Source organism: Streptococcus sp. 1559 (genome assembly GCF_013276735.1).
GTDB classification, from domain to species: domain Bacteria; phylum Bacillota; class Bacilli; order Lactobacillales; family Streptococcaceae; genus Streptococcus; species Streptococcus pseudopneumoniae.
Map to the genome: position 1 here is coordinate 1 of NZ_VMLO01000045.1, position 57,671 is coordinate 57,671.

The window sequence follows — 57,671 nt, forward strand, 5'->3', positions numbered from 1 at the left end:
AAACTTCCCATAATGTTTCCCATCATCACCACGAAATATCTCAGTTTCCTTTTTATCTCGTTTGATTTTTCCTTCACTGATAAGTTTTTCTTTTTCAGCTTTAATTCTCTTTAATAATTCACTTGCAGGTTCGTCATTGGGATTTTGCGGCACTAATTTCCCTTCCATCGCTCTTTGGAGAATACTTGCTTTAAGTTGTTCTGGTGTCATTATTTGTCCTCCAACAACTGCAAAATATCAGCTAATACATTATCAATCTTATGATTTAAAGTTGCTCTTTCCGCTTGATAATTCTGAATCAACTCAAAGGGATTTAAGATTTCCTCTTCCTCTTTTGGAAAGCCACACTGGTCTAAATTATAATTCAACTCAGCCAATTCACTAGGTGTAAATGATTTAGATTTGTAGAACTTACCTTCCAAAATCTCTTCACGATTTTCCCACCAGTCACGAACAGGATTGAAGTGTTCTGACTTCATCGGCTTAGTTTTCGAGAAATTTTTATAACCATCTGGCATATCTAAACGATAAAACCAAGTTTCTTCTGTTTTCTTTGTTTTATCAAAGAAAAGAATGTTCGTATGGATTCCTGTATACGGTGCAAAGACACTATGAGGCAACCTAATAATCGTATGTAAGTTGAACTCATCTACCAGTTTTTGTTTCAAGCGAGTTTTTACACCTTCACCAAATAGAAAACCATCAGGTAAAATAACTCCAACACGACCATTTTCTTTCAAACGATACATAATGACAGCCATAAATAAATCAGCTGTTTCAGAACTCCGTAATTCTGCTGGAAAGTTATTTTTTATTGTTTCTAATTCTGACCCTCCAAAAGGTGGATTCATCATAATAATGTCAAATTTTTCATCATCCGTATATTCACGAACATTTTTCTCCAAAGTATTTCCATGAACAATTTTAGGGTCATCAATTTCGTGAAGAAACAGATTTGTAACTGCTAAAAGATGAGGAAATGCTTTCTTTTCAATACCAAAAACAGCTGTATTATATTTTTTGGTATCTTCACTAGTTTTACGTTGACTACTTAAACGGTTCAGAGTCGAAGTCAAGAAGCCTCCTGTTCCGCAAGCAAGGTCTGCCATTGATTCTCCAAGTTTTGGGTCAAGAACTTCGGCAATAAAATCAGTCGCTGCACGTGGCGTATAAAATTCTCCTGAGTTCCCAGCATTTTGAATATCTTTAAGAATTTTTTCGTAAATATCATTAAACGAATGACGATCTTCAGGGCTCTTGAAATCAACTTCATCAATAACATTGATGACTTGGCGTAACAAGACGCCATTTTTCATATAGTTGTTCGCATCTTCAAAAGCTGATTTAACAATCGTTTTTCGAATAGGCATATTTGAAGTTATTTCAAGCTCTTTCAACTCTTTGAATAACTTGTTATTGACAAAATCAAGTAATTCATCGCCTGTCAATACCCGTTCCCCATTTTGAGCATGAGCCCAATTTCGCCATTTTAATTCCTCTGGGATAATTGACTCATACTCGTCTTCTTCTAATTCCCAAACCATTTCACGGCTATCATAAATTTTTAAGAATAATAACCAAGACATTTGCTCAATACGTTGAGCATCACCATTAACACCAGCATCGTTTCGAGTGATATCTTGAATTCTTTTTACAAATGATGTAATTGACATACTTTCCTTTCATTAAGCTACTGTAAATAGCTCTTGCTCCAATTCTTTAATTGCTTGTAAATATCGTTTTTTATCTCCAAAATAAGTATTGATGATTTTGAAGGTTCCACCATATATCTGAAATTCTGGAAGTTTTAATGTTTCAATGCTTTCGAGTTCTCCAATACCTTTATCCATGTATTTGTTCAGTAAAATTTCCAAAACAGCACGCGCTTCCTCACTATATTTATATAAATATCCGCTTTGTTTGAGCTTATTGATACGTTCCGTTTTGGTTAATTCTTTTTGACCATAGGCAAGTTTTAGGAGTAAATCAAAATCATCGATTTCTTGTTCTGATATTCCCTCCGACTCTCGAATAGCATCTAGATAAACTCCTTTTTTATAAAGTTCGTCTAAGATAAGCTTCTTTTTATCCGCCGTATGCCAAACTGTGATAAAATCGTTCAAAGTGGCGTAGCTACCTAAGATATTCTTCCGAGTGTAGTCGGTCAGGCTTTCGGTAATCAGTTTCCCGTTTTCATCCAATACTTGAACAGTAGAATTAAGAATGGTAACCTGCTTGTCTGTAACGATATATTTTTCTACTGGGTCACCACCTTCGTTTACAAAACCAGGTGTAGTACCATTGTTTGTTTTTGCGCCCGTTTCCAGAACCTTCACTGGTTCACCATCAAAATCAGGGTCAGCAAACAAATTGGTAACATTTCGAAAATCAATAATCGTAAAAAATTCTTTCCCCTTTTGAGGATAAAGACGTGTGCCACGACCAATAATTTGTTTAAATTCAGTCATGGATTGGATATTAGAGTCTAAAACAATCAAACGACATGTTTTAGCATTAACTCCTGTCGTTAATAATTTAGACGTTGTTACAATAGCGGGAAAATTAGAATTGACATCCATAAAGTTATCCAGTTGAGCTTTTCCTTCAGCGTTGTCACCAGTTACTTGCATGACATAACGATAGTCTTCTTGGACTAAGTCTAGATTCTCTTTTACAAGTGCAGCACGCATTCGCTCGGCATGGTCAATATCAACACAAAAAACAATTGTTTTATCAAATCGTGCATTGCTTTGCTTCATATAATCAGAAACAAACTTGGCAACTCTTTGCGTTCTATCATCAATGACAATGGTTTTATCAAAATCTTTCCTGCTGTAGTACCTATCTTCTATTAATTGTTCGTTAGCATCAACTTTTCCAGTTTCTGGACGATAACCATCCACATCCACATCTAAATTAACCCTCATAACACGATATGGAGCCAAAAAACCATCCTCTATTCCCTGTTTTAAACTATAAGTATAGATTGGCTCACCAAAGTATTCCGTATTGGAAGCATTCTTGGTTTCTTTAGGAGTAGCGGTCATCCCAATCTGTGTCGCAGAACTGAAATAATCAATCACCTTACGCCAGTTACTGTCTTCCTTAGCTGAACCACGGTGCGCTTCATCAATTACGATTAAATCAAAGAAGTCTTTGTCAAATTTTTGATAATGTGTCTCAGTTCCATCTTCACCAGTTAGTTGCTGATAAAGCCCTAGATAAATTTCAAAAGAATTTAATTTTTCAGGAGCAGTCAAAAGTTTTGGTGTAATTTTCGTCATTACCTTTTCGAATGGTCTAAAGTCTTCAGCCATCGTTTGGTCTACTAAGATGTTTCTATCTGCTAAGAATAAAACTCGTTTAGCCAAACCAGCTTTTCGAAGGCGATGAATAATTTGAAAAGCCATGAACGTTTTCCCCGTTCCTGTTGCCATCACAAACATTACTCGTTTTTGTCCTCTGGCAACTGTTTCAATAGTACGGTTGATAGCTATTTGCTGATAATAGCGTGGCGTTTTCATTGAGAAGGCGTCTGTATAGTATGGAGTTGAGATAGCTTCTGTAATTTCGTACGTCAATCCTTTTTCCTTCGTCATACGAGAAAATAATTCTTCACGAGTAGGGAATTCGTCTAACTCCAGCTCACGTTCTTCTCTCGTGATACGGTCGTGTTCAATAAAGCCATCACCATTCGAAGAATAAACAAATGGAACATCTAAAATCTCTCCGTATTCAATAGCTTGTTGTAATCCTGCTCGAACGCTGTGTTTATTATCCTTTGCCTCAACAATTGCAATTCGAGTTCCAAATTGGTAATACAGTGAATAGTCTGATTTTTTTCCTTCTTTACGACGAGCCTTATCTCCTCTAACCTCAATTCGACCATCAGTGAAGTATTCTTCGTAAGCGATATGCTCACCATTTTTCCATCCTTTGGATACAATAGCAGGAGTGATGAAATTTGCTTTAATATCCTCCTCACTCATTTCTTTCTTAGACTTTATAAACTCAACCATATTGAACCCTCCGCATTCTAAAAATCTACTTCTCCATAAAATAAACTATCAGAACAAATTATACTTCTATTATATCACACTTATAAAAATACTCTGCTAAATTGTTGAAAATAAGTATGCAATATACTTTCGCATCGCGTCAGATTATCTCCGCATAACACCGCTATTTTCCGCTGTTTTCGGCAGGCGACTTATTATCATTCTATAAGCACTTTCAGTCGGGCTGGTGAGATATTTTTCAAAAATAAATAATCACATTTAAACATTTTGAAAGTATAAAATATCTACATCAGCCGTTCAAAAACTGGCGTAAATTTTGCTATAATATTTTCGTTTAAATAAAGATTTTTTTATGCCAAAAGGATTTTAACAATGCGGATGCTTCCTATTTTGCTTCTCTTTTTAGCTCTACTACCGTTTTTCTCAAAGTTTGTCACTGGAGGTAGTTCTTTCAGTTGGGAAGTGTTTTTGATTTTCATAATAGATTGGGTTTTATTGATAGTTTTTGCGATTCAGATTTCTTATATTTTTTGGAGATTGAGTCAAAAGTGGAAAGAATTATCTAATAAATAACGCTAGGCATGTTGTCTAATTTTGGGGTAAGACAATGAATAGCAGAGTAGAATTTCGGATTTTCACCATTGTTGATTTGGACAAGAAAGAAGAATATTTACATGAGATGCATTTGAAAGGTTGGAGGTATAGAACTAGTCGTTTTGGTTTGTTCTATCTTGACCAATGTCAACCAGACGATGTCATCTACCGTATCTATGATTCTAGATTTCTTAAAAAATATAAGCATGAACTGCAAGATTTTAGAAATAGAGGTTGGGAATTGATAGGAGCAGGTTTTTGTTCGATTCTTCGTAAATCGGCTTCTGATATACTTTCAGAGGATCAAGTCTATATGAGTAATAATCTCAGGTGGGAAGTTATGCGATATAGACTTCGTTCATGTGCAGCTACTTTCTTAGGAGGTTTTGTTGTTTGTATGAGTTTGTTTCGAGAAGAACTGTCGCAATCTTTCTTTGTTATTTTTGCTCTATATGCCTTTATGATTTCTTATCTAATCTATGGTTATTTCAGACTAAAAAGTAAATACCGAGTAGATGGAAGGCAGGGTTCTAGGTCTTCAGACTGATTTTTAGCACTCTTGATAAAAGAGTGCTAATTTTTTGAATTTTTATCTTGACATTCTCTTCTAAGGGTGTATAATAGAATCATAAGTTAGCACTTGAATGTATCGAGTGCTAATTTATCAGACAGAGAGGAGTGATGAGATGGTTACAGAGCGTCAGCAGGATATTTTAAATCTGATTATTGACATCTTTACCAAAACGCACGAACCTGTCGGATCCAAAGCCTTGCAAGAGTCTATTAACTCTAGCAGTGCAACCATTCGTAATGACATGGCGGCTCTAGAAAAGCAAGGTTTGCTTGAAAAGGCTCATACTTCAAGCGGTCGGATGCCAAGTATTGCTGGTTTTCAGTACTATGTAAAACACTCACTGGATTTTGATCAACTGGCTGAAAATGAGGTATATGAGATTGTCAAAGCCTTTGATCAGGAATTCTTCAAACTGGAGGATATTCTGCAAGAAGCTGCTAATCTACTGACAGACCTGAGTGGCTGTACGGTAGTGGCACTGGATGTTGAGCCGAGCAGGCAACGTTTGACAGCCTTTGATATCGTTGTTTTGGGGCAACATACAGCCTTGGCAGTATTCACCCTAGACGAGTCGCGAACGGTTACCAGTCAGTTTCTGATTCCAAGGAACTTCTTGCAGGAAGATTTGCTGAAACTGAAGAGCATCATTCAGGAACGTTTCCTCGGTCACACCGTTTTAGATATTCACTACAAGATTCGGACGGAGATTCCGCAGATTATCCAGCGTTACTTTACAACAACGGACAATGTGATCGATCTCTTTGAACATATCTTTAAGGAAATGTTCAACGAAAACATTGTGGTGGCGGGCAAGGTTAATCTCTTGAATTTTGCCAATCTAGCAGTCTATCAGTTCTTTGATCAACCGCAAAAGGTGGCTCTGGAGATTCGTGAGGGGTTGCGTGAAGATCAGATGCAAAACGTCCGTGTTGCAGACAGTCAGGAGTCCTGTCTAGCTGACCTAGCTGTGATTAGTAGCAAGTTCCTCATTCCTTATCGGGGAGTTGGAATTCTAGCCATTATCGGTCCAGTCAATCTGGATTACCAACAGCTAATCAACCAAGTCAATGTGGTCAACCGTGTTTTGACCATGAAGTTGACAGATTTTTACCGCTACCTCAGCAGTAATCATTACGAAGTACATTAAGATTGAAATCATTAAAGGAGGCGAAAATGGCCCAAGATATAAAAAATGAAGAAGTAGAAGAAGTTCAAGAAGAGGAAGTTGTGGAAACAGCTGAAGAAACAACTCCTGAGAAGTCTGAGTTGGACTTGGCGAATGAACGTGCAGATGAGTTCGAAAACAAATACCTTCGCGCTCATGCGGAAATGCAAAATATCCAACGCCGTGCTAATGAAGAGCGTCAAAACATGCAACGTTATCGTAGCCAGGACTTAGCAAAAGCGATTCTCCCTTCTTTGGATAACCTTGAGCGTGCACTCGCGGTTGAAGGATTGACAGACGATGTCAAAAAAGGATTGGAGATGGTGCAAGAAAGCTTGATTCACGCTTTGAAAGAAGAAGGAATCAAAGAAATCGCAGCTGACGGTAAATTTGACCATAACTACCATATGGCCATCCAAACTCTCCCAGCAGACGATGAACACCCGGCAGATACCATCGCCCAAGTTTTCCAAAAAGGCTACAAACTCTATGATCGCATCCTACGCCCAGCCATGGTAGTTGTTTACAACTAGGCAATTCTGACGGTAGCTAAAGCAACTCGTCAGAAAACGGCAATCGCTATGGCGTTTGCCTAGCCTCCTTATTAACTCGTCGTCGAAATAAAATCGATTTCGACTTCTCGTGTCGCAATTTACATAATAGAAAACTTGTCCGAAACGACAATAAACTATGAAGAAAGATAAGAGGCAAGCCGGAGGCTTGCAAGGAAGATATTTCCCGCCGTGGTAAAAGTTTCAGTAGCTTTTGCTACTGAAACAGGGGATTTTTGAGACAATAGGCTCAAAAATAAGTGATGAAATCCCGAAGGGAGTTGCTCACGTCCCCACCACTTAAGGGAAATATAAAAAAAGAAAATTAACTAACAAGGAGAAAAACACATGTCTAAAATTATCGGTATTGACTTAGGTACAACAAACTCAGCAGTAGCAGTTCTTGAAGGAACTGAAAGTAAAATCATCGCAAACCCAGAAGGAAACCGCACAACTCCATCTGTAGTCTCATTCAAAAACGGAGAAATCATTGTTGGTGACGCTGCGAAACGTCAAGCAGTTACAAACCCAGATACAGTTATCTCTATCAAATCTAAAATGGGAACTTCTGAAAAAGTTTCTGCTAATGGAAAAGAATACACTCCACAAGAAATCTCAGCTATGATTCTTCAATACTTGAAAGGATACGCTGAAGACTATCTTGGTGAAAAAGTAACCAAAGCAGTTATCACAGTTCCTGCTTACTTCAACGACGCTCAACGTCAAGCAACAAAAGACGCTGGTAAAATTGCTGGTCTTGAAGTAGAACGTATTGTCAACGAACCAACTGCAGCAGCCCTTGCTTACGGTTTGGACAAGACTGATAAAGAAGAAAAAATCTTGGTATTTGACCTTGGTGGTGGTACATTCGACGTTTCTATCCTTGAATTGGGTGACGGTGTCTTCGACGTATTGTCAACTGCAGGGGACAACAAACTTGGTGGTGATGACTTTGACCAAAAAATCATCGACCACTTGGTAGCAGAATTCAAAAAAGAAAACGGTATTGACTTGTCTACTGACAAGATGGCAATGCAACGTTTGAAAGATGCAGCTGAAAAAGCGAAGAAAGACCTTTCTGGTGTAACTTCAACTCAAATCAGCTTACCATTCATCACTGCAGGCGAGGCTGGACCTCTTCACTTGGAAATGACTTTGACTCGTGCGAAATTTGACGATTTGACTCGTGACCTTGTAGAACGCACAAAGGTTCCAGTTCGTCAAGCCCTTTCAGATGCAGGTTTGAGCTTGTCAGAAATCGACGAAGTTATCCTTGTTGGTGGTTCAACTCGTATCCCAGCCGTTGTTGAAGCTGTTAAGGCTGAAACTGGTAAAGAACCAAACAAATCAGTAAACCCTGATGAAGTTGTGGCTATGGGTGCTGCTATCCAAGGTGGTGTCATCACTGGTGACGTTAAAGACGTTGTCCTTCTTGACGTAACACCATTGTCACTTGGTATTGAAACAATGGGTGGAGTCTTCACAAAACTCATTGACCGCAACACAACAATTCCAACATCTAAATCACAAGTCTTCTCAACTGCAGCAGACAACCAACCAGCCGTTGATATCCACGTTCTTCAAGGTGAACGCCCAATGGCAGCAGATAACAAGACTCTTGGACGTTTCCAATTGACCGATATCCCAGCTGCACCTCGTGGAATTCCTCAAATCGAAGTAACATTTGACATCGACAAGAACGGTATCGTGTCTGTTAAAGCTAAAGACCTTGGAACTCAAAAAGAACAAACTATTGTGATCCAATCTAACTCAGGTTTGACTGACGAAGAAATTGACCGCATGATGAAAGATGCAGAAGCTAACGCTGAAGCAGATAAGAAACGTAAAGAAGAAGTTGACCTTCGTAACGAAGTAGACCAAGCGATCTTTGCGACTGAAAAGACAATCAAGGAAACTGAAGGCAAAGGATTCGACGCAGAACGTGACGCTGCCCAATCTGCCCTTGATGACCTTAAAAAAGCTCAAGAAGACAACAACTTGGACGATATGAAAGCAAAACTTGAAGCATTGAACGAAAAAGCTCAAGGACTTGCTGTTAAACTCTACGAACAAGCAGCAGCAGCGCAACAAGCTCAAGCAGGAGCAGAAGGCACACAAGCAACAGGAAACGCAGGCGATGACGTCGTAGACGGAGAGTTTACTGAAAAGTAAGATGAGTGTATTGGCTGAAGAATATCTAAAAAATACACGAAAAGTTTATAATGATTTCTGTAATAAAGCTGATAGTTATGAGTCTGCAAAAGATTTTATAGATAATATTCCAGCAGTATATTTGGCTAGGTATAAAGCAATTATTTTAGCTGAGCATGAAAGTTGTGTTAAAAATGATGAGGCGGTAAGGAATTTTGTTACTTCAGTATTGTTGTCAGCGCTAGTATCAGCACTAGTATCAGCAACCATACAAAAACCAGAATTTATAATATCGTTTATAATGGGCATGATTTGGGTTGTCGGTGTATTCCTTCTAATCTATTGGAATTTTATAGCAAATACTAAGAAGAGACAAAAATATATAAATATTTCTGTACTTATAGGATATTTAAAATCAAAATAAAGTTAATTTACTTATTTGCAGAGGTTGCAACCCAGCCTCTGTTTTTCGATAAAAAGGGACGGAATATCATTTGTTTGGGTTTTGTCTCATCAATATGAAAGAAAGGAACAAATGTGTTCAGGGAATTGAACACGGGTTCCCAAATTTCTTACTTAATATAACAGAAAGGAATTGAACCCGACCTAAATTCTCGGAAAAAAGATAAATCTGTCTAGGAGCATCGCTCCAGCGTCAGATTTCCTATTTTTCAGTCGAATTTTACGGTCTTGGTATCTTGTATGAACAATACTGAATTTTATGATCGTCTGGGGGTGTCAAAAAACGCTTCGGCAGACGAGATCAAAAAGGCTTATCGTAAGCTTTCGAAAAAATATCACCCAGATATCAATAAGGAGCCTGGTGCTGAGGAAAAGTACAAGGAAGTTCAAGAAGCCTATGAGACTTTGAGTGACGACCAAAAACGGGCTGCCTATGACCAATATGGTGCTGCAGGCGCCAATGGTGGATTTGGAGGCTTCGGTGGTGGAGCTGGCGGTTTCAATGGGGCAGGTGGCTTCGGTGGTTTTGAGGACATTTTCTCAAGTTTCTTCGGCGGAGGCGGTGCTTCACGCAATCCAAATGCTCCTCGCCAAGGGGATGACCTCCAGTATCGTGTGAACTTGACCTTTGAAGAAGCTATTTTTGGAGCTGAAAAAGAAGTTAAATACAACCGTGAAGCAAGCTGTCGTACATGTAATGGCTCAGGTGCTAAGCCAGGAACCAGTCCAGTCACTTGTGGACGCTGTCATGGTGCTGGTGTCATTAACGTCGATACGCAGACTCCGCTTGGTATGATGCGTCGTCAAGTAACCTGTGATGTCTGTCATGGTCGCGGAAAAGAAATCAAAGATCCATGTACAACATGTCACGGAACAGGGCATGAAAAACAAGATCATAGCGTACATGTCAAAATTCCTGCTGGTGTGGAAACTGGTCAACAAATTCGCCTAGCTGGTCAAGGTGAAGCTGGATTTAACGGTGGACCTTATGGTGACTTGTACGTGGTTGTTTCTGTGGAAGCCAGCGATAAGTTTGAACGTGAAGGAACTACTATCTTCTACAATCTCAACCTCAACTTTGTCCAAGCAGCTCTTGGTGACACAGTAGATATTCCAACTGTTCACGGTGATGTTGAATTGGTTGTCCCAGAGGGAACTCAGACTGGTAAGAAATTCCGCCTACGTGGCAAAGGAGCTCCGAGTCTTCGTGGTGGTGCAGTTGGTGACCAATATGTTACCGTTAATGTCGTAACACCAACAGGCTTGAACGATCGTCAAAAAGCAGCCTTGAAAGAATTTGCAGCTGCTGGTGATTTAAAAGTCAATCCAAAGAAAAAGGGCTTCTTTGACCATATTAAAGATGCCTTTGAAGGAGAATAATACTCTTCGAAAATCAAATTCAAACCACGTCAGCGTTGCCTTGCCGTACTCAAGTANNTTTCATTGAGTATAAACAAAAAGAGCCGAGTGGCTCTTTTTGTTTATAGATTTTTTAAGACTTTCCTTAAGTAATGACGGACGGTAGCGATCTTCTTCGAAGTTTCATACCTAAACTTTGAGCCTAGGTCTCAAAGTTTCCGGACGAGTCTGAGACAAAAAGATTTTGATTTCAGGAATTCTTTATTATAAATTTTAAAAATCGATAGATTAGATAAAAAAGCGAACAAGACAGAATTCTGAGTGTCAGATAACTCGTTTTGTTCGCTTTTTATATTGAAGATTAGACTTTTATCCCAGACTCGTTTTCAGTACGGCGGAAAATCTTCGATTTAGTTGTGAAATGGTGAATGATACTCTTTAAAAATCTCCTCAAACCACGTCAGCGTCGGCTTGTCTACAACCTCAAAACTGTGTTTTGAGCTGACTTTGTCAGTTCTATTCACAACCTCAAAACGGTGTTTTGAGCAGCCTGCGCCTAGCTTTCTAGTTTGCTCTTTGATTTTTATTGAGTATGAGTTGCCTAAATTATGATGTATAGTTGATGGGATATAACTTGTTTACGTTTTAAAAAAGAGCCGACTGGCTCTTTTTACTTATCTTCGATTTCCTGTGTTTCTTTAATCACAGCTAGTCTAGTCTGGATATCCTTTTCCAAGACCTTAAACTTGTAAGTCAGGTCTTCTTGATATTCCTTGATGAGTTCTTTTTGCTGGTCAATGATTTGTAGGCTGTTTTGGATAATATCCACATCGTCCTTGATAGCTTGAACGCGGTCAGTGGTATTCAAGACTTCATCTGTGATGGTTTGGCGATTTTTTGTGAGCAGATAACTTCCAGCTGCAGCTCCTGCAAATAGCAATAGATTGGATAATTTCATGGCAACTCCTTAGGCATTTTTGATGGTTTCAGCGACTTGAGCGAGTTTGTCAAAGTCTGGTTCGTGGGCGATAAAATCAATCTTAAGGTCATCGTCCGCACTGTAGCGAGGTACGAGGTGAACATGGGTATGAAAGACGGTTTGACCTGCGACTTCTTCACAGTTAGCAATGATATTCATACCAGTAGCCTTGGTAGCTTTCATGACTTTTTGAGCTACTTTTGGTACTTGGGCAAAGAGTTGGCTGGCGCTAGTAGCATCCATTTCTAAAAGATTACGATAGTGTTCTTTTGGCACGACCAAGGTGTGTCCTGGTGTCACTTGAGAGATATCAAGAAAGGCAAGAACCTGCTCATCTTCATATACTTTTGAAGCAGGAATTTCCCCTGCGATGATTTTACAAAAAATGCAATCTGACATAAAATCTACCTCTACTGTACTGAATTTTGATATAATATAGCTACATTATACCAGATTTGGAGAAAATATGTTAGAAATTAAAAACCTGACAGGTGGCTATGTTCATGTCCCTGTTTTGAAAGATGTGTCTTTTACTGTTGAAAGTGGGCAGTTGGTCGGTTTGATTGGTCTCAATGGTGCTGGAAAATCGACGACCATCAATGAAATTATCGGTCTGTTGACACCTTATAGTGGCTCCATCAATATCAATGGCCTGACCCTGCAAGAAGATGCGACAAGTTACCGCAAGCAAATTGGCTACATTCCTGAGACACCTAGCTTGTATGAGGAATTGACCCTCAGAGAGCATATCGAAACGGTTGCCATGGCTTATGGTATTGAGCAAGATCTTGCTTTTGATCGAGTAGAACCTTTGTTAAAAATGTTCCGTCTGGACCAGAAATTAGACTGGTTCCCTGTTCATTTTTCAAAAGGGATGAAGCAGAAGGTCATGATTATCTGTGCTTTTGTGGTGGATCCAAGTCTTTTCATCGTGGATGAGCCTTTCCTTGGTCTTGACCCGTTGGCTATTGCGGACTTGATTCAGCTTTTGGAAGTGGAAAAGCAAAAAGGCAAGTCTATTCTCATGAGTACCCACGTGCTGGATTCAGCGGAAAAGATGTGTGATGCTTTTGTCATTCTTCACAAAGGGGAAGTGCGTGCTAAGGGAAATCTCCTGCAACTGCGCGAAGCCTTTAACATGCCTGAGGCTAGTTTGAATGATATTTACTTGGCTCTGACCAAAGAGGAGGACCTATGAAAGACTTGTTTTTAAAGAGAAAGCAGGCTTTTCGTAAGGAGTGTCTTGGTTATCTACGTTATGTTCTCAATGACCACTTTGTCTTGTTCCTGCTTGTCCTGCTGGGCTTTCTAGCCTACCAGTACAGTCAACTCTTGCAAGATTTTCCTGAAAATCATTGGCCCATCCTTTTGTTTGTAGGAATTACCTCTGTTTTACTGTTGCTTTGGGGTGGAATTGCCACCTATATGGAGGCTCCAGACAAGCTCTTTCTCTTAGTTGGAGAAGAGGAAATCAAGCTCCATCTCAAGCGTCAAACTGGCATTTCCCTAGTCTTTTGGCTCTTTGTACAGACCCTTTTCTTGCTTTTATTTGCGCCCTTATTTTTAGCCATGGGTTATGGCTTGCCTGTCTTCCTAATCTATGTGCTTTTGTTTGGGTTAGGTAAATATTTCCTCTTTCGTCAAAAGGCCAGCAAATTTTTCACTGAAACTGGACTGAACTGGCACTATGTCATTTCCCAAGAAAGCAAGCGCAAACAAGTCTTGCTTCGTTTCTTTGCCCTCTTTACGCAGGTAAAGGGAATTTCAAACAGCGTCAAGCGTCGTGCCTATCTGGACTTTATCCTAAAGGTTGTTCAGAAGGTGCCTGGGAAGATTTGGCAAAATCTCTATCTTCGTTCTTATTTGCGAAATGGAGATCTCTTTGCGCTCAGTCTCCGTCTGCTCCTACTTTCCTTGCTGGCGCAGGTCTTTATCGAGCAAGCTTGGATTGCGACAGCAGTGGTAGTTCTCTTTAACTACCTCTTGCTCTTCCAGTTGCTGGCCCTCTATCATGCCTTTGACTACCAGTATTTGACTCAACTCTTTCCACTGGACAAGGGGCAAAAGGAAAAAGGCTTGCAGGCGGTAGTCCGAGGATTGACCAGTTTTGTTTTACTTGTGGAATTAGTTGTCGGGTTGATTACCTTCCAAGAAAAACTAGCCCTTCTAGCCTTGCTGGGTGCAGGTTTGGTTTTACAAGTCTTGTATTTGCCTTATCAGGTAAAACGTCAGATGCAGGACTAACATTGCCTATATGACACTAAAAAAGAAGTTGAGTTCAGTTTGCCTCAACTTCTTTTATTTTCTACAAGATAATGGTTGGCCCGTAGAGGCTCAACTTGGTCTTGACTTGGTCAAAGTGGAAGCGGTCATAGGCCCGCCAAGCGGCACGAGTAGGAGCATCTGGATCGAGAGCGCTGAGTCCCATGAGAAGACTGGAAGTCTGGTAAAATTTTTCCAGTTCAATCAAGACTCGATTATCCACTGTCTCAGCCTTTGCTAGAAAGCCAAGAATAGAGTTTAATTGCTCCTGAAAGCGGACGTCGTCAGCGGTTGCCTGTCTGCATGCTTGGTAGGCTTTGTTTAAGTCAGTTATCAGTGCCTGAGCAGTTTTAATTGGGTCTGTCATTTACGTGACCTCCTATATAATTTATGTTTTAAGGTAAGGGATTGTGTAAATCTCCTAGTGAGGCACCTATATTATTAGCAACATTGCCAACTATGTTGCCCCAATCAATGATACATTTACCATTATCAAGATTAGCTTTATTATATGAATATCCATTTCTACATAGTACATTATCGCTAATCATATGAAACGGAGAATACCATCCATATGGAATACTACCGCCATTTATATGAGAAAGTTCGATTGATGTTAATTGTTTTGTTTTATTTGACTTGGCCATAATTTTCTCCTTGTTATATTTACGTCAATTGCAATAGAGTATATTTATAGGGTGTTAATCATGGTGGATGTGAATAAATCATATGCACCCCTCCTTTTTTGATGATTTTTAAAGTTGTTGCAAACATAGTCTTTCTATAATCATAGTCTATCACTTTTATCTCCTTTTTCACCATCAAATCTTTAATTGTCCTTGAAATTTCCTGAATGGTACTGTTAAGATTTTATGATAAAATAGTTGTAAGCTCATCATGATGTTGTAGAAAAATAGTCCTTTTAGGAGTTTTCAAAGACTGTTTAGGATTGGGTGCGCTTGTGTGAGAACTTTTCTGTTATTCTTTTCTTAGGAGGAGAATCCAATGAAACATATGATTATTCAGACACAGAAAACAGTTTATAAAGTAAACATCGACGATGTCTACTATATCCAAACACATCCAACTAAAGCCCATACTGTACAGATTGTTACAGAAGAAGCTAGTTTTAATATGGTTCAAAATTTAAGTGATCTTGAGAACCAATATGGGAAAACCTTGATGAGATGTCATCGAAATTGTTTGGTCAATCTTGATAAAGTGAAATCGATTGATTTTCAAGAAAGAATCCTTTTTCTCGGAGAAGAAGGTCAATACGCTGTCAAGTATGCCAGACGTCGCTATAGAGAAATTCGTCAAAAATGGTTGAAAGAAGGAGAGTAGGAAGATGAGAATATTTGTTTTGGAAGATGATTTTTCCCAACAGACTAGGATTGAAACGACGATTGAGAAACTTTTGAAAGAACATCATATCATTCCCAGCTCTTTTGAGGTCTTTGGTAAGCCAGACCAGCTACTGGCAGAGGTGCATGAGAAGGGCGCACATCAGCTATTCTTTTTGGATATTGAGATTCGAAACGAGGAGATGAAGGGGCTAGAAGTGGCTAGAAAGATTCGAGATCGGGATCCATATGCCCTGATCGTCTTTGTGACGACTCACTCGGAGTTTATGCCCCTGTCCTTTCGCTACCAAGTGTCTGCTTTGGACTATATTGATAAGGCCCTTTCGGCAGAGAAGTTTGAATCTCGTATCGAGACAGCCCTCCTCTATGCCAATGGTCAAGACAGTAAAAGTCTGGCGGAAGATTGCTTTTATTTTAAATCAAAATTTGCTCAATTCCAGTATCCTTTTAAAGAGGTTTACTATCTCGAAACGTCCCCAAAATCTCATCATGTTATTCTCTATACCGAGACGGACAGACTGGAATTTACAGCGAGTTTAGAGGAGATTCTCAAGCAGGAGCCTCGTCTCCTGCAGTGCCATCGCTCTTTTCTTATCAATCCAGCAAATGTGGTGCATTTAGATAAGAAAGAAAAACTGCTTTTCTTTCCCAATGGTGGAAGCTGTCTAATCGCGCGTTATAAGGTCAGGAAAGTGTCTGAAGCTATCAATAACTTACACTGATTAAGGAGAAATTATGGCTGTTGCTTGGATATTGTTGTATGCGCTTGTTATTAATGGACTAGAAATTGTCATTTTCTTTAAGGTAGATGGAATTGGTCTCACTTTTGAGAGGATTTTCAAAGCTTTTCTTCTGAAATTTCTTCTAGGAGCCATTTTTGCGACTTTTCAATTTTTGGATGTAAGTGAATATTTGTCCTATTTTATAGAACCTTTGTTCGGTATAGGTCTATCTTTCTTATTGTTAAGAGGGCTTCCTAAAAAAATCCTTATTTTTTATGGTCTCTTCCCAATGATATTAGTAGAGCTCTTTTACAGAGGTGTTTCCTATTTTGTGCTTCCATTTTTGGGGCAAGGAATTGTAGATGGGGATGGCAATCCTATCTTTGTATTGATTATGATATTCGTTTGCTTCATAGTTTTAGTCTTTTTGAAATGGTTAGACTATGATTTCACTAGATTGAGAAGGGAGTTTCTAGATACAGGTTTTCAAAAGTCTCTTACTAAGATTAACTGGGCAATGGGGGCTTATTATCTAGTGATGCAAAGTCTATCTTACCTTGAATATGAACAAGGTATTCAATCAACGACTGTTCGCCATCTCATCCTAGTGTTTTACCTCCTCTTTTTTATGGGAATTGTCAAGAAGCTAGATACATATTTGAAGGAAAAACTTCAGGAAAAACTGAACCAAGAGCAGGCCTTGCGCTACAGAGATATGGAACGCTATAGTCGGCATATAGAGGAACTTTACAAGGAAGTACGGAGTTTTCGTCATGACTACACCAACCTCTTGACCAGTTTACGTCTGGGTATTGAAGAGGAGGATATGGAGCAGATAAAAGAGGTCTACGACTCGGTCTTAAAGGATTCTAGTCAGAAATTGCAGGACAATAAATATGATCTGGGCCGATTGGTGAATATTCGTGATAAAGGCCTCAAAAGTCTTCTAGCAGGAAAATTTATAAAAGCTAGAGAAAAGGATATTGTCTTTAATGTCGAAGTTCCTGAGGAGATTCAGGTCGAGGGGATGAGACTACTTGATTTTCTAACCATTGTGTCTATCCTTTGTGACAATGCTATTGAAGCCAGTGTAGAGGTTGGTCAACCTCACGTTTCAATCGCCTTTTTAAAAAATGGAGCACAGGAGACCTTCATCATCGAAAATTCCATCAAAGAAGAGAGAATAGATATTTCTGAAATCTTCTCCTTTGGAGCAAGCTCTAAAGGAGAGGAGAGAGGAGTTGGTCTCTATACCGTTATGAAGCTTGTGGAAACTTATCCTAATACTAGTTTAAATACCACCTGTCAAAATCAAGTCTTTCGTCAGGTTTTAACGATTCACTCGATGTCGGTTGATGATTAGAAGATTTGTGGAAAGAAGTACTGTCTGCAGTCATCGATTAAAATACTATAGTTTATGAGGTATCCTATATGAATAAGAAATCCTTTTTTATCATCTGTTCTACGTTGATCATAGCATCGAATCTTCTCATGATTTCCGTGGTGAACAAGGGAGAAGAAACAGGGAGCAATCTGTTTGTGATTGCTATAGCCTGTATTTTGCTACCAGCCTTTTTATATGCAGTTGAAAACCAACTGACTTCATTGATAAGAGTAGAGTCAATACTTCTGATTCAGTTGACAGTTATATCTCTACTCCGCCTTATCAACAGAATAGGGAGTACGCCTGAAATTCTCAACATTATCATTACCCTCCTATTTTTGGCAAGTGGGACAGCTGCTATCCTTGTTGCGATTATGAGAATATATGAGAACATACGGAAGTGAGGGTAAGTAGTTTTCTATTTTGTATTTTCACATTGTCAAGTTTCCCCAGGGCAAGTATGTTTTCCATGCTTGCTTTTTAAATTTTTTAACAATTCAAGATGTTTTGATGACCATTTATGATTTGGATGGAAAATTTTAAAAAATAGTAGTATACTAACCTTATTAAGGTTGTAATAGGACGAAAGTAAAAAGAGGTATTCCTCGTGAATGCAAAAACAATGTTACAATTGGTTATTATGGTTGCTTAAAGACTTGAGCTTGTGTACTTGGAGGTAATTATGGATTTCAAAAGTTTTCTTATTGCTTTTGTTGTTGGTATGTTTGTTTCTTTTATTACTTATTTAATTAGGGAAAAATTTTTAAAATCTCCAAAGAAGGATACAGATAGTACCCCCTAAAAAATAAATTTTTCCCCTGTATTTGCTAGCTTAATTTACAGGGGAGTTTCTTTAATTTTGTTTCGCCTGTCAAAATGATATGTGATAGCAGGATGAAAAGTCTACAAATTAAGTTGGTATCAATATGGTGTAAAGGGCAAGTATGTTTTTCATGCTTGCTTTTTAAATTTTTTACAATTCAAGATGTTTTGATGACCATTCGTGATTTGAGTGATCCAAGGTCAAAATAAGTGCTATACTAATAGTGTAAAGGTTCTAGCTCAACAAACATTTAGGAGGAAATCTTATGAAGAAAAAAATACTTGTCATTTTCATCTTGTATCTAATCATGTCCATCTTTCTATATCCGCTTAGGGAGAGTGCTTGGTATCAGCTATTTTATACCATAGCCTATATGATTGCGGTTATGATTTATCTTGCTTTAACTAAAAAGAAAGGAGCAAAGAAATGAAAACTTTTCTTGCTAAAAAACGGAACATCTTCCTTGCGAGATTGTTCTTAGGTCAGTTGCCCTTGCTTGTCTCTACTTATCTATTTCTATCTCGTCAGTTTTTAAATTTTTCCTTGGTTTTCCAATTTCTTTTAGTGGTTATTAACTTGGCTTCTATTTTGGTCACTGTTTACCTCACTAGGGAAATGAGGATAAGAGAGTTTGAAGATGATGATTTGGTTAGTCCTAGAACCAATCAACTTATGTTCATTGGTTTGACAGGTTTTATGTCTATTATTTGTTTGTATAGAGGTATCACAGCAGGAGAATCCTACCAACAAATAATCGCTTATATTGGCGCTATTCTCTGCTTGCTTATCATGCTTCTACTCATTTGGGGTTTGAAGTATTATAAAAAGTAGGGGCTAATGAAGTTTTTACAATTCAAGATGTCTCGATGACAATTCAAGATTTGGATGAAAAACTTTAACAAATAGTGCTATACTGAAATTGTCAAAGTTGCAAAGGGTGCTGCTACATTCTGTTAAAAATCGCTCTTGATTGATAAGTTGGATTTGTTAGGAAAGGAGTAAATAATTATGGATAAGAAAAAGATAGTTTCGACTATAATATGTATAGTATTTCTTGTAGAGTCAGTGGATAATTTTTTTAGAGACTTAACCCCGTTATTGTTCATTTTAAATATTATTGGCCTAACTTGTTTTTTAGTGTTAATATACACTAACATAAAAGAGATGCTCTTAAATATACGTAAATGATGATTTGGTTAGTCCTAGAACCAATCAACTCATGTTCATCGGCTTGACAGGTTTTATGTCTATTATTTGTTTGTATAGAGGTATTTCAGAAACAGAATTCTATCAACAACTAATCGCTTATATAGGTGTATTCTCTACTTGTTTATCACGCTTCTGCTCATTTGGGGCTTGAAGTATTAAAAGTAGCTTTCTATTCTTTTCTGACAGGATATTTGAGTAGAAGGCTCTATTAAATTGTTAGTGAAATAAATGAATGGAGGTATTTAATATGAAATACAGATTATTTCTTGTTATTTTCTTGAGTAGTATGTTGGATATTCTTTTAGGGACATTTTTACAAATCTCTAATGTATCGATAGGTTGGATTGTTCTCTACAGTGGATTATTTGAAGCAGGAATTTTCCTTCTTGCCAATAAAGGGTTGGCGGTAAAGATTAAGGAAGCAGACATTCAAAACCGCTTTAAATTTATTTTTGGAAAAACGCTATGGTTTCAAATTCTTTGGCTCATCTTTTTGATGGTCAAACTGTATCTTGGTTTGGATGCGAGATTGATTTTATTCTATGGACATATTTTCATTGTCTTTAATGCCTTAATGTATCTATTATCTAGTAGTCAGGTTAGCCTTAAAAAGAACAAGCTGTCTTCTTAATCTTACAGCAGTAGAGCCTGACAAGGGGAGGTCATAGTGGGGAGGATTTCTATGAAAAAGTATCAACTTCTATTCAAAATAAGTGTAGTCTTGTCTTACCTATTTTTCGTATTTGGTCTTTCTCGGCTGACGCTTATTGTTCAAAATTATTGGCAATTTTCTTCCCAGATTGGCAATTTCGTCTGGATTCAAAATTTCTTGAGTTTGCTATTTAGTGGAGTCATGATTTGGATTCTGTTTAAGACAGGGCACGGCTATCTTTTTCGCATTCCGAGAAAAAAATGGCTTTGGTATTCGATTTTGACAGTATTAGTGCTAGTGCTCCAGATCTCTTTTAACGTTCAGACAGCTAAACATGTTCAGTCAACTGCTGAAGGTTGGGCTGTATTGATCGGTTATAGTGGGACCAACTTTGCCGAGCTAGGTATCTATATAACTTTGTTCTTTCTGACTCCACTTATGGAAGAGCTGATCTATAGAGGATTACTGCAACACGCCTTTTTTAAGTATTCGAGATTTGGCCTTGATTTGCTTCTTCCGTCAATTTTATTTGCTCTTCCTCATTTTTCAAGCCTGCCTAGTCTGTTAGATATTTTCATCTTTGCAACAGTTGGAATCATCTTTGCCGGTTTGACCCGCTATACCAAGAGTATTTATCCATCCTATGCGGTGCATGTGATCAATAATATTTTCGCAACATTACCATTTTTGCTGACTTTTTTACATAGGGTCTTGGGGTAAAAAACAAAAGGCTTGCTTTTCAGCCATAGAGGAGGTCATCATGTGTAAACACTTATTTTTCCTAGATTCAAAAACCTTAGACTGGTTGACGCCCTATATTCTAGACTTGGCTTCTGACACCATTGCCTTTAATGTTTTTGTGCTAACCTTTGTATCTGTGGTGGTCTTTTATTTCCTGAATCCCATGCTAGCTTTAATGGCTATCTTCTTAGGGGCTGGCTATGTGGTCGGATTTTGGTTACTCAAATGGTTTGTTTTGGAAAGGTTAGAGCTAAAGGATGACGCGTAGGAAGTCTGTTTGGTGAGGAGGATAATTTGATGGAGTTTTTTGATAAATTTCATGCCTTGTGTTTTGGATTTTTAGTACTACTAATCGTCATTACAGTTCCTTATACGATTAACCATGGGGATTTTTTTCAAAATGAATCTGAATTGATTATTGTAAGTCTTCTAGTAACCTCGCTGAGTGTTGCTTATGCTAGAAAGTTTGAAATGATTTCTTTTGGGATGTTAAGCAGGAAACAACTTTTACTTTTCATTGCAATCTTTCTTCTAAGTGTGCTTGAGACGCTGGTTTATATTCATTTCTTTGCTGTTTCTTCTGGCGCAGGAGTTCAACACTTGGCGGAAGTCAGCAGAGGAATTTCTCTGTCTTTGATTTTGACTACCTCAGTTTTTGGCCCCATCCAGGAGGAACTCATTTTCAGAGGACTTCTTCAAGGTGCGGTTTTTGACAACTCTTGGTTAGGGCTTGTGCTAACTTCCTCTCTCTTTTCTTTTATGCATGGACCTTCTAATGTCCCTTCGTTTATTTTTTATCTACTTGGGGGCTTGTTGCTGGGCTTTGCTTATAAAAAGAGCCAAAACTTATGGGTTTCTACTCTAGTCCACATGTTTTACAACAGTTGGCCACTCTTATATTATTTATAAAAATTATGAAAAGGTAAGCAGAAGACGGTGCTTGCCTTTTTCTTTCTATAATGATACCCAAGCCAATCCAGATGCTTTTCTTTGAGAATCGGGCGTGGAGCGGTTGACGAATAGGCCAAAAACTAGTAGAATAGTAAGGAAACTTTATACGGAGGAAAGAAATGGATTTGGGTGATAATGAGCTAACACTGACTCCCATACCTGGGAAAAGTGGCAAAGCTTATATGGGTAGCTATCCTGATGGGAAGCGCATCTTTGTAAAAATGAACACCTCTCCAATCCTACCTGGTCTAGCTAGAGAACAAATTGCTCCACAATTATTATGGAGTCGCCGTTTGGCAGATGGGCGTGATATGTGTGCTCAAGAATGGTTGACAGGCAAGATATTGACCCCCTATGATATGAATCGTAAGCAAATCGTCAATATTTTAACCCGCCTTCATCGCTCACGTCCGTTGATGACACAGTTGAGTCGTTTGGGATATGCCATGGAAACGCCTGTAGATTTACTGCAGTCTTGGCAAGAAACGGCTCCAGATGCTTTGCGTAAAAATCATTTTATCAGTGAAGTGATGGCTGATTTACGTCAGACTATTCCAGGATTTAGAGAGGACCATGCGACCATTGTCCATGGAGATGTACGACATAGTAATTGGATTGAGACAGACAGTGGCTTGATTTATTTGGTGGATTGGGATTCGGTTCGTTTGACCGACCGCATGTTTGATGTGGCCCATATGCTCTGCCATTATATTCCAGAACATCAGTGGAAGGAATGGTTGACCTACTACGGTTACAAGTACAATCAAACGGTATTAAGTAAATTGTATTGGTATGGTCAATTGTCTTATTTGAGCCAGATTTCCAAGTATTATATGAACCAAGATTTAGAAAATGTCAATCGGGAGATTCATGGCTTGCGTCACTTCCGAGACAAGTATGGAAAGAGAAGATGAGAGTTAGAAATCGTAAAGGGGCGACAGAATTACTAGAGGCAAATCCCCAGTATGTGGTCCTCAATCCTTTAGAAGCCAAGGGAAAATGGCGGGACTTGTTTGGCAATGATAATCCCATTCATGTGGAAGTTGGAAGTGGAAAGGGTGCCTTTGTTTCAGGGATGGCCAAGCAGAACCTTGACATCAACTATATCGGGATTGATATTCAAAAGTCTGTTTTGAGCTACGCTTTGGACAAGGTTCTTGAAGTTGGAGTGCCTAACATCAAGCTCTTGTGGGTAGATGGTTCTGACTTGACTGACTACTTTGAAGACGGTGAGATTGATCGCTTGTATCTGAACTTTTCAGATCCTTGGCCGAAAAAACGCCATGAAAAGCGTCGTTTGACCTACAAGACCTTCTTGGATACCTTCAAACGTATCTTGCCTGAAAATGGAGAAATTCATTTCAAGACGGATAACCGTGGCTTGTTTGAGTACAGCCTAGTGAGCTTTTCTCAGTATGGCATGAAACTCAATGGTGTCTGGTTAGATTTACATGCCAGTGATTTTGAAGGCAATGTCATGACAGAATACGAGCAAAAATTCTCCAACAAGGGGCAAGTTATCTACCGAGTTGAGGCAGAATTTTAAGAAATAGCCTAAAATCAGGCTGTATAAGTGCTTTTGCTTTACATAAGTTGGCAAACGTGCTATACTGATAGTAAGAATATGAAAAGTGAGGCGGGGAAATATCTTCGCCTCTTGCTTATGAGGAGGTGGACGCAATCGCAACAATCGTAGAATTAGTCAGAGAAGTTGTAGAACCTGTCATAGAAGCACCTTTCGAACTCGTGGATATCGAGTATGGAAAGATTGGCAGTGACATGATTCTCAGTATTTTTGTAGATAAACCTGAAGGAATTACCTTGAACGACACGGCAGACTTGACAGAAATGATCAGTCCTGTCCTAGACACCATCAAGCCAGATCCCTTCCCAGAACAATATTTCCTAGAAATTACCAGTCCAGGCTTGGAACGTCCTTTGAAAACCAAAGATGCCGTCGCTGGAGCGGTTGGGAAATACATCCATGTCGGACTCTACCAAGCCATCGATAAGCAAAAGGTCTTTGAAGGAACCTTGTTGGCCTTCGAAGAGGACGAGTTGACTATGGAATATATGGACAAGACACGTAAGAAAACTGTCCAAATTCCATACAGTTTAGTATCAAAAGCACGTTTAGCAGTTAAATTATAGAAAAAGAAAGGATAGCTTTTGAGGATTCAAAAGTGAAGAAAACATGAGTAAAGAAATGCTAGAGGCCTTCCGCATTTTGGAAGAAGACAAGGGAATCAAAAAAGAAGATATCATCGACGCAGTAGTAGAGTCGCTTCGTTCCGCTTATCGCAGACGCTATGGTCAATCAGACAGCGTAGCCATTGACTTTAACGAAAAAACAGGTGACTTTACCGTTTACACTGTCCGTGAAGTTGTTGATGAAGTATTTGATAGCCGTTTGGAAATCAGCTTGAAAGATGCTCTTGCCATCAATTCAGCCTATGAACTTGGTGATAAAATCAAGTTTGAAGAAGCGCCTGCTGAGTTTGGTCGTGTAGCAGCCCAATCTGCCAAACAAACTATCATGGAAAAAATGCGCAAGCAAACACGTGCCATCACTTACAATACTTACAAAGAGCATGAACAAGAAATCATGTCTGGTACTGTAGAACGCTTTGACAACCGCTTCATCTATGTCAACCTTGGCAGCATCGAAGCCCAATTGTCAAAACAAGACCAAATCCCTGGAGAAGTTTTTGCTTCTCATGATCGTATTGAAGTTTATGTCTACAAGGTTGAAGATAACCCTCGCGGTGTCAATGTCTTTGTTAGCCGTAGCCATCCAGAAATGATCAAACGCTTGATGGAGCAAGAAATTCCTGAGGTCTATGACGGAACTGTTGAAATCATGAGCGTGGCTCGTGAAGCTGGTGACCGTACCAAGGTTGCCGTTCGTAGCCACAATCCAAACGTGGATGCTATCGGTACAATCGTTGGACGTGGTGGTGCTAATATCAAGAAGATTACTAGCAAATTCCACCCAGCTCGCTACGATGCTAAGAATGACCGCATGGTACCAATCGAAGAAAACATCGACGTTATCGAGTGGGTAGCAGATCCAGCTGAATTTATCTACAATGCTATCGCTCCTGCTGAAGTTGACCAAGTTATCTTTGATGAAAACGACAGCAAACATGCCTTGGTGGTTGTTCCAGATAACAAGCTTTCTCTTGCTATTGGTCGTCGTGGACAAAACGTGCGCTTGGCGGCTCACTTGACTGGTTACCGTATCGATATCAAATCTGCTAGCGAATTTGAAGCCATGGAAGACGCTGCTTCAGTAGAGTTGGAAGTAGAAAACGATACTGTAGAAGAATAAAAGCTGCTAGAGGAGGGAAAGATGAAAACGAGAAAAATCCCTTTGCGCAAGTCTGTCGTGTCCAATGAAGTGATTGATAAGCGTGATTTGCTCCGCATTGTCAAGAACAAGGAAGGACAAGTCTTTATCGATCCGACAGGCAAGGCCAATGGCCGTGGTGCTTATATCAAACTAGACAATGCAGAAGCCCTAGAGGCGAAAAAGAAGAAGGTCTTTAACCGTAGCTTTAGCATGGAAGTGGAAGAAAGCTTTTATGACGAGTTGATCGCTTATGTGGATCACAAAGTGAAAAGAAGAGAGTTAGGACTTGAATAAGCAAAAGATAAGCAATCTCTTGGGACTTGCTCAGAGAGCAGGGCGGATTATATCGGGTGAAGAATTGGTGGTCAAGGCCATTCAAGACGGCAAGGCCAAGTTGGTCTTTCTAGCTCATGATGCTGGACCCAATCTGACCAAGAAGATTCAAGATAAAAGTCATTATTATCAAGTAGAAATTGTAACCGTGTTTTCAACACTGGAATTAAGCATAGCAGTCGGTAAATCAAGAAAGGTTTTGACTGTGACAGATGCTGGATTTACAAAGAAAATGAGGTCTCTTATGGAATAGAAGAGGAGGACATGATTTGTCTAAGAAAAGATTGTACGAAATCGCAAAAGAACTTGGAAAAGAAAGTAAAGAAGTTGTAGCGCGTGCAAAAGAGTTGGGCTTGGATGTGAAAAGCCACTCATCAAGTGTGGAAGAAGCTGTCGCTGCAAAAATCGCTGCCAGCTTTAAGCCTGCAGCTGCTCCGAAAGTAGAAGCAAAACCTGCAGCACCAAAAGCAAGTGCAGAAAAGAAAGCCGAAAAATCTGAGCCAGCTAAACCAGCTGTAGCTAAGGAAGAGGCAAAACCTGCAGCCCCAAAAGCAAGTGCAGAAAAGAAAGCCGAAAAGTCTGAACCAGTAAAACCAGCTGTAGCCAAGGAAGAGGCAAAACCAGCTGAGCCAGTCGCTCCGAAGGCAGAAAAAGTAGCAGCTAAACCGCAAAGCCGTAATTTCAAGGCTGAGCGTGAAGCACGTGCTAAAGAGCAGGCAGAACGACGCAAGCAAAATAAGGGCAATAACCGTGACCAACAACAAAACGGCAACCGTCAGAAAAACGACGGTCGCAATGGTGGAAAACAAGGTCAGCAAAATCGTGGAAACGATCGTCGTCAGCAAGAGGACAAACGTCCAAATCAAGCGGCTCCACGCATTGATTTTAAAGCCCGTGCAGCAGCCCTAAAAGCAGAGCAAAATGCAGAGTACGCACGTTCAAGCGAGGAACGCTTCAAGCAGTATCAGGCTGCTAAAGAAGCCTTGGCTCAAGCTAACAAACGCAAGGAACCAGAGGAAATCTTTGAAGAAGCGGCTAAGTTAGCTGAACAAGCGCAACAAGCACAGCAAGTTCAAGCAGTGGTTGAAGTCGTCCCTGAGAAAAAAGAACCTGCAGTGGATACACGTCGTAAAAAACAAGCTCGACCAGACAAAGAACGTGATGATTTCGATCACGAAGAAGATGGTCCTAGAAAACAACAAAAGAATCGAAGTAGTCAAAATCAAGTGAGAAATCAAAGAAATAGTAACTGGAATAACAAAAAGAACAAAAAAGGCAATAACAAGAACAACCGTAATCAGACTCCAAAACCTGTTACGGAGCGTAAATTCCATGAATTGCCAACAGAATTTGAATATACAGATGGTATGACCGTTGCGGAAATCGCAAAACGTATCAAACGTGAACCAGCTGAAATCGTTAAGAAACTCTTTATGATGGGTGTCATGGCCACACAAAACCAATCCTTGGATGGGGAAACCATCGAACTCCTCATGGTGGATTACGGTATCGAAGCCAAACAAAAGGTTGAAGTGGATAATGCTGACATCGAACGTTTCTTTGTCGAAGATGGTTATCTCAATGAAAATGAATTGGTTGAGCGTCCACCAGTTGTAACTATCATGGGACACGTTGACCACGGTAAAACAACACTCCTAGATACCCTTCGTAATTCTCGTGTTGCGACAGGTGAAGCAGGTGGTATCACTCAGCATATCGGTGCCTACCAAATCGTGGAAAATGGCAAGAAGATTACTTTCCTTGATACACCGGGACACGCGGCCTTTACATCTATGCGTGCGCGTGGTGCTTCTGTTACCGATATTACGATTTTGGTCGTAGCGGCAGATGACGGGGTTATGCCTCAGACTATCGAAGCCATCAACCACTCAAAAGCGGCCAATGTTCCAATCATCGTAGCTATCAACAAGATTGATAAACCAGGTGCTAACCCAGAACGCGTTATCGGTGAATTGGCAGAGCATGGAGTTATGTCAACTGCTTGGGGTGGAGATTCTGAATTTGTTGAAATCTCAGCTAAATTCAACCAAAACATCGAAGAATTGTTGGAAACAGTCCTTCTTGTAGCTGAAATTCAAGAACTCAAGGCAGACCCAACAGTGCGTGCGATCGGTACAGTTATCGAAGCGCGCTTGGATAAAGGAAAAGGTGCGGTCGCAACCCTTCTTGTTCAACAAGGTACCTTGAATGTTCAAGACCCAATCGTTGTCGGAAATACCTTCGGTCGTGTCCGTGCTATGACCAATGACCTTGGTCGTCGTGTTAAGGTAGCAGGTCCATCAACGCCAGTTTCAATCACAGGTTTGAACGAAGCGCCAATGGCGGGTGACCACTTTGCTGTCTACGAAGATGAAAAATCTGCGCGTGCAGCAGGTGAAGAGCGTGCCAAACGTGCCCTCATGAAACAACGTCAAGCTACCCAACGTGTTAGCCTTGAAAACCTCTTTGATACCCTTAAAGCTGGTGAACTCAAGTCTGTTAACGTTATCATTAAGGCTGACGTACAAGGTTCTGTTGAAGCCCTTTCTGCATCACTTCAGAAAATCGATGTGGAAGGTGTCAAAGTGACCATCGTCCACTCAGCGGTCGGTGCTATCAATGAATCTGACGTGACCCTTGCCGAAGCTTCAAATGCCTTTATCGTTGGTTTCAACGTACGCCCTACACCACAAGCTCGTCAACAAGCAGAAGCTGACGATGTGGAAATTCGTCTCCACAGCATTATCTATAAGGTTATCGAAGAGATGGAAGAAGCCATGAAAGGGATGCTTGATCCAGAATTCGAAGAAAAAGTTATCGGTGAAGCAGTTATTCGTGAAACCTTCAAGGTGTCTAAAGTGGGAACTATCGGTGGATTTATGGTTATCAACGGTAAGGTTGCCCGTGACTCTAAAGTCCGTGTTATCCGTGATGGTGTCGTTATCTATGATGGTGAACTCGCAAGCTTGAAACACTATAAAGACGACGTTAAGGAAGTTACAAACGGCCGTGAAGGTGGAATGATGATCGACGGCTACAATGATATTAAGATGGATGATGTGATTGAGGCCTATGTCATGGAAGAAATCAAGAGATAATAGAGAAACGATAGCTCATTTGACTCGTCGTCAACAGCGCCTTGATGAACTTCAGTTCTATCTAAGGCTTGTTTCCTAGATTCAAATGGCTCTAGTTCCTCTATCTAATAAAAATAGCTAGGTCTGCTGGCCTAGCTTTTGGTTCAAAGTAGAGAAAGGAATATCATGGCAAATCATTTCCGTACAGATCGTGTGGGCATGGAAATCAAGCGTGAAGTCAATGAGATTTTGCAAAAGAAAGTCCGTGATCCACGTGTCCAAGGTGTGACCATCACAGATGTTCAGATGCTGCGTGACTTGTCTGTTGCCAAGGTTTATTACACCATTTTGAGTAACCTTGCTTCGGATATCCAAAAAGTCCAAATCGGGCTTGAAAAAGCAACTGGTACCATCAAACGTGAACTTGGTCGCAATTTGAAATTGTACAAAATCCCAGATTTGACCTTCGTCAAAGACGAGTCCATCGAGTATGGAAACAAGATTGACGAGATGCTACGCAATCTGGATAAGAACTAAAGAAGAGGGGCAACCCTCTTTTTTGGTGGAGAAAAAGGCAATAAAACATGATGGGGGAATCTTTCTAGACTTATACTCAATGAAAATCAAAGAGCAAACTAGGAAACTAGCCGCAGGCTGTACTGGAGTAGGGCAAGGTGAAGCTGACGTAGTTTGAATTTGATTTTCGAAGAGTATTAAAAATTATTAAAAAGATTTATAAAATTTAGATAGTGTGATATTATGAGATAAAGATACAAGAGAAAGAGGTATTTATATGGCTGAACAAGACTTAGCTATGCAAGTATTGCAACAAGTGGTGAAACTACCTGTTGTTAAGGTTAATCGTTCGAAGTTTTTAGTGGATAAGTTTTCCAAAGAATTAGATTCACAGGACATTCCTACCTTATTAGAACAAGGCCCAACGTCTCTCTTATCTTAAGAAATCTTAGATCGAGTGGCTAATGTCTGTATTAGGGATAATGTTTTATTAGCGAGTGGGACTTCTGTTGTTGCAGGATTACCAGGTGGACTTGCCATGGCAATTACCATACCAGCGAATATAGCTCAATTTTATGCTTTTTCTTTAAAATTAGCTCAAGAACTAGGGTATATTTTATGAGATATGTGAGAAGGAAATATAAAAGAGAATGATGAAATACAAATGTAATAGGTACATATATGTGGTATACTAGTTATAGTAGATTTTAATTGCTTATATCGAGTGAATTCTCATATTAGTGAGGAATTTTTAAATGGAATTACAATTTAATTTAGAACTAGTAGAAACCTATAAAAGTAATAGTCAGAAGGCACGTATCTTAATGGAGGATTGGGTTTATCGTCAGTCTTATTGCCCTAATTGTGGGAAAAATCCTTTAAATCATTTTGAAAATAATAGACCTGTAGCAGATTTTTACTGTAATCATTGTAGTGAGGAGTTTGAACTAAAGAGCAAAAAAGGAAATTTTTCATCAACAATCAATGATGGTGCTTATGCAACGATGATGGAGCGTGTGCAGGTAGATAATAATTCTAATTTCTTTTTTAACTTATACAAAAAATTTTGAGGTAAATAATTTTCTTGTCCTTCCGAAGCAATTTGTTACACCGAAATCAATTATTCAAAGGAAGCCACTTGCGCCAACTGCTAGACGAGCAGGTTGGATTGGTTGTAACATTGATTTATCACAAGTACTTTCTAAAGGAAGAATATTTTTTGTGAAAAATGGACAAGTTAGAGATCCAGAAAAAGTTACAAAAGAATTTAAGCAAAGTTTATTTTTAAGGAAGAACTCTCTTTCAGTAAGAGGTTGGACAATAGAAATTCTAAATTGTATAGATAAGATAGAGGGTTCAGAATTTACCCTTGAAGATATGTATCGTTTTGAAAGTGACCTAAAAAATATCTTTGTTAAGAACAATCATATCAAAGAAAAGATTAGGCAACAGCTTCAAATATTAAGAGACAAAGAAATAATAGAATTTAAAGGTAGAGGAAAGTATCGGAAATTATGAAAACTTATGTGTAATGGTTTATACTTTATCAGACCCTGATTGTGTGAGGTGGTTGTCTGAAAATATGGAGTTTGGTGATGAGAAACAACTTTTTTTATTGAATAAAAAATATAGCTGGGAATATGGAGATGAATTACCAGAGTGGTTGGAAAGCCCAAAACTATATAGATTATTGCTAATAAGTGAATGATTGGAAAGCAATTTAAAACTGAAAAAGTATACAGTAGAAATTACAGAAACTTTATCACGTTTAGTAAGTATAGAGGCTGAAAATCCAGATGAAGCCGAACGACTTGTAAGAGAAAAGTATAAGAGTTGTGAAATTGTTCTTGATTCAGATGATTTTCAGAACTATGACACTAGCATATATGATTAGATAGATGTTTTTATTTTGTCACACAAAAAAGAGGCTCGCACCTCTTTTTTAGTTTCAGATAAATTAATCAATTTTTTTAATAAATTTAGCAATTTCTTTTACAATCTCAGTAACCAAAGCATTTCCCATAAAAAACATTCTCATTTTATCAGATACCTCTACAATAGATCCATCTAACAATTTCTTTTTAGCTGTCCAATCATCTGGGAAATCCTGAAGGCGTTCAGCTTCAATGGGTGTAATTAATCTATATTTATTGTTTACAAATAATAAATGTGTGGAACGATTAACTGTTCCTTCGGATGTAAGCATTGTTCGTCCTGGAAGGTTTAAATCATCATAAGGGGACATTCCTCCTTCTGAATAGATGTATTGATGTCCGTCAGAGGATGTTCGTTCAATTTTCTTAGGTCCTCTAAGATATTGAAATTTTTCCAATTTTGACTGATCAGTTAAAAAATATTTTTCAGGTACTTCAGACTCATCTTGAAGAATTTCTCCTAGAGTGATAGGATTGCCATTGTAATTAGGTTCTGTATCAATAGAATAGTATTTTCCATGTCTCATAATTCCTGTATTCCAAACAGTACCAGTAAAAGTATCTGAAACTTCAACTATATCATTTGGTAACTCATAAAACACATGACGATTTTTAACTGCTATAGGTTTAATAGGAAATTGTTTTGCAAATAGACCTTGATTGAAAATATAGTCATCATACCTATTATCTTCAAAGATTTCTTCATTTTTTTCGTAAAGATTGTCATTTTTTTGGGCAAAGACTGTATCATTTCGATATACGAAAAAGAATACACGACGTCTTCGTTGGCTTCTTCCATACTCAGCAGCATTAATAACTCTCCACTCTACAGAATATCCAAGGTTATTAAAAGCTGTTAGCATGATTGCAAAATCACGTCCTCTCTGTTTTGAGGGCGCTTTTAAAAGCCTATCCACGTTTTCCAGAATTAAGTATTTGGGTTTAATGATTTCAGTTGCTCTAATGATTTCCCAAAATAAAACTCCTTTTTTTCCTTCAATACCTTTTTCATCTTTCTTGCTACGCGCAACAGAGTAATCTTGGCAAGGAAAACCACCGACAATCATATCGGCATCCATTTTGGAAAATTGTTCGTCTGTTACATCAGAGATACTAATATTGATGTTTTCGCTATTGGGGAAGTGATAATCATAGACCTCAAATGCGTCTTGAGATTTACGAGATGGTTCCCATTGGTTTGCCCATTTTGTTTTAAAGAGTTGCTTATCGGCATTTTCTAATCCTATCCGAAAACCGCCAACTCCAGCAAATAGTTCGAGAACTTTCATCTTTTCTCCTTCATTTTTTTTACAGTTTAATCCATTATATACTATTTTCAATGATTGATCAAGTATTAATGTTTGCTTTAGTTTAATTTGATATAATATAAAAGATAGGAGAAGAAAATGGATCAAAACTTATTTAACTATAACGATGAAGATATCGATAGTGTTATTGAATATTCTCATAAACTATTAAATAGAAAATTTTCCGATGTTATGGAAGAGTATAATCGTTCGCTTTATAAATCATATGACGATTATAATGATAGAGTAGTCTCTGAGGTACAAGATAAAGCAATTAGTATGAAGTCAAAAGGGCAGTATGGAAATTATATTGAAAAATATTTCTATGGTTACCAGCCAAATAGTGACTCGGAAGCTGACTTTGAAAAAATAGGTGTAGAGTTAAAAGTTACTCCTTTTAAGATAAACAAAAATGGGACACTTAGTGCAAAAGAACGACTTGTATTAACAATACTAAACTATATGGAGGAAAATTTAGAGGATTTTTACTCCACTCATTTATGGAAAAAATGTGCAAAGATTTTGTTATTGTTTTACAATGGCTTAATTCCCAATCAAACAATGAAGGACTATGTCATTGAAAAAATATTTTTATATGAATGGTTTGAGGAGGATATGGCAGTCATCCTTGAAGACTATCAGAAGATTATAGATAAAATCAAAAATGGAAGGGCACATGAATTATCAGAATCAGATGGAAACTATTTATCAACTTGTACAAAAGGTGCAGGTAAAGGAAAGGATTTAAGACAGCAACCATTTAGTCATGAATTAGCAAAACAAAGAGCTTGGGAATTAAAATCAAGTTATATGACCTATCTGATTAATCATAAAATTTTTAACCAATCAGATCAAGAAAGTGTTTTGGCTAATTTTAGGGGTGAAAAAAAGTCATTTACTGAGGTTATTGCAGAGAAGATTCTTTCCTACAAAGGTTTCTCTGAACAAAAGTTATATGATAGATTTGAAGTGAATCCCAAGGCAAAAGGTAAGAATAGTACTCTGATTAGAAAAATTTTAGGCTTGACAGGGGATTTGGATAAGACCAAAGAATTTCAAAAAGCAAACATGAATTTGAGAGTTATTCGAGTAGATAAGAATAATTTACCTAAGGAAGACTCTCCATTTAAAACTTATTGTTTTAAAGAATTAGCAGCAACAGATAGTTAGGAATCATCACATGTTTATAATGAAATTTATAATAAACGATTCCTTTTCGTTATTTTTAAGGAAATTGAACCTAAGCTATTTGTATTAGATTCTATCAAATTTTGGGGATTTCAGGATAGACAATTAGAAGAAATCCAAAGAGTGTGGCAGGAAACTAGACAAATTATTTCTGACGGAGTTAAATTAACTCAAAATGGTAATAAAGTTTCAACTAATTTCCCTCAAAGTAAGATAAATAGAATTCTATTTACGAAATTACATGCTACCAATGCTTACTATGAAATTGAAAAAGGAAAATTTGTTGGGAAAGGCTCATTATCTGATACAGATGAACTTCCAGATGGACGTAGGATTACAAAACACTCCTTTTGGATGCCTAAGAAGTTTATAAAAGAAATATTAGATGGGAATTGGGATTGATAGTATTTATAATCAATTTGTGATAAACAAAAAAAGAGGCTCACACCTCTTTTTCTTATTTCTTTTTATGATTTAATACGGCATTGAGGACAATGGCGAGTAGGCTGGCTACGACGATTCCGTTTGAGAAGAACATTTGGAAGGCTGTCGGCATGCTGACAAAGAGATTACTGTTGTTGAGTCCGACACCTGCAGCGATTGAAACAGCTGCGATAAGGAAGTTATGTTCATTGTTAGCAAAGTCAACACGAGCGAGGATTTGCATCCCTTGAATGGATACAAAACCAAACATCACCAGCATGGCACCACCGAGGACAGGGCTCGGAATGATTTGAGCAAGGGCACCAAACTTAGGAAGGAGTCCAAGGAGAACCAGGAAACCAGCTGCGTAGTAGATTGGCAGGCGAGTCTTGATACCTGATAATTTAACCAAACCAACGTTTTGTGAAAATCCGGTGTAAGGGAAGGTGTTAAAGATTCCTCCGAGAAGTACGGCCAAACCTTCTGCGCGGTAACCGTTGCGCAGGCGCGTGCTGTCGATTGGATCTTTCGTGATATCAGACAAGGCTAGGTAAACACCAGTCGACTCAACCATAGACACCGTTGCGATGATACACATCATGACAATAGATGAGATTTCAAAGGTTGGCATCCCAAAGTAGAGTGGAGTTGGGACATGGACAAGTGGTGCTGACGCAACAGGAGAGAAGTCCACCAAACCCATGCTAGCAGCAATGGCGGTTCCAACAACCAGACCAATCAAAATAGAGATAGACTTGATAAATCCTTTGGTAAAGATGTTGATCAAGAGGATAATCAGAACAGTAATAGCTGCAAGCAAGAGACTTTGACCAGTTGGTTCTGGAACGTTATTTCCCATATTTCCAATAGCGACAGGGATCAAGGTTAAACCAATCGTGGTAATAACAGATCCTGTTACGATAGATGGGAAGAGATTGGCTACTTTTGAGAAGATACCTGAAACAAGAACCACGTAAATCCCTGATGCGATAAGGGCACCAAACATAGCGCCACTACCATGGCTTTGCCCAATCATAATCAAGGGAGCTACCGACTGGAAGGCAACCCCAAGAACGACTGGTAGCCCAATCCCAAAGTATTTGTTGAGTTGGAGTTGGAGGAAGGTTGCCACACCACACATGAAGATATCTGTGGAAATCAGGTAGGTCAACTGCTCAGTTGAATAGCCAAGGGCTGTCGCAATCATGATGGGAACCAGGATAGATCCTGAGTACATGGCTAGTAAGTGCTGCAAGCCAAGAACGGCTGCTTGCGAATGTTTTTCTTGAGTTTGCATTAGAGATCTGCCTCCTTAAATACGACTTGACCATTTTCAAAACGATCCAAACGAGCGAGTGATAGAACAGGGTAACCTGCTTTTTCAAGCAAATCACGGCCATCTTGGAAAGATTTTTCAATTACGATACCGATAGCTTCGACTGTGGCTCCAGCCTGTTCGATGATCTGAATCAAGCCTTTAGCAGCTTGGCCGTTAGCAAGGAAATCGTCGATAATCAATACCTTGTCCTCTGGTGAGAGGAATTTTCCAGCGATAGAAACGGTGCTGGTTACCTGCTTGGTAAAGGAGTAGACTTGGGCAGTTAAGATGCCTTCATTCATAGTGATGTTTTTAGCTTTTTTAGCGAAAATCATGGGAATGTTTAAGGATTCAGCTGTAAAAAGGGCTGGGGCAATGCCTGACGCTTCAATGGTCACAACCTTAGTAATGCCAGCAGCAGCAAATTTTTCCGCAAAAACCTTACCAATCTCTCGCATCAAGCTAAAGTCAACTTGGTGGGTTAAAAAGGAATCCACCTTGAGGATGTTGTCACCCAAGATATGCCCATCCTTGAGGATGCGCTCTTCTAATAATTTCATAAGACCTCCTAAAGTCTAAAAGCCAATCCATTTGCTTGTTTATAGTTTCCAGCAAGAAATAGAAAAAGGATCTACTTAATCCCTAAGTAAGTCCCCAAAATAGGCATGGCAAAAACGGCCATATCTCCAAGTTAACTTACTTATTGTTAGGTGTTCCGGCACCTTGTAGAAACGTCGTGCCAATTCACGACATAAACAAGTAACATGATATTCAATTTCAAATAGGCTTGAGCCAATGTTTTTATTTTACACTAAATAACTTTAGAAATCAACTGTTTTGTTAGTGTTTTGGTTTAAAAAACGAACAAATATAATAAAAATGGGCAAGAATTAACTTATTGACTAACATTTAGAAGGTTTTTCCATCATAAAAGGGCATATTATTAGGTTTTTAAATACCTGACAATATGCCTCTTTCTAACTTTAAAGACTTTTTCCCAATCTTTATTATTCTACTCGCTAAATCTTAAAAAATAGCCATCTGGATCCAAAATCGCAAATTCATGGGGATATATAAAGCTATCTCCTACTCGAAATTCTCTTTTTGTCAGGGGACGATGGATAGGATAGTCAGCTTCCAGCAGTTTTTGGTGGAGCTGAGGAACATCTGCAATGCCAAAGGAAATATTGACACCGCGCCCGAAAGGATAGGTCAGCTGAGCTAATTCTTCTGCGCTGCCTTCTTCTAGCATAAGTTGGCAGTCTTCAAGCGAGAGGAAGAGAAATTTCTCCTCGGGACGCTCGTATTCGACAGAGAATCCTAGCAGGTCGCAGTAGAAGTGACGTGATTTTTCGATGTCAGATACTACAAATTCAGGAATGACAGCTTGATAGTCCATTCGTTTTCTCCTTAGAGTTCAATCTCCAAGACAATCGGTGTATGGTCTTGACGAGCTCCTGAGTCGATCATATCAGACTTGGTCACCTTGTCAGAGATGCGGTTACTTGTGAGCCAGTAGTCGATTCTCCAGCCTGTATTGTTGATTTTAGAAGTCTTGCTGCGTTGTGCCCACCAAGTGTAGCGTTCAGGAACATCGCCGTGAACATGGCGGAAGGTGTCTGTAAATCCAGTTGCCAAAAGGTTGGTAAATCCAGCACGTTCCTCGTCGGTAAATCCTGGTGAACGGCGGTTGCTAGCAGGATTTGCAAGGTCGATTTCATTGTGGGCAACGTTGTAATCACCGGTCGCAAGAACTGGTTTTTCTTTGTCTAGTTCAGCCAAGTACTCAGCATATTTGACATCCCAGACTTGGCGTTCTTCCAAGCGTTTGAGACCATCACCAGCATTTGGTGTGTAAACCTGGGTCACGAAAAATTTATCAAATTCCAAAGTGATGATGCGGCCTTCCAAGTCCATGGTAGAAGGGGCACCGATTTCTGGGAAAGTGATAGTAGGTGTGAGTTCTTTCTTATAGAGGAACATAGTACCAGCATAGCCTTTGCGGGCAGGTTCTTGAGAAGAGCGCCACGTGTTTTCGTAGCCTGGGAAGAGTTCTTCTAAAATTTCCAAGTGTTTCTTTGTAGGCCCTTTGGCAGAAAGCTTGGTTTCTTGGATAGCGATAATATCAGCATTTTCAGCGACCAAGGTTTGTAGGACTTCTTGGGACAATTTGGCACGAGCTGAATCACTAGTTAGGGCAGCGTTTAGGGAATCAATATTCCATGAGATAAGTTTCATAAAGTTACCTTTTTCATTCAGATTATAGATTTTATTATACCAAAAAAAGGTCTATTTCCCCAACGTATGGTTTGAAAAATCACTCTTTAGACTTTATCCTGAGAAAATAAAAATTCCCTAAACTATTTAGAAAAAAATCTAAATAGCTCTTGTGTTTAGAATAGAAAGGTGTATAATGTTATTTAGAAAAATATCTAAATAGAAAGTGAAGTTACATATATGTCAAATAAGAGAACAATCCTTCTTTTTGTGGTCTTGGCTTATGCCCTTGCTTGGATAATATGGTTGGCACTATGGATAGGTGGTGTTGGTCTAAATTCTCCATGGAGTCAACTTGCTAGTATTGTAGCCATGTGGATGCCTGCGCTTGCAGTCTTTCTCTTAGGGAAAATCACGAATCAACCTAGTGGAATCAAATCTAAATTAGCCGTGAATCTCAAGAGGAACTGGCGCTTTTACTTACTAGCTATCTGGTTACCAGCAGTTATCAGTTTTTTAGGAGCGGGACTTTATTTTCTTGTATTTCCTAGCAATTTCAGCCTTGGTTTTGAATCTATTCAAGCTATTTTACAAGAAAAAGGTGTCTCTCAATCAGCCATTCCCTTATCTTTCTTGGCTTTGATTCAAATCCTAGCTAGTTTGACTTACGCTCCTTTTCTTAATAGTTTCTTTGCATTAGGGGAGGAAATTGGTTGGCGTGGCTATCTTTACCCAGTGCTAAGAGGACGCTTTTCAAGAGTCCAGACTCATGTCTTGCTTGGTCTCATTTGGAGTCTTTGGCATCTACCAATCAATTTGCAAGGCTATAATTATGGACTATCTTATTTTTCTTATCCCGTTTTAGGAGTTGTCGCCATGTTTCTATTTTGTTTTAGCCTAGGAATATTGTTAAGCTGGTTGTTGGAAAAGACAGGCTCTATCTGGGCTTCAGTCCTATTTCATGGGGCAATCAATGCAACTGCAGGTATTGGGTTACTCTTTCAATTACCAGGAGAAAAAGTTTCAAGCCTCTTGATTTTAGACCCATCACCGACAGGAATGCTATCAGTTCTACCTTGCTTAGTCCTAGCCCTACTAATATTACAAAGGGAAAGGAGGCATTATGAGTTTTGCAAATAGCTTTAAAGCCTTATCTCATTCAGTTAGGAGAGAGATTTTGAATTTACTCAAAACAGGTAGATTACCTGCAGGAGAAATTGCCAGTCAATTCGAGTTGACTAGTGCAACTATTTCACACCATCTCACGATTTTGAAAGCAGCGGATTTGATTCATGAAATGAAAGAAAAAAACTTTATTTATTATGAGTTAAATACATCGGTTTTAGAGGATATAATGGTTTGGTTAGCAGATCTGAAAGGAGATCATTTTGATGAAGATAAAAATCAATAAGAAATTGGTATTATTTACGAGCATTCTCATCCTACTACCTTCCCTTGTAGGTTGTGTTTTCTGGAATCAATTACCAGAGGAGATACCCACTCATTTTAATCTACTAGGTCAAGCAGATGGCTACAATCATAAAATGTCTGCTATCTTTGGATTACCGACTCTCATGCTTTTGATGCATTGGTTGCTTCTATTTTTAATGATTAAGGATCCTAAATCTAGCAATATCAGTTCAAAAATACAAGTTTTGATTTACTGGATTATTCCTTTTGTATCTTGTCTATTAATGATTTCTATCTTCGGAGAATCTTTGGGTTATTCCATGATGAGCGGGATTCTAGCTCAGATTTTTATGGGAGTCGTGATGATCGTAATTGGAAATTATCTACCAAAAACACACCGAAATTATATAATCGGTATTCGACTTCCGTGGACCTTGGAGAATGATAAAAACTGGAGAAAAACGCATCGCCTAGCTGGGAAAATTTGGGTATTCGGAGGATTGTTATTGTTTCTAAATTCCTTTGTGCAACTATATGTTTACTGGGTATTCTTCTTGACACTTTTCTTTGTAGTGATAATTCCTAGTGTCTATTCTTATCAATTATCAAAATTAGAATCTTGAAATAGCTACTGGAGTCATTAGTTTGAGAAGTTGGTCTGATATGTCTGTTTCCCCAACGTATGGTTTGAAAAATCACCCTCTTTCATTTATAATGAAGAATGATTTTATGAAAAGGCGTGAAAATAAATGAAATTTTACTCATATGAATATGTTCTTAGCCAAATCAGTCAGCAAAATGGAATCATGATTGGCTTTGGGATTATTCTCCTAGCTATCACAGGTTTTTTTGCTTTTAAAGCTTATCGAGATAAAAAGGGGACTAAGTTTCGGGAATTGGTCATGATTTTAGCCTTGACTTTAGTAGCCATGCTTTTGGTGACAATTTCAAAATACCAGACCAATCAAGCCTCTAACAACCAATTTCAAACTTCACTTCATTTTATAGAGGTCGTTTCCAAAGACTTGGGAGTGGATAAATCAGAAGTTTACGTAAATACTTCAGTTACCACTGATGGAGCGCTTGTCAAGGTAGGTTCAAATGTCTATCGTGCTATGAACGGGAGCGAATTAGACAAGTATCTTTTAAAGAAATTAGAATTGCATCAAACAGACGTTATTGAATTGGTGAAGGTAAACAAGTGACACTCAACTGTATGGAAATTGTAATCGAACTGGCCTTGGGGCTCTTCTCACTTGTTTTGTTATCAATGTGACAGGAAAGGGGAACTTAGCACCTAACTCTGCGACAGATTAAATTCAGAATTATGTTCTCTGTGCTATCATTGGTGGTGTGATTTACAATAGTTCTATCAGCATTTTGCAGTACGAGGTGATTTTACTGATGTGGACTATTTTGGTTTTGACCCTCAAGTGGCTTCATAATATTCGTTTTGTGAAATGTTTGATTGATGGTAAGCCAACTCTCCTCATCAAACATGAGAAGATTGACCTAGAAGCCTGTCGTTCGGTTGATTTGTTTGGGGTGGATGTAACCCTCAAACTTCGTAGCCAAGGGATTTTCCAGATGAAGCAAGTTGAACGAGCTGTGCAGGAGCAAAATGACCAACTCATCGTGGTCCAAATGGGAGATGAAAATCCTAAGTATCTAATTGTGACTGATGGTGTTATCCAAGTAGAAGTCTTGGAATCGCTTGGCTGTAGCGAAGAGTGGTTGATTGATAATCTCGGCAAACAAGGGCATGACAATGTAGCCAATATCTTTATCGCTGAGTATGACAAAGGTGACGTTACAGTTGTAACCTATGAATAAGAAAAACCTGGGGTCGGAGTCTCAGGTTTCCATTTGGAACTAGAAAGGAATTTTATGTCCATTATTCAAAAACTCTGGTGGTTTTTTAAGCTAGAAAAACGCCGTTATCTAGTCGGAATTGTGGCCTTGGTCTTGGTTTCTGTCCTTAACCTCATTCCCCCAATGGTCATGGGGCGGATCATTGATGCTATCACATTGGGGCAATTAATTCAGAATGAACTACTTATTTACCTATTTTACTTGCTTCTTGCGGCCTTTGGTATGTACTATCTGCGCTATGTTTGGCGTATGTATATTCTTGGGACATCCTACCGTCTGGGGCAGATTATGAGGTCTCGCTTGTTTGAGCATTTTACAAAGATGTCTCCAGCCTTTTATCAAACCTATCGGACGGGGGACTTGATGGCACACGCAACCAATGATATCAATTCTTTGACGAGTCTTGCAGGTGGTGGTGTTATATCTGCGGTGGATGCCTCTATTACAGCTTTAGTGACTTTGCTGACCATGCTCTTTAGCATTTCCTGGCAGATGACTCTAGTTGCAATTTTACCCCTGCCTTTTATGGCATATGCGACCAGTCGTTTGGGAAGAAAGACTCATAAGGTCTTTGGAGAGTCACAGGATGCCTTTTCTGAACTCAATAACAAGGTTCAGGAGTCTGTATCAGGTATCAAAGTGACCAAGTCTTTTGGTTATCAGGCAGATGAGCTGGAGTCCTTTCAGGCAGTCAATGAATTAACCTTCCAAAAGAATCTCCAAACCATGAAATACGATAGACTCTTTGACCCAATGGTTTTCTTGTTTGTTGGATTATCCTATGTTTTAACACTCTTAGTCGGCTCTTTGATGGTTCGGGAGGGGCAGATTACAGTTGGAAATTTGGTCACTTTTATTAGTTATTTGGATATGATGGTCTGGCCTCTCATGGCTATTGGTTTCCTCTTTAATATCACTCAGCGAGGAAAGGTTTCTTACCAGCGGATTGAGAATCTTTTGTCTCAGGAATCATCTGTAAAAGACTCCGAGTTTCCTCTGGATGGTATTGAAAACGGGCGCTTGGAGTATGCTATTGATAACTTTGCTTTTGAAAACGAGGAAACGCTAATGGATATTCACTTTAGTTTGGAAAAAGGGCAAACTCTGGGCTTGGTTGGGCAGACAGGCTCTGGGAAAACATCCTTGATTAAACTCCTCTTGCGTGAGTACGATGTGGATAAGGGAGCTATTTATCTAAATGGTCACGATATTCGCGATTATCGTTTGACAGACCTTCGTAGTCTTATGGGCTACGTCCCTCAGGACCAGTTCCTCTTTGCGACTTCGATTTTAGACAATATTCGCTTTGGCAATCCTAACTTGCCCATTTCAGCGGTCGAGGAAGCGACTAAGCTAGCTCAAGTTTACCAAGACATTGTAGCCATGTCACAGGGATTTGATACGTTGATTGGTGAAAAGGGAGTCAGTCTTTCTGGTGGGCAAAAGCAGCGTCTGGCTATGAGTCGGGCTATGATTTTAGACCCTGATATCTTGATTTTGGATGATTCTTTGTCGGCCGTGGATGCCAAGACAGAGTATGCGATTATCGACAACCTTAAGGAGACGCGAAAGGACAAGACAACCATTATTACGGCTCATCGCCTCAGTGCAGTTGTCCATGCAGATTTGATTTTAGTCCTGCAAAATGGTCAAATCATCGAACGAGGCAGGCACGAAGACTTGCTAGCTTTGGATGGCTGGTATGCCCAAACCTACCAGTCTCAGCAGCTGGAAATGAAGGGAGAAGAAGATGCAGAATAAACAAGAACAATGGGCTGTATTGAAGCGCTTGATATCTTATCTCAAGCCTTATGGTCTTCTGACCTTTTTGGCACTCAGCTTTCTCCTAGCGACTACGGTCATTAAAAGTGTCATTCCCCTTGTGGCTTCCCACTTTATCGACCAGTATCTCAGCAATCTCAATCAACTCGCTGTGACAGTGTTGCTGGCCTACTATGGTCTCTATATCCTGCAAACTCTGGTTCAGTATGTCGGAAATCTTCTCTTTGTACGGGTGTCTTACAGTATTGTGAGGGATATTCGTCGCGATGCCTTTGCCAATATGGAGAAGCTAGGCATGTCTTATTTTGACAAGACGCCAGCAGGCTCTATCGTCTCTCGTTTGACTAATGATACCGAGACAATCAGTGATATGTTTTCGGGGATTTTATCCAGTTTTATCTCAGCAATTTTTATCTTTTTGACAACCCTTTATACCATGTTGGTGTTGGATTTTCGTTTGACAGCATTAGTCCTGCTCTTTCTCCCTTTGATTTTCCTTTTGGTCAATCTCTATCGTAAAAAATCAGTCAAGATTATCGAGAAAACCAGAAGTCTCTTGTCAGATATCAATAGTAAGCTGGTAGAAAATATCGAAGGAATTAGGATTATCCAGGTCTTTAATCAAGAAAAGCGCCAGCAGGCAGAATTTGATGAGATTAACCAAGAACACTTGGTCTATGCCAACCGCTCTGTAGCCTTTGATGCCCTCTTGTTGCGCCCTGCTATGAGTTTGTTGAAACTCCTAGGTTATACTGTCTTAATGGCCTATTTTGGCTACCGTGGTCTTTCTATCGGGATAACGGTCGGGACTATGTATGCTTTTATCCAGTACATCAATCGTCTCTTTGATCCTCTGATTGAAGTAACGCAAAACTTTTCAACCCTGCAAACGTCTATGGTGTCTGCAGGCCGTGTCTTTGCCTTGATTGACGAGGCAACCTATGAGCCTCTTCAAGAAAATAGTCAGGTTGAGGTTGAAGAAGGCAATATTCGTTTTGAACATGTGTGTTTCTCATATGATGGCAAACATCCTATTCTGGATGATATTTCTTTTTCGGTCAACAAGGGTGAAACCATTGCCTTTGTAGGTCATACAGGTTCGGGGAAATCTTCGATTATAAATGTTCTCATGCGCTTTTATGAATTCCAGTCAGGGAGAGTTCTCTTGGATGATGTGGATATCAGGGATTTCAGTCAAGAAGAGCTGAGAAAAAACATCGGTTTGGTCTTGCAGGAACCCTTTCTCTATCATGGAACTATTAAGTCCAATATCGCCATGTACCAAGAAATCAGTGATGATCAGGTTCAGGCTGCGGCAGCCTTTGTGGATGCAGATTCCTTTATTCAAGAACTTCCTAAGGGGTACGACTCCCCTGTGTCTGAGCGTGGATCGAGTTTTTCAACTGGTCAGCGACAGCTTCTTGCCTTTGCCAGAACAGTTGCCAGCCAGCCTAAAATCCTGATTTTGGATGAAGCGACCGCCAATATTGACTCTGAAACAGAAAGCTTGGTTCAAGCTTCTCTGGCGAAGATGAGACAGGGCCGAACAACTATTGCTATCGCTCACCGCCTTTCTACTATTCAAGACGCCAACTGCATCTATGTTTTGGACAAGGGGCGCATTATTGAGAGTGGAACACATGAGGAACTCTTGGCCTTGGGAGGGACCTATCACAAGATGTATAGCTTGCAGGCAGGAGCTATGTCTTAATATTTTTTGAAAATCTCTTAAAACCAGGTCAGCTTTATCTGCAACCTAAAAGCTGTACTTTGATTTTCATTGAGTACCAGAAGGAAATCTTTCAAATTACAGATTTCTTTCACCGCCTTTTCCATTTTGTGGTATAATGAAAAATGTTGACAAATAGTATAATAAAAACAAAGGAGAAACAGCATGCTGAAATGGGAAGACTTGCCCGTGGAAATGAAATCAAGCGAGGTTGAGTCTTACTACCAGCTTGTCTCTAAAAGGAAGAGTTCGCTGATTTTCAAGCGTTGCTTGGATTGGGTTCTAGCCTTGGTAGTACTGGTTCTGACCTCACCCATCTTTCTCATCTTGAGCATTTGGATCAAGTTGGATAGCAAGGGGCCAGTGATTTACAAGCAAGAGCGCGTGACCCAGTACAATCGACCTTTCAAGATTTGGAAGTTCCGTACCATGGTGACGGATGCGGATAAAAAAGGGAGCCTGGTGACTTCTGCTAACGATAGCCGCATTACCAAGGTTGGTAATTTCATCCGCCGTGTGCGTTTGGATGAACTTCCTCAGTTGGTCAATGTCCTGAAAGGCGAAATGTCCTTTGTCGGTACACGACCTGAAGTGCCTCGTTACACAGAGCGGTATAGCCCTGAAATGATGGCGACCTTGCTCTTACCAGCAGGGATTACCTCTCCAACCAGCATCAACTACAAGGATGAGGACACTATCATCAGTCAAATGACGGAGAAAGGTCTGTCGGTTGACCAAGCCTATGTCGAACACGTCCTTCCTGAAAAGATGCGCTATAACCTCGTCTATCTCCGAGAGTTTAGTTTCCTTGGAGACATCAAAATCATGTTTCAAACCGTATTTGAGGTACTAAAATAAAGTAGTCATAAGAGAATGAGTACAGATAAAAGGAGCAAATCAATGCCAAATTACAATATTCCATTTTCACCACCCGATATTACGGAATCAGAAATTGCTGAAGTAGCGGATACCCTTCGTTCTGGTTGGATTACAACAGGTCCTAAGACCAAAGAACTGGAGCGTCGCTTGTCCCAATACACACAGACGCCTAAGACTGTCTGCCTTAACTCTGCGACAGCCGCTCTGGAGTTAATTTTGCGTGTGCTTGAAGTTGGGCCTGGTGATGAAGTCATCGTTCCAGCCATGACCTATACAGCTTCATGTAGTGTCATCACGCACGTAGGAGCGACCCCTGTCATGGTAGATATCCAAGCAGATACGTTTGAAATGGACTATGACTTGCTGGAGCAAGCTATCACTGAGAAAACTAAGGTGATTATCCCAGTAGAGCTCGCAGGGATTGTTTGCGATTATGACCGTTTGTTCCAAGTCGTGGAGAAAAAACGTGACTTCTTTACCGCTTCAAGCAAGTGGCAAAAGGCCTTTAACCGTATTGTCATTGTCTCTGATAGTGCCCACGCTTTGGGATCTACTTATAAAGGACAACCTTCTGGTTCTATCGCTGACTTTACTTCCTTCTCATTCCATGCCGTTAAGAACTTTACAACGGCAGAAGGTGGAAGTGCGACTTGGAAAGCCAATCCAGTGATTGATGACGAAGAGATGTACAAGGAATTCCAAATCCTTTCCCTTCACGGGCAAACTAAGGATGCTCTTGCCAAGATGCAATTGGGGTCATGGGAATACGATATCGTTACACCAGCCTATAAGTGCAACATGACCGATATCATGGCTTCACTTGGTTTGGTACAATTGGACCGCTATCCAAGTTTGTTGCAACGCCGTAAGGACATTGTGGACCGCTATGATAGTGGTTTTGCAGGTTCTCGCATCCATCCTTTGGCACACAAGACTGAAACTGTCGAATCTTCACGCCACCTCTACATCACCCGTGTAGAAGGAGCAAGCCTAGAAGAACGCAACCTCATCATCCAAGAATTGGCTAAAGCAGGAATTGCAAGTAATGTTCACTACAAACCGCTTCCTCTCTTGACAGCCTATAAGAATCTTGGATTTGATATGACGAACTATCCTAAGGCCTATGCCTTCTTTGAGAATGAAATTACCCTCCCTCTTCATACTAAATTAAGCGATGAAGAAGTAGACTATATCATTGAGACTTTCAAAACAGTTTCTGAAAAAGTACTAACTTTATCAAAAAAATGACAAACTACAGACAAGCGAAAGTGATCCTGTCCTTAAAAAGTCTAATTGAGTGTAAAAACTGTTGTTTTCAATTGATAATAGTTTACACCTGTAGTTGAGGCTCCTTTCTCCTCAGAGAGAGAATTTTTATAGGATTTTCCTTTCTTGTGGGAGTCCCGTGGTTTGAAATAAGATGTGAGCAATTTGGTGTAGCATTTAGAATCCTTACTAGACATCATTTAGAAAATCTAGTGTCTTGTTCTAGTTTTCAATTCACCCTATTTTTTGAAAGACGTGAGTTTCCATGAGTGAGATTGTGGAAACTCGCGTCTTTTTTTGTTTTCAGAATATTGTTCAAAGTTTTGTGCCTGTCTTTCATGTTCTAGTCATTCTTTTGCATGATAGAATTTATAGCGTTTTGATATTATAATAATACAAATATCCCATATGTTTAGTGAAGCTTGCTATACATCATTAGATCTCCTGCGAGACAATCTATAAAACACTTGTCTACGATTACCTATATACCCTATTCCAGTATTTTAGAAGCACTGCATCTATTTTTATCGAGGTTAAATCTAGCTTTTATAGAAGGTCTATTTAAGAAATATATTGTAGTGTTTTAGTTTCAATCCGCCATATGAGCGATATTCAGGTAAATATCCCTGGCGAATGCTTGTATGACAAGGTATTTGTTCTTTCATTTATAATTTACAACATATCAATAAATTTAAATATAGTAAATGGGATATTTTATATTCAAGCTAAGAAAGATAGCATCATTTTTAAATGGAAGGCTAAAGAGCAAACTAGGAAGTTGGCCATAGATAGCTCAAAACCCTGCTTTGAGGTTGTAGATATAGTAAAATGAAATAAGAATAGGACAAATCAATCGGGATAGTCAAATCGATTTCTAACAATGTTTTAGAAGTAGAGGTGTACTATTCTAGTTTCAATCTACTATAGAACTGACCAAGTCAGTAACCTAGACTTAGGGCAAGGCGGCACTGACCTAGTTTGAAGAGATTTCCGAAGAGTATAAATTTTAATATTTTCTTGTGTTATTCCTTGACAATTCAATTTGGAAAATATATGATAAAGATAATGACAGCGGTGTCATTCTATCTATTTTAAGAAAAGTAATAATCAATTGTTAAAAAATAGTAAAAAAATTGGAGGTTCTGATGAAATATTTTGTTCCTAATGAGGTATTCAGTATTCGTAAATTAAAGGTGGGGACTTGCTCGGTACTATTGGCAATTTCAATTTTGGGAAGCCAAGGTATTTTATCGGATGAAGTTGTTACTAGTTCTTCACCGATGGCTACAAAAGAGTCTTCTAATGCAATTACTAATGATTTAGATAATTCACCAACTGTTAATCAGAATCGTTCTGCTGAAATGATTGCCTCTAATTCAACCACTAATGGTTTAGATAATTCGTTAAGTGTTAATAGTATCAGCTCTAATGGTACTATTCGTTCTAATTCACAATTAGACAACAGAACAGTTGAATCTACAGTAACATCTACTAATGAAAATAAGAGTTATAAGGAAGATGTTATAAGTGACAGAATTATCAAAAAAGAATTTGAAGATACTGCTTTAAGTGTAAAAGATTATGGAGCAATAGGTGACGGAGTTAATGATGATCGTCAAGCAATTCAAGATACAATAGATGCTGCAGCTAAAGGACTAGGTGGAGGAAATGTATATTTTCCTGAAGGAACTTATTTAGTAAAAGAAATTGTTTTTTTAAAAAGTCATACACACTTAGAATTGAATGAGAAAGCTACAATTCTAAATGGTATAAATATTAAGAATCACCCTTCCATTGTTTTTATGACAGGTTTATTTACGGATGATGGTGCGCAAGTAGAATGGAGCCCAACAGAAGATATTAGTTATTCTGGTGGTACTATTGATATGAACGGTGCTTTGAATGAAGAAGGAACTAAAGCAAAAAATCTACCACTTATAAATTCTTCAGGTGCATTTGCTATTGGGAATTCAAATAACGTAACTATAAAAAATGTAACATTCAAGGATAGTTATCAAGGGCATGCTATTCAAATTGCAGGTTCGAAAAATGTATTAGTTGATAATTCTCGTTTTCTTGGGCAAGCCTTACCCAAAACGATGAAGGATGGGCAAATCATAAGTAAGGAGAGCATTCAGATTGAACCATTAACTAGAAAAGGTTTTCCTTATGCCTTGAATGATGATGGGAAAAAATCTGAAAATGTGACTATTCAAAATTCCTATTTTGGCAAAAGTGATAAATCTGGAGAATTAGTAACAGCAATTGGCACACACTATCAAACATTGTCGACACAGAACCCCTCTAATATTAAAATTTTAAATAATCATTTTGATAACATGATGTATGCAGGTGTACGTTTTACAGGATTCACTGATGTATTAATCAAAGGAAATCGCTTTGATAAGAAAGTTAAAGGAGAGAGTGTACATTATCGAGAAAGCGGAGCAGCTTTAGTAAATGCTTATAGCTATAAAAACACTAAAGACCTATTAGATTTAAATAAACAGGTGGTTATCGCCGAAAATATATTTAATATTGCCGATCCTAAAACAAAAGCGATACGAGTTGCAAAAGATAGTGCAGAATATTTAGGAAAAGTATCAGATATTACTGTAACAAAAAATGTAATTAATAATAATTCTAAGGAAACAGAACAACCAAATATTGAATTATTACGAGTTAGTGATAATTTAGTAGTCTCAGAGAATAGTATATTCGGTGGTAAAGAAGGAATTGTTATTGAGGATTCAAAGGGTAAAATAACCGTTTTAAATAACCAATTTTATAATTTATCCGGTAAGTATATATCATTCATCAAATCTAATGCAAATGAGAAAGAACCTGTTATACGTGATAGCGATGGTAATTTCAATATTGTAACGGAGAATGGGCTTTATAAAATTGTAACAAATAACTTAAGTGATAAAAACGAAAAAGAAAAAAACAAAGAGGAAAAATTTAAAACAAGTTCATATGTGCATGAAAAACAATCTAATTCAAATAATGTAATTGATAGTAACCAGAAGAAAGGAGAGTTTAACTCAAGTAAAGATAATAGACAAATTAATGACAAGATCGACAATAAACAAGATAATAAGACAGAAGAAGTAAACTATAAAATAGTTGGAGATGGCAGAGAAACTGAAAATCATATTAATAAATCTAAAGAAATAGTAGATGTAAAACAAAAATTACCAAAGACTGGTTCGAACAAGATTATGGAACTATTCTTAACAGTGACAGGAATTGGTTTACTTTTGACACTAAAAGGGTTGAAGTATTATGGTAAAGATAAATAAAATTTGTTCGATACAAGGAAGTTCTGTAGAAAATGAGGATACTGTAGGTTCACAAAATCAGTATTTTTGGATTATCGATGGAGCTACAGATTTATATAATTCTAAAGAGGAGATAGGTTATTCAGTCTCAGAAGTTGTACATATTTTATCAGAAAGTTTGTCGGTTAATTGTAAAGAATCAAAAACTCTTAAACAAATATTTGAAACTGCTTTACTAGAGGTTAAAGATGAAATCGGTTTAAACTCATATGAATTAACAGAGTATTATCGCTTACCAACATTTGCTTTTATATTTGCTAAACTTTCAGAAAAAAAGTTGGAGTATATGATGCTAGGTGACTGCGTCATGTTAGTAAACGAAATGGAAATAACTGATCATAGAGTAGATAACTTATTTGAAAAAGGAAAAAATGAGATAAAAGATTCAATTGGTACAAATAGTGCTTTAAATAAAAAAATTATTTTACAAAAAATCAGAAAATTATCTAATCAACCGAGTGGGTACTGGATAGGTTCGTTGGATGAGAGATTTTTAGACCATGCTATTATTAATCAAATAGATGTTACTAGTGAACAAATTGTTTTAATGAGCGATGGCTTTTATGAATTCTATCAAAATAATCAAAATAAGACTTTTGAAGAGTTAATTAAGATGAGATTTAATTCTTCTGCTATTGATCCAATCTATGGAAAGAAGGATGATGCAAGTATTCTAGTTATTGATGTTTGATATATTGTTTAAAATATTAATTGTTACTATTGAACTTTGTTAAGAAGAGGTACCTAAATGTTAAGGTTATATTTAGAAAATGAAATTATAGAATTATCAAATAATTTAGAGACTATTTGGGTATCTGTGCTTGATAAATACGAGAAGTTATTTGAATATTTATCAAATGAAGAACGAGTAGAATTGATTAAAGAAGATTTAATCATAAATGAGTCAGTTCTAAATATTGATAAAAAAGGATTTGAGTTAATTTGTTTACAACATCCTGTTTCATATGACTTAAGAAGAATTATTAGTGTAATAAAAATATCAACTGACATTGAACGTATTGGGGATAGAATTGTTGAAATTTTAAAAAATCTACAGATTATTCAAAATAATGAAAATTTGAAGAAAATTATTTCAGAAATAAAAATACTTCATGAAGTTATCGGACTGCATATGAATAGGGCTATATCTTGTTATAGAGAGGAACAATCTGGATGTTTAGATATGGTTGTTATACAAAAACAGAATGAGATAGAAGAGCTTAGTATAAATATTGAAAAGAAAATAATGAATTACATATTTGAAGATGATGGGAACGTTTCTGAAGTAATTGGTGCTTTAGATATTATTCATCACCTTGATAAAATTGCTCATACTACGCAAGCAATTTATAAATGGATAATGTATAGAAAATATGGGAACATAAATTAGAAAGAAAAATATATGAAAACAATTATTGATAATTTTGTTGATAGAGTAATTGAATACGGAATGTATAATGAAATTGACAAAATATATGTGAAAAATAGAGTACTAGCGTTAATAGGTGAGGAGGGAACTGATCGTATTTCCGATGAAAATGACCTGAAACAAATAAAAGATTGCTTAGTGGAAATCGCCTTAAAAAACGGTAAAATTAAAGATTTAATTGAGGAAAAGGAATGTTTAGGAGCAGAGTTAATGAATTTCATAGTTCCTTTACCTAGTCGATTAAATGATATTTTTTGGAGTTCATATGATATATCACCTCAAGAAGCAGTTGAAGAATTTTATAAGTTAAGTAAAGATAGTGATTATATTAAAACTTCTGCTATTGCTAAGAATATTGAGTTTAGAGCATCAACTAAATATGGAGAGCTAGAGATTACGATAAATTTGTCAAAACCCGAAAAAGATCCAAAAACAATTGCTGCTGAAAAATTAGTAAAAGCAACTAATTATCCCAAATGTTTACTATGTATGGAAAATGAAGGATATCAGGGGCGAATAAATTATCCAGCACGTTCGAATCATAGAATTATTCGGTTGAAACTTGGTGACGAAGTATGGGGATTCCAGTATTCTCCCTACTCATACTTTAATGAGCATGCGATATTTTTAAATAGTCAACATGTACCAATGGCTATTACCTCTAAAACATTTGAACAATTATTGGAGATTGTTGATATTTTGCCAGGATATTTTGCTGGTTCAAATTCTGATCTTCCTATCTCAGGAGGCTCCATTCTTAGTCATAACCACTACCAGGGAGGGAAACATATTTTCCCAATGGAAAAAGCAAAATTTGAGAGTGAATTTCGTTTTAAAGACTTTGAGGATATTAATGCTGGTATTGTAAAATGGCCAATGTCAGTAATTAGGTTACAAAGTGAAAATAAAAATCGCTTGTTAGATTTAGCTACTAAAATTCTAAATAAGTGGAGAGAATATTCAGATTTAGAAGTAGACATCATTGCTATGACTGAAGATGTCCCACACCATACGGTGACTCCTATTGCTCGTAAAGTGGACGGGAGATATGAATTAGATATTGTTCTAAGAGATAATCATACTACTGAACAATACCCAGATGGTGTTTTCCATCCTCATCAAGATGTACAACATATTAAAAAGGAAAATATCGGATTAATCGAAGTGATGGGACTTGCGATATTACCACCTCGTTTGAAACCAGAGTTAGAAGAAGTTGGAAAATATCTTTTAGGAGAGGAAAACGCAATTGCGGATTATCATTTAGAATGGGCCGACCAATTGAAAGAAAAATATCCTAACATTAAAAAAGAAGAGGTTAATAGCGTAGTTCAACACGAAGTAGGACAAGCATTTGCGAGAGTCCTAGAAGATGCAGGTGTTTATAAGAATACTTCATCTGGACATGAAGCGTTTATGAGATTTGTTAAGTCGGTTGGAATTAATTAGGAGGAAACCCAAATGGCAATATTGGTAACAGGCGGAGCTGGTTATATTGGTAGCCATACCGTAGTAGAATTACTAAATTTAGGAAAGGAAGTTATCATTGTCGACAACCTTTCGAATTCTAGCATCTTGGTGCTAGACCGTATTGAAGCAATTACAGGAATACGTCCTGTGTTTTACGAATTAGATGTTTGTGATAAACAAGCATTGAGAAAGGTATTTGAACAAGAATCGATTGATGCTGCAATTCATTTTGCAGGTTATAAAGCTGTCGGAGAATCCGTGCAAAAGCCTGTGATGTACTACAAAAATAATATTATGAGTACATTGGCACTTGTTGAAGTGATGTCAGAATTTAATGTTAAAAAGATTGTCTTTTCTTCAAGCGCGACTGTATATGGAATTAACAATCAGTCACCTCTAATTGAGACGATGCAAACAAGTGCGACAAATCCTTATGGGTATACGAAAGTGATGCTTGAGCAAATTTTAAAAGATGTTCATGTGGCAGATTCAGAATGGAGTATTGCGTTGCTTCGTTATTTCAATCCAATTGGTGCTCATGAGTCTGGGCTTATTGGGGAAGATCCCTCAGGAATTCCTAACAACTTGATGCCTTATATTGCACAAGTAGCGGTAGGTAAGCTGTCAGAGCTAAGTGTGTTCGGAAATGATTATGATACGCTTGATGGTACTGGTGTGCGTGATTATATCCATGTAGTAGATTTAGCAATAGGACATATAAAAGCTTTAGAAAAAGTATCTGAAAAAACAGATGTTTATATCTATAACCTAGGCTCGGGAGAAGGCACTAGTGTATTACAACTTGTAAATACATTTGAAAGTGTTAATAAGATCCCTATTCCTTATAAAATAGTTCCAAGACGTTCAGGAGACGTTGCAACTTGTTATGCAAATGCAGACAAAGCATATAAGGAATTAAATTGGAGAACAACAAAATCGATTGAAGACATGTGTAGAGATACATGGAATTGGCAATCAAAAAATCCCAATGGCTATAATTGATGATACTGTCTATATGAGTGCTGTATTTTGGAAAAATTACTTAACCTTTTAATGAAAGATAAATTAAAAAAATGTTTGACAGCGCTTGACAAAGGAAACGGTTTCATTGTATAATGTAAACATGATGACACCGATGTCAAATATAAAAAAAGAAGGTCTTTATATGAAAAACTTAACAAAAATTAAGTTCAAAGAGAATGGGGAATTTAATCATTTCCCTGGGAATACAGTTGTAGCAAATCTTTATACTAAACAAGATTTGATGGAAGTTGTTGATATTATTCAATCACGTTATAGAGAATTACCATTTATCGATAAGTTTACTTTAACTCCAAGGAATTCTATTCACATGACTGTAATTGAATTGTTGTGCCATGAAAATCGTGAAACGGAGTTTTGGAGCAGTAATCTTCCTCTAGATACACCTTTACAGGAAATACATGATTACTTTGCTAAACAACTTGAAATTTTTCCATTGTTGGATGAAGAAATTCATATGCGTATAACTGAAATGGGAAAACAAAACATACTAGTTGAACCTGCAGATGAAGCTTCTGCAAAGAGATTAGAAGAAATTCGTACTTATGTCTCAGAAAAAGCAGGTGTTCGTTTCCCTAATCATGATAGATATCAATTCCATATTTCAATTGGGTATCTTCGGATTCCTCTAACCGAAGAGGAGGAAGAAGAGTTTACTAAAGTCAGAGCAGAATTAACTGAAATTTTATTAGAGAAGATTTCAACTATTACTGTAAACCGTATTGACTATACTGTATTTGAAGATATGAGACAATTTGTTCCATATCACGAAAAATTTAAATAAAATAATAAAAAAGGAGAACTTATCATGAAAAAAATGAAAGTTTGGTCTACTGTACTTGCAACGGGAGTTGCTCTTACTACACTTGCTGCTTGCTCTGGAGGTTCAAATTCTACGACTGCTTCTTCATCTGAAGAAAAAGCTGATAAAAGTCAAGAATTAGTAATCTATTCGAACTCAGTCTCAAATGGTCGTGGTGATTGGTTAACTGCTAAAGCAAAAGAAGCTGGTTTTAATATAAAAATGGTTGATATCGCTGGCGCTCAATTAGCAGACCGTGTTATTGCTGAGAAGAATAATGCAGTTGCAGATATGGTATTTGGAATTGGTGCTGTTGATTCAAATAAAATTAGAGATCAAAAATTACTAGTACAGTACAAGCCTAAATGGTTAGATAAGATTGATCAATCTTTATCAGATAAAGATAATTATTATAATCCTGTGATTGTTCAACCATTAGTTTTAATTGGGGCGCCTGATGTAAAAGAAATGCCTAAAGATTGGACTGAATTAGGTAGTAAGTATAAAGGTAAATATTCAATTTATGGTCTTCAAGGTGGTACAGGACGGGCAATTCTAGCAAGTATCTTAGTTCGTTATCTTGATGAAAAAGGTGATTTAGGAGTATCGGAAAAGGGCTGGGAAGTTGCAAAAGAATACTTTGCAAATGCCTATACTCTTCAAAAAGGTGAAAGCTCAGTTGTTAAAGCGTTAGATAAAGAAAGCCCAATTCAATACGGTATGATCTGGGGTTCTGGAGCGTTAATCGGACAAAAAGAACAAAATGTTGAATTCAAAGTTATGACTCCTGAGATTGGTGTACCATTTGTAACTGAACAAACTATGGTTTTAAGCACTAGTAAAAAACAAGCGTTAGCTAAAGAATTTATTGATTGGTTTGGTCAAACAGAAATTCAAGTAGAATATAGTAAAAAATTTGGATCTATTCCTGCCAATAAAGATGCCCTAAAAGAGTTACCTGAAGATACGAAAAAATTTGTTGATCAAGTGAAACCACAAAATATTGACTGGGAAGCTGTTGGAAAGCATTTGGATGAATGGGTAGAAAAAGCTGAATTAGAATACGTAAAATAAGAAATAAGAGTTATTTTTTATGTCCAAGTCTCTCTATTATTTCTAAATTTATGGAAGAAATAAAGAGAGGCTTTTGGTTTTAGTGATAGAGGGAGTTAGTGAGATGATTAAATTTGATAATATTCAAATTAAATATGGTGATTTTGTTGCAATTGATAATCTGAATTTAGATATACATGAAGGGGAATTCTTTACTTTTCTTGGGCCTTCAGGATGTGGTAAATCAACTACTTTGAGAGCTTTGGTAGGTTTTCTAAATCCATCATCAGGAAGTATTGAAGTTAATGGAACAGATGTCACTCATTTGGAACCTGAAAAGCGTGGAATTGGTATTGTATTTCAATCTTATGCGCTATTTCCAACTATGACTGTTTTTGATAATATTGCATTTGGTTTAAAAGTTAAGAAGGTAGCTCCAGATGTTATTAAAGCTAAAGTATCAGCAGTAGCAGCAAAAATTAAGATCTCTAATCAACAGTTACAGCGTAATGTATCAGAATTATCTGGGGGTCAACAACAAAGGGTAGCATTGGCTCGTGCTCTGGTTCTTGAACCTAAAATTCTTTGTCTAGATGAACCATTGTCAAACCTTGACGCAAAATTACGTGTAGATTTGAGAAAAGAGTTGAAAAGACTTCAAAAAGAGTTAGGTATTACTACTTTATATGTTACTCATGATCAAGAGGAAGCCTTGACTTTATCTGATAGAATTGCAGTCTTTAACAATGGATACATCGAACAGGTCGGTACACCAGTAGAAATTTATCATAATTCTCAAACTGAATTTGTATGTGATTTTATTGGAGATATTAATGTTTTGACCGATGAAACAGTCCACGAAGTATTATTGAAAAATACAAGCGTTTTCTTAGAAGATAAAAAAGGATACATTCGATTAGAGAAAGTTCGATTCAATCGTGAAACTGAACAAGATTTCACTCTAAAAGGGACAATTATTGATGTTGAGTTTTCTGGAGTTACAATTCACTATACAATAAAAGTTTCTGAAAGTCAGATTCTTAATGTAACAAGTATTGATAGTCAGGCTGCTATTAGATCTGTCGGAGAAAGTGTGGAATTATTTATCACTCCATCAGACGTTCTGCAATTTTAAGGAGGTGCAGTATGCGTCATAAATTAAATTTAAAAGATTGGCTTATTCGTTTAGGGTTAATCTGGTTCTTAGTAACATTTATTATTTATCCAAACTTTGATCTAGTAGTGAATGTATTTGTAAAAGGAGGAGAATTTTCCCTTGATGCTGTACATCGTGTTCTAAAATCTCAGAGGGCACTTCAGAGTATTATGAACAGTTTTAAGTTAGCATTTTCACTCATTATTACAGTTAATGTCGTAGGTATTCTTTGTGTTCTATTTACAGAGTACTTTGATATTAAAGGTGCTAAAATTTTAAAATTAGGTTATATGACCTCTTTAATTTATGGAGGAGTGGTTTTAGCGACTGGATATAAATTTGTCTATGGTCCTTATGGATTGATTACAAAATTTTTACAAAATATTATCCCTTCTTTAGACCCTAACTGGTTTATTGGGTATGGTGCAGTCTTATTCATTATGACATTTTCAGGAACGGCTAATCATACATTGTTTTTAACAAATACAATTCGAAGCGTTGACTATCACACTATTGAGGCTGCTCGAAATATGGGAGCAAAACCATTTACTGTTTTCCGAAAAGTAGTGTTACCAACCTTAATTCCAACTCTATTTGCACTTACTATTATGGTTTTTCTTAGTGGTTTATCTGCAGTAGCAGCACCCATGATTGTTGGTGGTAAAGAATTTCAAACTATAAATCCAATGATTATTACATTTGCAGGGATGGGGAATTCTCGTGATTTAGCTGCCTTACTTGCAATTATTTTAGGTATTGCAACTACAATTTTGCTTACTATCATGAATAAGATAGAAAAAGGTGGAAATTATAT

Annotated in this window: 56 protein-coding genes, 5 pseudogenes and 1 riboswitch (1 of these 62 running past the window's edge); of the genes and pseudogenes, 49 read left to right on the plus strand and 12 right to left on the minus strand. The window is 37.9% G+C overall.

Annotated elements, in window-relative coordinates; translation table 11 throughout:
• From HT688_RS06780 to hsdR, 3 genes are all read right to left on the minus strand, one after another.
• Positions 1-210 (minus strand): hypothetical protein (locus HT688_RS06780; protein WP_032495955.1); only part of this gene is annotated, 210 nt, incomplete at its 3' end.
• Positions 210-1,673: a class I SAM-dependent DNA methyltransferase gene (locus tag HT688_RS06785; RefSeq protein ID WP_172923670.1), complete on the minus strand. Its 1,464-nt coding sequence runs from the start codon at positions 1,671-1,673 to the stop codon at positions 210-212. The genes HT688_RS06780 and HT688_RS06785, both read right to left, overlap by 1 nt.
• A gap of 12 nt (positions 1,674-1,685) precedes the next feature.
• Entirely contained in the window at positions 1,686-4,019 is a 2,334-nt protein-coding gene (gene hsdR, locus HT688_RS06790; protein WP_000229094.1) for an EcoAI/FtnUII family type I restriction enzme subunit R, read from the minus strand.
• Between the two features lie 607 nt (positions 4,020-4,626).
• Here hsdR and HT688_RS06795 point away from each other — a divergent pair.
• From HT688_RS06795 to dnaJ, 6 genes are all read left to right on the plus strand, one after another.
• Complete coding sequence (locus HT688_RS06795) at positions 4,627-5,160, plus strand: DUF2812 domain-containing protein (protein ID WP_001088699.1); 534 nt, start codon at positions 4,627-4,629, stop codon at positions 5,158-5,160.
• A gap of 139 nt (positions 5,161-5,299) precedes the next feature.
• Positions 5,300-6,334 (plus strand): heat-inducible transcriptional repressor HrcA, encoded by a 1,035-nt coding sequence (hrcA, locus tag HT688_RS06800; RefSeq protein WP_000255739.1) that lies wholly within the window; start codon positions 5,300-5,302, stop codon positions 6,332-6,334.
• Positions 6,335-6,360: 26 nt separating this feature from the next.
• The gene (grpE, locus tag HT688_RS06805) at positions 6,361-6,885 is read left to right on the plus strand and encodes a nucleotide exchange factor GrpE (RefSeq protein ID WP_000046032.1); all 525 of its coding nucleotides are present in this window, start codon (positions 6,361-6,363) and stop codon (positions 6,883-6,885) included.
• A gap of 366 nt (positions 6,886-7,251) precedes the next feature.
• Positions 7,252-9,075 carry a molecular chaperone DnaK gene (gene dnaK, locus HT688_RS06810; RefSeq protein WP_000034669.1) on the plus strand — a complete coding sequence of 608 codons (1,824 nt, stop codon included), beginning with the start codon at positions 7,252-7,254 and terminating at the stop codon, positions 9,073-9,075.
• Position 9,076: 1 nt separating this feature from the next.
• The gene (locus HT688_RS06815; protein WP_000114360.1) at positions 9,077-9,478 is read left to right on the plus strand and encodes a hypothetical protein; all 402 of its coding nucleotides are present in this window, start codon (positions 9,077-9,079) and stop codon (positions 9,476-9,478) included.
• Positions 9,479-9,756: 278 nt separating this feature from the next.
• Entirely contained in the window at positions 9,757-10,896 is a 1,140-nt protein-coding gene (gene dnaJ, locus HT688_RS06820; protein WP_014017330.1) for a molecular chaperone DnaJ, read from the plus strand.
• Positions 10,897-11,545: 649 nt separating this feature from the next.
• Here dnaJ and HT688_RS06825 read toward each other — a convergent pair.
• Complete coding sequence (locus HT688_RS06825) at positions 11,546-11,833, minus strand: hypothetical protein (protein WP_000777749.1); 288 nt, start codon at positions 11,831-11,833, stop codon at positions 11,546-11,548.
• Between the two features lie 9 nt (positions 11,834-11,842).
• The gene (locus HT688_RS06830) at positions 11,843-12,253 is read right to left on the minus strand and encodes an HIT family protein (protein WP_001278321.1); all 411 of its coding nucleotides are present in this window, start codon (positions 12,251-12,253) and stop codon (positions 11,843-11,845) included.
• A gap of 67 nt (positions 12,254-12,320) precedes the next feature.
• Here HT688_RS06830 and HT688_RS06835 point away from each other — a divergent pair, with 67 nt between their 5' ends.
• Complete coding sequence (locus HT688_RS06835; RefSeq protein ID WP_000889950.1) at positions 12,321-13,052, plus strand: ABC transporter ATP-binding protein; 732 nt, start codon at positions 12,321-12,323, stop codon at positions 13,050-13,052.
• Positions 13,049-14,098, plus strand: a complete 1,050-nt coding sequence (locus HT688_RS06840) for an ABC transporter permease (RefSeq protein WP_172923671.1) — start codon at positions 13,049-13,051, stop codon at positions 14,096-14,098. Before HT688_RS06835 ends, HT688_RS06840 begins: the two co-directional genes overlap by 4 nt.
• Before the next feature lie 61 nt (positions 14,099-14,159).
• Here the strand turns inward: HT688_RS06840 and HT688_RS06845 are convergent, their stop codons facing one another.
• Positions 14,160-14,483, minus strand: coding sequence for a hypothetical protein (locus HT688_RS06845; protein ID WP_000131861.1), 324 nt, complete (start codon positions 14,481-14,483; stop codon positions 14,160-14,162).
• Positions 14,484-14,511: 28 nt separating this feature from the next.
• Positions 14,512-14,763 carry a hypothetical protein gene (locus HT688_RS06850; protein WP_001130045.1) on the minus strand — a complete coding sequence of 84 codons (252 nt, stop codon included), beginning with the start codon at positions 14,761-14,763 and terminating at the stop codon, positions 14,512-14,514.
• 358 nt (positions 14,764-15,121) lie between these two features.
• Here HT688_RS06850 and HT688_RS06855 point away from each other — a divergent pair, with 358 nt between their 5' ends.
• The 21 genes and pseudogenes from HT688_RS06855 to HT688_RS11795 form a co-directional block, all read left to right on the plus strand.
• Complete coding sequence (locus tag HT688_RS06855; RefSeq protein WP_000682128.1) at positions 15,122-15,460, plus strand: LytTR family DNA-binding domain-containing protein; 339 nt, start codon at positions 15,122-15,124, stop codon at positions 15,458-15,460.
• 4 nt (positions 15,461-15,464) lie between these two features.
• Positions 15,465-16,202, plus strand: coding sequence for a response regulator transcription factor (locus HT688_RS06860; RefSeq protein ID WP_001219132.1), 738 nt, complete (start codon positions 15,465-15,467; stop codon positions 16,200-16,202).
• A 13-nt stretch (positions 16,203-16,215) separates the two neighbouring features.
• A complete protein-coding gene (locus HT688_RS06865; protein ID WP_101514704.1) occupies positions 16,216-17,565 on the plus strand; it encodes a sensor histidine kinase in 1,350 nt (449 codons plus the stop codon).
• A 703-nt stretch (positions 17,566-18,268) separates the two neighbouring features.
• A complete protein-coding gene (locus tag HT688_RS06870; RefSeq protein WP_101514702.1) occupies positions 18,269-18,388 on the plus strand; it encodes a PncF family bacteriocin immunity protein in 120 nt (39 codons plus the stop codon).
• 286 nt (positions 18,389-18,674) lie between these two features.
• A complete protein-coding gene (locus tag HT688_RS06875) occupies positions 18,675-18,839 on the plus strand; it encodes a hypothetical protein (RefSeq protein ID WP_049511538.1) in 165 nt (54 codons plus the stop codon).
• Entirely contained in the window at positions 18,836-19,240 is a 405-nt protein-coding gene (locus HT688_RS06880; RefSeq protein WP_101514701.1) for an immunity protein, read from the plus strand. The genes HT688_RS06875 and HT688_RS06880 overlap by 4 nt, the downstream gene beginning before the upstream one ends.
• 625 nt (positions 19,241-19,865) lie before the next feature.
• Positions 19,866-20,249 (plus strand): immunity protein, encoded by a 384-nt coding sequence (locus HT688_RS06885; protein WP_165778272.1) that lies wholly within the window; start codon positions 19,866-19,868, stop codon positions 20,247-20,249.
• 51 nt (positions 20,250-20,300) lie between these two features.
• Positions 20,301-20,990, plus strand: coding sequence for a CPBP family intramembrane glutamic endopeptidase (locus tag HT688_RS06890; RefSeq protein ID WP_023938710.1), 690 nt, complete (start codon positions 20,301-20,303; stop codon positions 20,988-20,990).
• Positions 20,991-21,030: 40 nt separating this feature from the next.
• Complete coding sequence (gene blpZ, locus HT688_RS06895) at positions 21,031-21,279, plus strand: immunity protein BlpZ (RefSeq protein ID WP_172923672.1); 249 nt, start codon at positions 21,031-21,033, stop codon at positions 21,277-21,279.
• A gap of 29 nt (positions 21,280-21,308) precedes the next feature.
• A complete protein-coding gene (locus HT688_RS06900) occupies positions 21,309-21,920 on the plus strand; it encodes a CPBP family intramembrane glutamic endopeptidase (RefSeq protein WP_023938707.1) in 612 nt (203 codons plus the stop codon).
• Between the two features lie 161 nt (positions 21,921-22,081).
• Positions 22,082-22,876: a cell cycle regulator CcrZ gene (ccrZ, locus tag HT688_RS06905; RefSeq protein WP_016399198.1), complete on the plus strand. Its 795-nt coding sequence runs from the start codon at positions 22,082-22,084 to the stop codon at positions 22,874-22,876.
• On the plus strand, positions 22,873-23,508 hold the full coding sequence (trmB, locus tag HT688_RS06910; RefSeq protein ID WP_023938706.1) for a tRNA (guanosine(46)-N7)-methyltransferase TrmB: 636 nt from the start codon (positions 22,873-22,875) through the stop codon (positions 23,506-23,508). The genes ccrZ and trmB overlap by 4 nt, the downstream gene beginning before the upstream one ends.
• 125 nt (positions 23,509-23,633) lie before the next feature.
• Positions 23,634-24,113, plus strand: a complete 480-nt coding sequence (gene rimP, locus HT688_RS06915; protein ID WP_001808916.1) for a ribosome maturation factor RimP — start codon at positions 23,634-23,636, stop codon at positions 24,111-24,113.
• Between the two features lie 43 nt (positions 24,114-24,156).
• Complete coding sequence (gene nusA, locus HT688_RS06920) at positions 24,157-25,293, plus strand: transcription termination factor NusA (protein WP_172922070.1); 1,137 nt, start codon at positions 24,157-24,159, stop codon at positions 25,291-25,293.
• Between the two features lie 21 nt (positions 25,294-25,314).
• Complete coding sequence (gene rnpM / locus HT688_RS06925; protein ID WP_000857562.1) at positions 25,315-25,608, plus strand: RNase P modulator RnpM; 294 nt, start codon at positions 25,315-25,317, stop codon at positions 25,606-25,608.
• The gene (locus HT688_RS06930) at positions 25,601-25,900 is read left to right on the plus strand and encodes a YlxQ-related RNA-binding protein (RefSeq protein WP_101514479.1); all 300 of its coding nucleotides are present in this window, start codon (positions 25,601-25,603) and stop codon (positions 25,898-25,900) included. Before rnpM ends, HT688_RS06930 begins: the two co-directional genes overlap by 8 nt.
• Before the next feature lie 16 nt (positions 25,901-25,916).
• Positions 25,917-28,745: a translation initiation factor IF-2 gene (gene infB, locus HT688_RS06935; protein ID WP_172923673.1), complete on the plus strand. Its 2,829-nt coding sequence runs from the start codon at positions 25,917-25,919 to the stop codon at positions 28,743-28,745.
• 165 nt (positions 28,746-28,910) lie between these two features.
• Positions 28,911-29,261, plus strand: coding sequence for a 30S ribosome-binding factor RbfA (rbfA, locus tag HT688_RS06940; RefSeq protein WP_172923674.1), 351 nt, complete (start codon positions 28,911-28,913; stop codon positions 29,259-29,261).
• A gap of 256 nt (positions 29,262-29,517) precedes the next feature.
• Positions 29,518-29,856: pseudogene (locus HT688_RS11790) on the plus strand (hypothetical protein); the annotation flags it as partial.
• Positions 29,857-29,995: 139 nt separating this feature from the next.
• Positions 29,996-30,758, plus strand: a pseudogene (locus HT688_RS06950) (DpnI domain-containing protein).
• A pseudogene (locus HT688_RS11795) lies at positions 30,754-31,134 on the plus strand (DpnD/PcfM family protein); the annotation flags it as partial. The pseudogenes HT688_RS06950 and HT688_RS11795, both read left to right, overlap by 5 nt.
• 63 nt (positions 31,135-31,197) lie before the next feature.
• Here HT688_RS11795 and dcm read toward each other — a convergent pair.
• Positions 31,198-32,463 carry a DNA cytosine methyltransferase gene (dcm, locus tag HT688_RS06960; protein ID WP_000865858.1) on the minus strand — a complete coding sequence of 422 codons (1,266 nt, stop codon included), beginning with the start codon at positions 32,461-32,463 and terminating at the stop codon, positions 31,198-31,200.
• Between the two features lie 117 nt (positions 32,464-32,580).
• Between dcm and HT688_RS06965 the strand changes: the two are divergent.
• Positions 32,581-34,071: pseudogene (locus HT688_RS06965) on the plus strand (Sau3AI family type II restriction endonuclease).
• Positions 34,072-34,126: 55 nt separating this feature from the next.
• Here the strand turns inward: HT688_RS06965 and HT688_RS06970 are convergent.
• From HT688_RS06970 to HT688_RS06985, 4 genes are all read right to left on the minus strand, one after another.
• Complete coding sequence (locus HT688_RS06970) at positions 34,127-35,389, minus strand: nucleobase:cation symporter-2 family protein (RefSeq protein WP_023940821.1); 1,263 nt, start codon at positions 35,387-35,389, stop codon at positions 34,127-34,129.
• Positions 35,389-35,970: a xanthine phosphoribosyltransferase gene (locus HT688_RS06975; RefSeq protein WP_000770400.1), complete on the minus strand. Its 582-nt coding sequence runs from the start codon at positions 35,968-35,970 to the stop codon at positions 35,389-35,391. Before HT688_RS06975 ends, HT688_RS06970 begins: the two co-directional genes overlap by 1 nt.
• Before the next feature lie 123 nt (positions 35,971-36,093).
• A riboswitch (purine riboswitch) is annotated at positions 36,094-36,189 on the minus strand.
• 233 nt (positions 36,190-36,422) lie between these two features.
• Positions 36,423-36,809 carry a bleomycin resistance protein gene (locus tag HT688_RS06980; protein ID WP_000386216.1) on the minus strand — a complete coding sequence of 129 codons (387 nt, stop codon included), beginning with the start codon at positions 36,807-36,809 and terminating at the stop codon, positions 36,423-36,425.
• Between the two features lie 11 nt (positions 36,810-36,820).
• Positions 36,821-37,648 (minus strand): exodeoxyribonuclease III, encoded by an 828-nt coding sequence (locus HT688_RS06985; RefSeq protein ID WP_172923676.1) that lies wholly within the window; start codon positions 37,646-37,648, stop codon positions 36,821-36,823.
• 219 nt (positions 37,649-37,867) lie between these two features.
• On the opposite strand from HT688_RS06985, the gene HT688_RS06990 reads away from it, so the two are divergent.
• From HT688_RS06990 to HT688_RS07080, 19 genes and pseudogenes are all read left to right on the plus strand, one after another.
• The gene (locus HT688_RS06990) at positions 37,868-38,767 is read left to right on the plus strand and encodes a CPBP family intramembrane glutamic endopeptidase (RefSeq protein WP_101514727.1); all 900 of its coding nucleotides are present in this window, start codon (positions 37,868-37,870) and stop codon (positions 38,765-38,767) included.
• Complete coding sequence (locus HT688_RS06995) at positions 38,751-39,038, plus strand: autorepressor SdpR family transcription factor (RefSeq protein ID WP_050222921.1); 288 nt, start codon at positions 38,751-38,753, stop codon at positions 39,036-39,038. Before HT688_RS06990 ends, HT688_RS06995 begins: the two co-directional genes overlap by 17 nt.
• Positions 39,019-39,660, plus strand: coding sequence for an SdpI family protein (locus HT688_RS07000; protein WP_079247579.1), 642 nt, complete (start codon positions 39,019-39,021; stop codon positions 39,658-39,660). The genes HT688_RS06995 and HT688_RS07000 overlap by 20 nt, the downstream gene beginning before the upstream one ends.
• 126 nt (positions 39,661-39,786) lie before the next feature.
• Positions 39,787-40,242 (plus strand): DUF3290 family protein, encoded by a 456-nt coding sequence (locus HT688_RS07005; protein WP_000675346.1) that lies wholly within the window; start codon positions 39,787-39,789, stop codon positions 40,240-40,242.
• A pseudogene (locus tag HT688_RS07010) lies at positions 40,239-40,870 on the plus strand (DUF421 domain-containing protein). Before HT688_RS07005 ends, HT688_RS07010 begins: the two are co-directional and overlap by 4 nt.
• Positions 40,871-40,924: 54 nt before the next feature.
• Entirely contained in the window at positions 40,925-42,670 is a 1,746-nt protein-coding gene (locus HT688_RS07015) for an ABC transporter ATP-binding protein (protein WP_172923677.1), read from the plus strand.
• Positions 42,660-44,402, plus strand: a complete 1,743-nt coding sequence (locus HT688_RS07020) for an ABC transporter ATP-binding protein (RefSeq protein ID WP_001180122.1) — start codon at positions 42,660-42,662, stop codon at positions 44,400-44,402. The genes HT688_RS07015 and HT688_RS07020 overlap by 11 nt, the downstream gene beginning before the upstream one ends.
• Positions 44,403-44,585: 183 nt before the next feature.
• Positions 44,586-45,278 carry a sugar transferase gene (locus HT688_RS07025; RefSeq protein WP_000922216.1) on the plus strand — a complete coding sequence of 231 codons (693 nt, stop codon included), beginning with the start codon at positions 44,586-44,588 and terminating at the stop codon, positions 45,276-45,278.
• 42 nt (positions 45,279-45,320) lie between these two features.
• Positions 45,321-46,547: a DegT/DnrJ/EryC1/StrS family aminotransferase gene (locus HT688_RS07030; RefSeq protein ID WP_084675178.1), complete on the plus strand. Its 1,227-nt coding sequence runs from the start codon at positions 45,321-45,323 to the stop codon at positions 46,545-46,547.
• Positions 46,548-47,166: 619 nt separating this feature from the next.
• Complete coding sequence (locus HT688_RS07035) at positions 47,167-47,397, plus strand: hypothetical protein (protein WP_023932599.1); 231 nt, start codon at positions 47,167-47,169, stop codon at positions 47,395-47,397.
• Between the two features lie 313 nt (positions 47,398-47,710).
• Complete coding sequence (gene pfbA / locus HT688_RS07040; RefSeq protein WP_172922062.1) at positions 47,711-49,867, plus strand: multi-ligand-binding adhesin PfbA; 2,157 nt, start codon at positions 47,711-47,713, stop codon at positions 49,865-49,867.
• The gene (locus tag HT688_RS07045) at positions 49,851-50,597 is read left to right on the plus strand and encodes a protein phosphatase 2C domain-containing protein (protein ID WP_084675176.1); all 747 of its coding nucleotides are present in this window, start codon (positions 49,851-49,853) and stop codon (positions 50,595-50,597) included. Before pfbA ends, HT688_RS07045 begins: the two co-directional genes overlap by 17 nt.
• Before the next feature lie 57 nt (positions 50,598-50,654).
• The gene (locus HT688_RS07050) at positions 50,655-51,296 is read left to right on the plus strand and encodes a phosphate signaling complex PhoU family protein (protein ID WP_084675175.1); all 642 of its coding nucleotides are present in this window, start codon (positions 50,655-50,657) and stop codon (positions 51,294-51,296) included.
• Between the two features lie 12 nt (positions 51,297-51,308).
• Complete coding sequence (gene galT, locus HT688_RS07055; protein ID WP_172922061.1) at positions 51,309-52,784, plus strand: UDP-glucose--hexose-1-phosphate uridylyltransferase; 1,476 nt, start codon at positions 51,309-51,311, stop codon at positions 52,782-52,784.
• A gap of 12 nt (positions 52,785-52,796) precedes the next feature.
• A complete protein-coding gene (galE, locus tag HT688_RS07060; protein ID WP_000996560.1) occupies positions 52,797-53,807 on the plus strand; it encodes a UDP-glucose 4-epimerase GalE in 1,011 nt (336 codons plus the stop codon).
• A gap of 163 nt (positions 53,808-53,970) precedes the next feature.
• Entirely contained in the window at positions 53,971-54,630 is a 660-nt protein-coding gene (locus HT688_RS07065; RefSeq protein WP_023941554.1) for a DUF1868 domain-containing protein, read from the plus strand.
• Between the two features lie 24 nt (positions 54,631-54,654).
• A complete protein-coding gene (locus HT688_RS07070; RefSeq protein ID WP_023941553.1) occupies positions 54,655-55,722 on the plus strand; it encodes an extracellular solute-binding protein in 1,068 nt (355 codons plus the stop codon).
• Positions 55,723-55,825: 103 nt separating this feature from the next.
• A complete protein-coding gene (locus HT688_RS07075; protein ID WP_172923678.1) occupies positions 55,826-56,836 on the plus strand; it encodes an ABC transporter ATP-binding protein in 1,011 nt (336 codons plus the stop codon).
• Positions 56,837-56,847: 11 nt separating this feature from the next.
• A protein-coding gene (locus HT688_RS07080; RefSeq protein ID WP_001216175.1) for an ABC transporter permease crosses the window boundary here: on the plus strand, positions 56,848-57,671 show its start. 868 nt of this gene lie beyond the right edge of the window; 824 of the gene's 1,692 nt are visible here — the first part of the coding sequence; the start codon lies at positions 56,848-56,850; its stop codon lies off the right edge, out of view.

What these genes read in the sequence shown, in the direction of transcription:
- HT688_RS06785 (WP_172923670.1), bottom strand. Translation starts at nt 1,673, where the DNA reads ATGTCAATTACATCATTTGTAAAAAGAATTCAAGATATCACTCGAAAC.
- hsdR (WP_000229094.1), bottom strand. Translation starts at nt 4,019, where the DNA reads ATGGTTGAGTTTATAAAGTCTAAGAAAGAAATGAGTGAGGAGGATATT.
- HT688_RS06795 (WP_001088699.1), top strand. Translation starts at nt 4,627, where the DNA reads ATGAATAGCAGAGTAGAATTTCGGATTTTCACCATTGTTGATTTGGAC.
- hrcA (WP_000255739.1), top strand. Translation starts at nt 5,300, where the DNA reads ATGGTTACAGAGCGTCAGCAGGATATTTTAAATCTGATTATTGACATC.
- grpE (WP_000046032.1), top strand. Translation starts at nt 6,361, where the DNA reads ATGGCCCAAGATATAAAAAATGAAGAAGTAGAAGAAGTTCAAGAAGAG.
- dnaK (WP_000034669.1), top strand. Translation starts at nt 7,252, where the DNA reads ATGTCTAAAATTATCGGTATTGACTTAGGTACAACAAACTCAGCAGTA.
- HT688_RS06815 (WP_000114360.1), top strand. Translation starts at nt 9,077, where the DNA reads ATGAGTGTATTGGCTGAAGAATATCTAAAAAATACACGAAAAGTTTAT.
- dnaJ (WP_014017330.1), top strand. Translation starts at nt 9,757, where the DNA reads ATGAACAATACTGAATTTTATGATCGTCTGGGGGTGTCAAAAAACGCT.
- HT688_RS06825 (WP_000777749.1), bottom strand. Translation starts at nt 11,833, where the DNA reads ATGAAATTATCCAATCTATTGCTATTTGCAGGAGCTGCAGCTGGAAGT.
- HT688_RS06830 (WP_001278321.1), bottom strand. Translation starts at nt 12,253, where the DNA reads ATGTCAGATTGCATTTTTTGTAAAATCATCGCAGGGGAAATTCCTGCT.
- HT688_RS06835 (WP_000889950.1), top strand. Translation starts at nt 12,321, where the DNA reads ATGTTAGAAATTAAAAACCTGACAGGTGGCTATGTTCATGTCCCTGTT.
- HT688_RS06840 (WP_172923671.1), top strand. Translation starts at nt 13,049, where the DNA reads ATGAAAGACTTGTTTTTAAAGAGAAAGCAGGCTTTTCGTAAGGAGTGT.
- HT688_RS06845 (WP_000131861.1), bottom strand. Translation starts at nt 14,483, where the DNA reads ATGACAGACCCAATTAAAACTGCTCAGGCACTGATAACTGACTTAAAC.
- HT688_RS06850 (WP_001130045.1), bottom strand. Translation starts at nt 14,763, where the DNA reads ATGGCCAAGTCAAATAAAACAAAACAATTAACATCAATCGAACTTTCT.
- HT688_RS06855 (WP_000682128.1), top strand. Translation starts at nt 15,122, where the DNA reads ATGAAACATATGATTATTCAGACACAGAAAACAGTTTATAAAGTAAAC.
- HT688_RS06860 (WP_001219132.1), top strand. Translation starts at nt 15,465, where the DNA reads ATGAGAATATTTGTTTTGGAAGATGATTTTTCCCAACAGACTAGGATT.
- HT688_RS06865 (WP_101514704.1), top strand. Translation starts at nt 16,216, where the DNA reads ATGGCTGTTGCTTGGATATTGTTGTATGCGCTTGTTATTAATGGACTA.
- HT688_RS06870 (WP_101514702.1), top strand. Translation starts at nt 18,269, where the DNA reads ATGGATTTCAAAAGTTTTCTTATTGCTTTTGTTGTTGGTATGTTTGTT.
- HT688_RS06875 (WP_049511538.1), top strand. Translation starts at nt 18,675, where the DNA reads ATGAAGAAAAAAATACTTGTCATTTTCATCTTGTATCTAATCATGTCC.
- HT688_RS06880 (WP_101514701.1), top strand. Translation starts at nt 18,836, where the DNA reads ATGAAAACTTTTCTTGCTAAAAAACGGAACATCTTCCTTGCGAGATTG.
- HT688_RS06885 (WP_165778272.1), top strand. Translation starts at nt 19,866, where the DNA reads ATGAAATACAGATTATTTCTTGTTATTTTCTTGAGTAGTATGTTGGAT.
- HT688_RS06890 (WP_023938710.1), top strand. Translation starts at nt 20,301, where the DNA reads ATGAAAAAGTATCAACTTCTATTCAAAATAAGTGTAGTCTTGTCTTAC.
- blpZ (WP_172923672.1), top strand. Translation starts at nt 21,031, where the DNA reads ATGTGTAAACACTTATTTTTCCTAGATTCAAAAACCTTAGACTGGTTG.
- HT688_RS06900 (WP_023938707.1), top strand. Translation starts at nt 21,309, where the DNA reads ATGGAGTTTTTTGATAAATTTCATGCCTTGTGTTTTGGATTTTTAGTA.
- ccrZ (WP_016399198.1), top strand. Translation starts at nt 22,082, where the DNA reads ATGGATTTGGGTGATAATGAGCTAACACTGACTCCCATACCTGGGAAA.
- trmB (WP_023938706.1), top strand. Translation starts at nt 22,873, where the DNA reads ATGAGAGTTAGAAATCGTAAAGGGGCGACAGAATTACTAGAGGCAAAT.
- nusA (WP_172922070.1), top strand. Translation starts at nt 24,157, where the DNA reads ATGAGTAAAGAAATGCTAGAGGCCTTCCGCATTTTGGAAGAAGACAAG.
- rnpM (WP_000857562.1), top strand. Translation starts at nt 25,315, where the DNA reads ATGAAAACGAGAAAAATCCCTTTGCGCAAGTCTGTCGTGTCCAATGAA.
- rbfA (WP_172923674.1), top strand. Translation starts at nt 28,911, where the DNA reads ATGGCAAATCATTTCCGTACAGATCGTGTGGGCATGGAAATCAAGCGT.
- dcm (WP_000865858.1), bottom strand. Translation starts at nt 32,463, where the DNA reads ATGAAAGTTCTCGAACTATTTGCTGGAGTTGGCGGTTTTCGGATAGGA.
- HT688_RS06970 (WP_023940821.1), bottom strand. Translation starts at nt 35,389, where the DNA reads ATGCAAACTCAAGAAAAACATTCGCAAGCAGCCGTTCTTGGCTTGCAG.
- HT688_RS06975 (WP_000770400.1), bottom strand. Translation starts at nt 35,970, where the DNA reads ATGAAATTATTAGAAGAGCGCATCCTCAAGGATGGGCATATCTTGGGT.
- HT688_RS06980 (WP_000386216.1), bottom strand. Translation starts at nt 36,809, where the DNA reads ATGGACTATCAAGCTGTCATTCCTGAATTTGTAGTATCTGACATCGAA.
- HT688_RS06985 (WP_172923676.1), bottom strand. Translation starts at nt 37,648, where the DNA reads ATGAAACTTATCTCATGGAATATTGATTCCCTAAACGCTGCCCTAACT.
- HT688_RS06990 (WP_101514727.1), top strand. Translation starts at nt 37,868, where the DNA reads ATGTCAAATAAGAGAACAATCCTTCTTTTTGTGGTCTTGGCTTATGCC.
- HT688_RS06995 (WP_050222921.1), top strand. Translation starts at nt 38,751, where the DNA reads ATGAGTTTTGCAAATAGCTTTAAAGCCTTATCTCATTCAGTTAGGAGA.
- HT688_RS07000 (WP_079247579.1), top strand. Translation starts at nt 39,019, where the DNA reads ATGAAGATAAAAATCAATAAGAAATTGGTATTATTTACGAGCATTCTC.
- HT688_RS07005 (WP_000675346.1), top strand. Translation starts at nt 39,787, where the DNA reads ATGAAATTTTACTCATATGAATATGTTCTTAGCCAAATCAGTCAGCAA.
- HT688_RS07015 (WP_172923677.1), top strand. Translation starts at nt 40,925, where the DNA reads ATGTCCATTATTCAAAAACTCTGGTGGTTTTTTAAGCTAGAAAAACGC.
- HT688_RS07020 (WP_001180122.1), top strand. Translation starts at nt 42,660, where the DNA reads ATGCAGAATAAACAAGAACAATGGGCTGTATTGAAGCGCTTGATATCT.
- HT688_RS07025 (WP_000922216.1), top strand. Translation starts at nt 44,586, where the DNA reads ATGCTGAAATGGGAAGACTTGCCCGTGGAAATGAAATCAAGCGAGGTT.
- HT688_RS07030 (WP_084675178.1), top strand. Translation starts at nt 45,321, where the DNA reads ATGCCAAATTACAATATTCCATTTTCACCACCCGATATTACGGAATCA.
- HT688_RS07035 (WP_023932599.1), top strand. Translation starts at nt 47,167, where the DNA reads ATGAGCGATATTCAGGTAAATATCCCTGGCGAATGCTTGTATGACAAG.
- pfbA (WP_172922062.1), top strand. Translation starts at nt 47,711, where the DNA reads ATGAAATATTTTGTTCCTAATGAGGTATTCAGTATTCGTAAATTAAAG.
- HT688_RS07045 (WP_084675176.1), top strand. Translation starts at nt 49,851, where the DNA reads ATGGTAAAGATAAATAAAATTTGTTCGATACAAGGAAGTTCTGTAGAA.
- HT688_RS07050 (WP_084675175.1), top strand. Translation starts at nt 50,655, where the DNA reads ATGTTAAGGTTATATTTAGAAAATGAAATTATAGAATTATCAAATAAT.
- galT (WP_172922061.1), top strand. Translation starts at nt 51,309, where the DNA reads ATGAAAACAATTATTGATAATTTTGTTGATAGAGTAATTGAATACGGA.
- galE (WP_000996560.1), top strand. Translation starts at nt 52,797, where the DNA reads ATGGCAATATTGGTAACAGGCGGAGCTGGTTATATTGGTAGCCATACC.
- HT688_RS07065 (WP_023941554.1), top strand. Translation starts at nt 53,971, where the DNA reads ATGAAAAACTTAACAAAAATTAAGTTCAAAGAGAATGGGGAATTTAAT.
- HT688_RS07070 (WP_023941553.1), top strand. Translation starts at nt 54,655, where the DNA reads ATGAAAAAAATGAAAGTTTGGTCTACTGTACTTGCAACGGGAGTTGCT.
- HT688_RS07075 (WP_172923678.1), top strand. Translation starts at nt 55,826, where the DNA reads ATGATTAAATTTGATAATATTCAAATTAAATATGGTGATTTTGTTGCA.